This window comes from Acidobacteriota bacterium (assembly GCA_028875725.1).
Taxonomy (GTDB): Bacteria; Acidobacteriota; Thermoanaerobaculia; order Multivoradales; family Multivoraceae; genus Multivorans.
In genome coordinates, this window is sequence record JAPPCR010000006.1 from 572,625 (window position 1) to 630,295 (window position 57,671).

47 protein-coding genes (1 of these 47 only partly in view) are annotated in these 57,671 nt (G+C 67.1%); 16 read left to right on the forward strand and 31 right to left on the reverse strand.

The genetic code is table 11. The features are described from left to right. The 11 genes from OXI49_04385 to OXI49_04435 all read right to left on the reverse strand — a co-directional run. Positions 1-311 carry the 5' portion of a VWA domain-containing protein gene (locus OXI49_04385; protein MDE2689727.1) on the reverse strand. The gene continues 1,360 nt to the left of window position 1, outside the view, so the window shows 311 of its 1,671 coding nt (coding positions 1-311); its start codon is at positions 309-311; the stop codon falls past the left edge of the window. Between the two features lie 8 nt (positions 312-319). Further along, positions 320-1,873, reverse strand: coding sequence for a VWA domain-containing protein (locus OXI49_04390; protein MDE2689728.1), 1,554 nt, complete (start codon positions 1,871-1,873; stop codon positions 320-322). Between the two features lie 183 nt (positions 1,874-2,056). Beyond that, a complete protein-coding gene (locus OXI49_04395; protein MDE2689729.1) occupies positions 2,057-2,488 on the reverse strand; it encodes a PIN domain-containing protein in 432 nt (143 codons plus the stop codon). Next, positions 2,485-2,757 (reverse strand): antitoxin, encoded by a 273-nt coding sequence (locus OXI49_04400; protein ID MDE2689730.1) that lies wholly within the window; start codon positions 2,755-2,757, stop codon positions 2,485-2,487. Before OXI49_04400 ends, OXI49_04395 begins: the two co-directional genes overlap by 4 nt. Before the next feature lie 50 nt (positions 2,758-2,807). Further along, entirely contained in the window at positions 2,808-4,166 is a 1,359-nt protein-coding gene (locus OXI49_04405; protein MDE2689731.1) for a tetratricopeptide repeat protein, read from the reverse strand. Positions 4,167-4,168: 2 nt separating this feature from the next. Beyond that, positions 4,169-5,887: a CRTAC1 family protein gene (locus OXI49_04410; GenBank protein ID MDE2689732.1), complete on the reverse strand. Its 1,719-nt coding sequence runs from the start codon at positions 5,885-5,887 to the stop codon at positions 4,169-4,171. Positions 5,888-5,973: 86 nt separating this feature from the next. Beyond that, complete coding sequence (locus OXI49_04415; protein ID MDE2689733.1) at positions 5,974-6,378, reverse strand: DUF1761 domain-containing protein; 405 nt, start codon at positions 6,376-6,378, stop codon at positions 5,974-5,976. Positions 6,379-6,450: 72 nt separating this feature from the next. Further along, positions 6,451-6,900, reverse strand: coding sequence for a hypothetical protein (locus tag OXI49_04420; GenBank protein ID MDE2689734.1), 450 nt, complete (start codon positions 6,898-6,900; stop codon positions 6,451-6,453). A gap of 359 nt (positions 6,901-7,259) precedes the next feature. Further along, on the reverse strand, positions 7,260-9,251 hold the full coding sequence (locus tag OXI49_04425; protein MDE2689735.1) for a thiamine pyrophosphate-binding protein: 1,992 nt from the start codon (positions 9,249-9,251) through the stop codon (positions 7,260-7,262). Then, the gene (locus OXI49_04430; protein ID MDE2689736.1) at positions 9,248-9,697 is read right to left on the reverse strand and encodes a c-type cytochrome; all 450 of its coding nucleotides are present in this window, start codon (positions 9,695-9,697) and stop codon (positions 9,248-9,250) included. Before OXI49_04430 ends, OXI49_04425 begins: the two co-directional genes overlap by 4 nt. 149 nt (positions 9,698-9,846) lie before the next feature. Next, positions 9,847-12,216, reverse strand: a complete 2,370-nt coding sequence (locus tag OXI49_04435; protein MDE2689737.1) for a penicillin acylase family protein — start codon at positions 12,214-12,216, stop codon at positions 9,847-9,849. A gap of 52 nt (positions 12,217-12,268) precedes the next feature. On the opposite strand from OXI49_04435, the gene OXI49_04440 reads away from it, so the two are divergent. From OXI49_04440 to OXI49_04455, 4 genes are all read left to right on the forward strand, one after another. Further along, complete coding sequence (locus OXI49_04440; GenBank protein MDE2689738.1) at positions 12,269-14,230, forward strand: TonB-dependent receptor; 1,962 nt, start codon at positions 12,269-12,271, stop codon at positions 14,228-14,230. A 12-nt stretch (positions 14,231-14,242) separates the two neighbouring features. Beyond that, positions 14,243-15,022, forward strand: coding sequence for a DUF1080 domain-containing protein (locus OXI49_04445; GenBank protein MDE2689739.1), 780 nt, complete (start codon positions 14,243-14,245; stop codon positions 15,020-15,022). Further along, positions 15,022-16,992, forward strand: a complete 1,971-nt coding sequence (locus tag OXI49_04450) for a thiamine pyrophosphate-binding protein (protein MDE2689740.1) — start codon at positions 15,022-15,024, stop codon at positions 16,990-16,992. Before OXI49_04445 ends, OXI49_04450 begins: the two co-directional genes overlap by 1 nt. 338 nt (positions 16,993-17,330) lie before the next feature. After that, positions 17,331-17,744 (forward strand): hypothetical protein, encoded by a 414-nt coding sequence (locus OXI49_04455; GenBank protein MDE2689741.1) that lies wholly within the window; start codon positions 17,331-17,333, stop codon positions 17,742-17,744. Here the strand turns inward: OXI49_04455 and OXI49_04460 are convergent. From OXI49_04460 to brxF, 8 genes are all read right to left on the reverse strand, one after another. Next, positions 17,728-18,483, reverse strand: coding sequence for a hypothetical protein (locus OXI49_04460; protein ID MDE2689742.1), 756 nt, complete (start codon positions 18,481-18,483; stop codon positions 17,728-17,730). The two genes, OXI49_04455 and OXI49_04460, sit on opposite strands and share 17 nt — an antisense overlap. Beyond that, the gene (gene pglZ, locus OXI49_04465; GenBank protein MDE2689743.1) at positions 18,480-20,480 is read right to left on the reverse strand and encodes a BREX-3 system phosphatase PglZ; all 2,001 of its coding nucleotides are present in this window, start codon (positions 20,478-20,480) and stop codon (positions 18,480-18,482) included. The genes OXI49_04460 and pglZ overlap by 4 nt, the downstream gene beginning before the upstream one ends. A 62-nt stretch (positions 20,481-20,542) precedes the next feature. Next, positions 20,543-22,423: an ATP-binding protein gene (locus tag OXI49_04470; protein MDE2689744.1), complete on the reverse strand. Its 1,881-nt coding sequence runs from the start codon at positions 22,421-22,423 to the stop codon at positions 20,543-20,545. 299 nt (positions 22,424-22,722) lie between these two features. After that, entirely contained in the window at positions 22,723-24,069 is a 1,347-nt protein-coding gene (locus tag OXI49_04475; protein MDE2689745.1) for an SIR2 family protein, read from the reverse strand. Continuing rightward, a complete protein-coding gene (locus tag OXI49_04480) occupies positions 24,066-27,053 on the reverse strand; it encodes a DNA methyltransferase (GenBank protein ID MDE2689746.1) in 2,988 nt (995 codons plus the stop codon). The genes OXI49_04475 and OXI49_04480 overlap by 4 nt, the downstream gene beginning before the upstream one ends. Beyond that, positions 27,043-28,932: a putative DNA binding domain-containing protein gene (locus tag OXI49_04485; protein MDE2689747.1), complete on the reverse strand. Its 1,890-nt coding sequence runs from the start codon at positions 28,930-28,932 to the stop codon at positions 27,043-27,045. The genes OXI49_04480 and OXI49_04485 overlap by 11 nt, the downstream gene beginning before the upstream one ends. A gap of 6 nt (positions 28,933-28,938) precedes the next feature. Next, complete coding sequence (locus tag OXI49_04490) at positions 28,939-32,679, reverse strand: DUF6079 family protein (GenBank protein MDE2689748.1); 3,741 nt, start codon at positions 32,677-32,679, stop codon at positions 28,939-28,941. Beyond that, positions 32,676-33,155: a BREX-3 system P-loop-containing protein BrxF gene (brxF, locus tag OXI49_04495; protein MDE2689749.1), complete on the reverse strand. Its 480-nt coding sequence runs from the start codon at positions 33,153-33,155 to the stop codon at positions 32,676-32,678. The genes OXI49_04490 and brxF overlap by 4 nt, the downstream gene beginning before the upstream one ends. A gap of 95 nt (positions 33,156-33,250) precedes the next feature. Between brxF and map the strand changes: the two genes are divergently transcribed. The 5 genes from map to cyoE all read left to right on the forward strand — a co-directional run bounded on the left by map (position 33,251) and on the right by cyoE (position 39,022). Next, positions 33,251-33,997: a type I methionyl aminopeptidase gene (gene map, locus OXI49_04500; protein ID MDE2689750.1), complete on the forward strand. Its 747-nt coding sequence runs from the start codon at positions 33,251-33,253 to the stop codon at positions 33,995-33,997. Positions 33,998-34,095: 98 nt separating this feature from the next. Continuing rightward, positions 34,096-35,883 carry a carboxypeptidase-like regulatory domain-containing protein gene (locus tag OXI49_04505; GenBank protein ID MDE2689751.1) on the forward strand — a complete coding sequence of 596 codons (1,788 nt, stop codon included), beginning with the start codon at positions 34,096-34,098 and terminating at the stop codon, positions 35,881-35,883. 18 nt (positions 35,884-35,901) lie between these two features. Next, positions 35,902-37,083, forward strand: coding sequence for a CoA transferase (locus tag OXI49_04510; GenBank protein ID MDE2689752.1), 1,182 nt, complete (start codon positions 35,902-35,904; stop codon positions 37,081-37,083). Positions 37,084-37,160: 77 nt separating this feature from the next. Next, positions 37,161-38,138 carry a COX15/CtaA family protein gene (locus tag OXI49_04515; GenBank protein ID MDE2689753.1) on the forward strand — a complete coding sequence of 326 codons (978 nt, stop codon included), beginning with the start codon at positions 37,161-37,163 and terminating at the stop codon, positions 38,136-38,138. Further along, positions 38,135-39,022: a heme o synthase gene (gene cyoE / locus OXI49_04520; GenBank protein ID MDE2689754.1), complete on the forward strand. Its 888-nt coding sequence runs from the start codon at positions 38,135-38,137 to the stop codon at positions 39,020-39,022. Before OXI49_04515 ends, cyoE begins: the two co-directional genes overlap by 4 nt. A 297-nt stretch (positions 39,023-39,319) precedes the next feature. Here cyoE and OXI49_04525 read toward each other — a convergent pair whose 3' ends face one another. The 6 genes from OXI49_04525 to OXI49_04550 all read right to left on the reverse strand — a co-directional run bounded on the left by OXI49_04525 (position 39,320) and on the right by OXI49_04550 (position 45,176). Further along, positions 39,320-40,459, reverse strand: coding sequence for a CaiB/BaiF CoA-transferase family protein (locus tag OXI49_04525; GenBank protein ID MDE2689755.1), 1,140 nt, complete (start codon positions 40,457-40,459; stop codon positions 39,320-39,322). A gap of 4 nt (positions 40,460-40,463) precedes the next feature. Further along, positions 40,464-41,144, reverse strand: coding sequence for a CoA pyrophosphatase (locus OXI49_04530; GenBank protein MDE2689756.1), 681 nt, complete (start codon positions 41,142-41,144; stop codon positions 40,464-40,466). Next, entirely contained in the window at positions 41,141-42,196 is a 1,056-nt protein-coding gene (locus OXI49_04535; protein ID MDE2689757.1) for an LLM class F420-dependent oxidoreductase, read from the reverse strand. Before OXI49_04535 ends, OXI49_04530 begins: the two co-directional genes overlap by 4 nt. A gap of 87 nt (positions 42,197-42,283) precedes the next feature. Continuing rightward, positions 42,284-42,829: a hypothetical protein gene (locus tag OXI49_04540; protein MDE2689758.1), complete on the reverse strand. Its 546-nt coding sequence runs from the start codon at positions 42,827-42,829 to the stop codon at positions 42,284-42,286. A 71-nt stretch (positions 42,830-42,900) separates the two neighbouring features. Continuing rightward, entirely contained in the window at positions 42,901-43,848 is a 948-nt protein-coding gene (locus OXI49_04545; protein ID MDE2689759.1) for an SDR family oxidoreductase, read from the reverse strand. Beyond that, positions 43,845-45,176, reverse strand: a complete 1,332-nt coding sequence (locus OXI49_04550) for a UDP-glucose/GDP-mannose dehydrogenase family protein (GenBank protein MDE2689760.1) — start codon at positions 45,174-45,176, stop codon at positions 43,845-43,847. The genes OXI49_04545 and OXI49_04550 overlap by 4 nt, the downstream gene beginning before the upstream one ends. Positions 45,177-45,381: 205 nt before the next feature. Here OXI49_04550 and OXI49_04555 point away from each other — a divergent pair, with 205 nt between their 5' ends. Further along, positions 45,382-45,618: an SEC-C metal-binding domain-containing protein gene (locus OXI49_04555; GenBank protein MDE2689761.1), complete on the forward strand. Its 237-nt coding sequence runs from the start codon at positions 45,382-45,384 to the stop codon at positions 45,616-45,618. 19 nt (positions 45,619-45,637) lie between these two features. Here OXI49_04555 and OXI49_04560 read toward each other — a convergent pair whose 3' ends face one another. Genes OXI49_04560 through OXI49_04570 form a run of 3 tightly spaced genes read right to left on the reverse strand, consistent with a single transcriptional unit; the run spans position 45,638 to position 48,114 of the window. Next, positions 45,638-46,546 carry an SDR family oxidoreductase gene (locus OXI49_04560; protein ID MDE2689762.1) on the reverse strand — a complete coding sequence of 303 codons (909 nt, stop codon included), beginning with the start codon at positions 46,544-46,546 and terminating at the stop codon, positions 45,638-45,640. Between the two features lie 49 nt (positions 46,547-46,595). Then, complete coding sequence (locus tag OXI49_04565) at positions 46,596-47,471, reverse strand: MaoC/PaaZ C-terminal domain-containing protein (protein MDE2689763.1); 876 nt, start codon at positions 47,469-47,471, stop codon at positions 46,596-46,598. A gap of 22 nt (positions 47,472-47,493) precedes the next feature. Continuing rightward, the gene (locus OXI49_04570; GenBank protein ID MDE2689764.1) at positions 47,494-48,114 is read right to left on the reverse strand and encodes a pesticin; all 621 of its coding nucleotides are present in this window, start codon (positions 48,112-48,114) and stop codon (positions 47,494-47,496) included. Positions 48,115-48,323: 209 nt separating this feature from the next. Between OXI49_04570 and OXI49_04575 the strand changes: the two genes are divergently transcribed. From OXI49_04575 to OXI49_04600, 6 genes are read left to right on the forward strand one after another with little or no spacing between them, the layout of a single operon-like run. Then, positions 48,324-48,659: a hypothetical protein gene (locus tag OXI49_04575; protein ID MDE2689765.1), complete on the forward strand. Its 336-nt coding sequence runs from the start codon at positions 48,324-48,326 to the stop codon at positions 48,657-48,659. Between the two features lie 9 nt (positions 48,660-48,668). Then, on the forward strand, positions 48,669-49,058 hold the full coding sequence (locus OXI49_04580) for a hypothetical protein (GenBank protein ID MDE2689766.1): 390 nt from the start codon (positions 48,669-48,671) through the stop codon (positions 49,056-49,058). Continuing rightward, entirely contained in the window at positions 49,055-50,182 is a 1,128-nt protein-coding gene (locus OXI49_04585) for an alpha/beta fold hydrolase (GenBank protein MDE2689767.1), read from the forward strand. The genes OXI49_04580 and OXI49_04585 overlap by 4 nt, the downstream gene beginning before the upstream one ends. A gap of 16 nt (positions 50,183-50,198) precedes the next feature. Beyond that, positions 50,199-50,840 carry a GNAT family N-acetyltransferase gene (locus OXI49_04590; GenBank protein MDE2689768.1) on the forward strand — a complete coding sequence of 214 codons (642 nt, stop codon included), beginning with the start codon at positions 50,199-50,201 and terminating at the stop codon, positions 50,838-50,840. Positions 50,841-50,894: 54 nt separating this feature from the next. Then, positions 50,895-52,433: a long-chain fatty acid--CoA ligase gene (locus OXI49_04595; GenBank protein ID MDE2689769.1), complete on the forward strand. Its 1,539-nt coding sequence runs from the start codon at positions 50,895-50,897 to the stop codon at positions 52,431-52,433. Continuing rightward, positions 52,430-54,028: a BCCT family transporter gene (locus tag OXI49_04600; GenBank protein MDE2689770.1), complete on the forward strand. Its 1,599-nt coding sequence runs from the start codon at positions 52,430-52,432 to the stop codon at positions 54,026-54,028. The genes OXI49_04595 and OXI49_04600 overlap by 4 nt, the downstream gene beginning before the upstream one ends. Before the next feature lie 19 nt (positions 54,029-54,047). On the opposite strand, the gene OXI49_04605 is transcribed toward OXI49_04600, so the two are convergent. From OXI49_04605 to OXI49_04615, 3 genes are read right to left on the reverse strand one after another with little or no spacing between them, the layout of a single operon-like run. Continuing rightward, positions 54,048-54,329: a hypothetical protein gene (locus OXI49_04605; protein ID MDE2689771.1), complete on the reverse strand. Its 282-nt coding sequence runs from the start codon at positions 54,327-54,329 to the stop codon at positions 54,048-54,050. A 3-nt stretch (positions 54,330-54,332) separates the two neighbouring features. Next, positions 54,333-56,075, reverse strand: coding sequence for an ABC transporter substrate-binding protein (locus OXI49_04610; GenBank protein MDE2689772.1), 1,743 nt, complete (start codon positions 56,073-56,075; stop codon positions 54,333-54,335). Continuing rightward, complete coding sequence (locus tag OXI49_04615) at positions 56,066-57,598, reverse strand: acetyl-CoA acetyltransferase (GenBank protein ID MDE2689773.1); 1,533 nt, start codon at positions 57,596-57,598, stop codon at positions 56,066-56,068. The genes OXI49_04610 and OXI49_04615 overlap by 10 nt, the downstream gene beginning before the upstream one ends. Positions 57,599-57,671: the final 73 nt, after the last annotated feature.

Here is a 57,671-nt window from a genome sequence, read left to right on the forward strand (position 1 = left end):
CGCACCGGTTCGCCGGGGACGAGGGAAGACACCGTCCCCGCCGCATCCCCCGGGGCACTCGTCCGGGCGATTCCCCCGTCGACCTCCGTGAAGTACTCGATAGGCACGCTCTCGCCGTCCACGCGAAGCTCGAAGTCCGCCGCGTCCAGGCCTTGTACCCGATTGCCCCTCCTGTCCGTGACGACCACCTCGACGTTGACCACGCGGACATCGATCGTGTCGGAGAACAGCTCCGGCAGCGGCGACTCCTGCGCGGCGGCCGGCAGTGCGGCCAGGACCAGGGCGATCAGGGATGGGGCTTGGAGTCTCACCACGTCGCCTACTTGCGTTCGCTCACTGTATCCGCGGGATCTATCGCCCCCTGCGCCGAGAGGATCGCACCAGAGAGCGGGTCGTAGACGGCAGCGACGTACCGGTGCTCACGCCGGCGCATCACGAGTTCCGTCTCGTAGACGAAGGTGTCCCCGGGCGATGGCGCCCGCGCCCCGTGGATCGGGATCTTGTCAATCGGCGTCTCGGAGCGGTCGCCGTGTTCGTCGATCAGCGTGACCCGGAACTCCAGTTCGTTCATCCAGCGACCGTCCATCGGCAGGAGCTGAACGTCGTCGAGAGGAATCGACACCTCTATCGGTACCGAGATCTTCCTGAACCCGGCCTTGCGAGGCCTGCCGAAGCGCGCTTCAAGGACGTCCTTGCCCGGCGAATCGTCGAACACCAGAGCGCCTTCGACGAGCATCGTGACTTCGGTGCTTCGGGAAACGTCCAGGTAGTGCTTCCGGGTGCGAACGCGCAGGTCCCGGCGCCCGGGCAACCGCACCTTGATGTCGTGCAGCTCGTCGTCCTGGTCGCGGGGCGCTTCGAAGCCGAGCCAGTAGTAGCTGCGGGTGTCCTCGGCGGTCTCTCCGAGCGCTCGGTCGCGGGACGCGTCGAGCATCGGCAGTCCGCCCGTCTGTCTGGCCAGGAACCGGAGGACCTCGTGTCCGTTCTCTCTCCGGCACCACCCCTGGAGCGACGGGCTCGGGATTGGGCGTGGCCGGGTGGACGTGCCCAGGGTCCAGCCGCGGTCGTCGTTGTAACGGGTGTCAACGCCGGCTTGGCGCTGCACGTAGACCGAGTCGCGAGTTGAGGAGATGGTCCGGGGCGAGCCCCACCAGAGTGGGGCCGACGAACAGGCGACCATGTCCCTGAATCCGGGGAGATCGATCGGATACAGGCTGAAGCCGACCTGATTCGCGGCGTGAACCAGGGGGTTGTACAGGCTTTCCGTGTCGCCCCAGGGTGGAGCGGCCTCCATGATCGTCAGCCCGCGGGCAGGCTGGCTCCAGCCGTCCGCCAGGAGCAGCGCCACCTTGCGGCCGGGAGCGACGGCAAGAGCCCGTACCGTTGCGGTAGCGGCCATCACGGCTTTCCGCACCCGATTCTCCTGGGCTCCCCAGTCGCGCAGCCTCGCGCGGCCACCTGCTCGGCGCTGCCGCGCCAGCACCAGGGCCTCGCTGATCTCCTGGCGGGAGTTGGTCCAGTCGGTCAGCCGGGAGACGTTCCTGCCATCGAAGGCGACGACGGCAACGCGATCCGCGGGGTTCAGCAGAACGAGATCCTGCTCCAGCCGGCTCAGCACTCGATCGCGGTGCTGCCGGACCGCGTGCAGGTCGTCGATGAAGATGAGGTAACTCGTGCCCACCGGTTCGTCCGTTACCACCGACGGCACTCTCGCGACATCGTCGTCCAGCGAGCCTCGCGCCACGCCCTCGTCGACTTCCGTGAAGTAGCTGATCGGTATCGGCTCCCGATCGACCAGGAGTTCGAAGTCCGAGGCCGCGAGACCGCGGATGCGGTTGCCTCTCCTGTCGGTGACGACGACTTCGACGTTCACGACCCGAACGTCAAGTACTTCGGAGAACAGATCAGGCCAGTGTTCTTGCTGTCCCCAAACGGGGACGGCTGCGATACAGAAGGTGACAGCGGCAGCGAAGCCGCGGCGCATCGAGAACGTCCCTTGTCTCTCGCCGGTCAGAACAGAGTCCTGTCGCAGCAACAGGCGTGCCAGAACTTTCGTCTAGCCGGGCGCCTCAATGCGGATCTGGGATCCGAACGGGGCGAAGTCGCGGACATTCCACGTGAGGATCGTCTCCGCTCTTGCCTTGAGCGCCGTTCGAGCGATGAGCGTGTCGTAGGTCCGGCCGCCGACGGTTTCGAGCCTTACGGCTTCGGTCAGGGCAGCCCAGGTCTCGGTTCCGGTCAGTTGGACGACCGGCGCGGAACTCCAGTTGGCCTCGATCGCCGCGAGGGCGTCGCTTGCTCGCAACCTGTGGGGAGCTGGCAGTCGCGTCAGCACGGAGTAGGTCTCCACGAGTGAGTGGCCTGCCAACACGAGCGTGTCGCCCCGGTTCGATCGCCGATCGAGTTCCGCGCGGGTGCGTTCGTGGTGCTCGTGCCAGGAACTGATCGCTGCGACCAGGCAGGACGTGTCGCAGAGGTACCGGGTCAATCGCCAGGACGCTCGCGGTCCTGCCGCGTGCGGATTTCATCGATCACAGTGGCAACTTCCGATGCGGTCAGCGGAGCCGGTGTCTCCCCGGTTGGAACGGCGACGACCACCGAGCCGCGGCGTTCGAGTTTCACCTCGAGGGGCTCCGGCTCGATCTGAACGCAACCGCCGGTCAGGCGAAAGCGAACCTGGGTGCCTGGATGAAGATGCGCGGCGTCCCGGATGGCCTTGGGTACGACCAGGCGGCCTGCTTTGTCGATCATCGTCATGGCAGAGAAGCTACCATTCTCTCTGCCAGGAAGCGACCCATAGGACGAGCTTAGCGGCGAACCTGCGCGAGCCTCCTGCGAAGTCCGGCCGCCTCGGGACTTCCCGCTTCCTCGGCCAGGTCGAGCGCCTTCCGGAACTGCCCGGCGGCGGCGTCCGGCAGCCCGCTGCTCACCATTGCTTCTCCGACGTTCGTTAGCAACTGGATGAGGCCGTCGCGGGTGGGCGGATCCTGGGGCCGCTCCCGGTAGGCGCGATCCAATACGTCGACGGTGCGGACGACGTCGCCACGCTCGGCGCTGACCAGGGCGACGAGCAGCATCATGCTGACGTCGCTCGCGTCGAGTCGCAGAGCCTCTTCGGCCTTGGCGAGCGCCCCGCTCAGGTCGCCGGTCTGAAAGAGCGCCCGCGCCAGAAAAGGCGCCACGCCTTCGAGTTCCGGGTGCAGTTCGGACGCGCGGTGCGCGGCGGCGAGCGAGCCCGCCGGATCGCCAGCGGCGGCGAGCACTTCGGCAAGTGCGAAGTGGAGTTCGGGCCTCGAGGCGTCGACATCGATGCCGGCACGGAGCTCACGCCGCGCGAGGTCGAGTTCGCCGTGGACGCGGTGAGCGTTGGCGCGCCGCAGATAGCTGCGGGCGTCCAGCGCCAGGTCGTGGACGCTCGAGCGGATCGGGTCGTCGCGGTAGTTGATGCGTCCCAGCGAGCGTGCGGCGGTGGCGATCTGCTGCCCGCGCTCGCGGTCTCCTGCCCGCGCGTACGCCTGGGCCAGGGTGACCGCGAAGGAGCGATTCTCGGCCGCGAGGTCGCGGGCTCGGGACAGATGCCGAATGGCGGCGTCCGAATCGCCGGCGGCGAGGGCGAGGCGGCCCAGCCCGGCGTGGGCGTGGGCGTTGGCCGGGTCGAGTCGGGCCGCTTGCGCGTACTCGCGGTTGGCGGCGTCGAACTGCCCGGTCCGCTCGAGCGCCTCGGCGAAGCGGACCCGGGCGGGTGCGTAGTCCGCGTCGAGGGCGAGGGCCGCGCGGTAGAACTGCAGGCTGTCCGCGGCGGAGCGTTCGTCGATCAGGGCGGCGAGCAGGTAGGGCCAGCGGAACGTCCCCGGCGAGAGCTCGTGGCCTCGGCCGTAGGCGGCGATGGCCTCGTCGGTGAAGGTGTGAGCCTCGAGGACCATGCCGTATCGGCCCCAGGCGTCGCCGTTTCCCGGGTCGGCGCGGAGGTCCGCCTGAAGCGAGGCGAGGCGCTGGCGAACGGCGGGCTCGGCGCCGTCGAGCCGGGGTGCGGGGATCTGCTGGGCGGTGAGGGGGGCAGTGGTGAGGAGTACGAGGAGGATCGCCGCGACGATGTCGCTTAGGGCGAGTGCCGGCCAGAAGGCAGGCGCACCGGCAGTCAGCCTGGCCGACATTGCGCGAGTCATCGTCAGTGGCCCTCGCCGCGGACTAGCGTTACGACCTGGTCGGCGGCAGCGCCGTCGAAGCTCTCCACCAGACCGTCGGGCCAGACGACATCGAAGCTCTCCACCGATTCGGCCGCGCCCAGGCCGAGGTGGGCCGTGGCGGGTCCGGCGGAGAGGTAGCTGCCGGGCGGCAGCGCGTGCAGGAGCCGCGGACCGTCCGGCGTACGGACCGTGATCCGGGCGCCGATCGCCTCGCGGTCGAGGCGGGGGTCGAACGCGCGGACCCGCAGCCAGTTCGCAACGGTCGGTTCGTCGCTGGCGGCGCCCGCGTCAATCGTCAGGTTGCGGAGAATCCGTGGCGCTCCGTCGAGGTTGGCGATCACGAGGTCGAGGTCGCCGTCCCGGTCCAGGTCGGCGGGTACGAGCGCCCGGCTGAGCCCGAGTTCGGTCCACGGCCGCTGGGCCGAAGCGTCGGCGAAGCGGCCTTCGTCGTTGACCAGGAGAAGGTTCGGTTCGGCGTACTCGGACCAGAACGCGGGAGGAGCGTCGACGCCACCGGGCGTAGCTAGCGCCGACGGCCGCCGCTTGACCGCTCCGTTCGCCACCGCGAGGTCGAGGTCGCCGTCGTTGTCGGCGTCGAAGAAGGCGGTGCCGAAGCCGGTCAGATCGAGGCTCGCCGCGCCGAGTTCGGTGTCGATCGTCGCGTCCTCGAAGCCGGGCAGCATGAGGTTGCGGTAGTAGGTGTTCGTCTCGGTGATCAGGTGGGTCACGAACAGGTCGAGGTCCAGGTCGAGGTCGGCGTCGCCGGTGGCGATGCCCATTCCCGCCTCGCTGTTGCCCCAGCGGTTGAACGCGGAGCCTTGCAGGACGCCGTCGTCCAGGAAACGCCCACCGCCCTGGTGGGTCCAGAGGTTGTTCGGGTCGGCGTCGTTCGCGACGTAGATGTCCACTTCGCCGTCGTGATCGAAGTCCGCGGCGACGACACCGAGGCCGGCGTCTGCCACCGCGGTGATGCCGGCGGCGGCGCTGACGTCTTCGAACCCGTTACCGCCCAGGTTGTGGAGCAGGACGTCGCTCAGGCCCTCGAACTCGGTGGGGCCACAGAAGTCCCGCCTTCCGCCGTGCTGCGAGCAGACGCGCGCCGGGTCGAACGCAACGTAGCGGGCGACGTAGAGGTCGAGGTAGCCGTCGCGGTCGTAGTCGAGCAGGGCGGCGGACGAGGACCAGCCGGGAACAGCCGCGTTCCAGGCCGCGGAGCGGTCAGCGAACACGCCCTTGCCGTCGTTGAGGAAGAGGCGGTCCGGCCCGACCCGGGTCACGTAGAGGTCGAGGTCGCCGTCGTTGTCCAGATCGCCGACGGCGCAGCCCATGCCGTCGCCCTCCAGTCCGGCGGCCGTCGTGGCGTCTGTGAAGTGGCCGGCGTCGTGCTGGACGTAGAAGCGGTTGCCGCCGGCCGCCGGGGCGACGACGTACAGGTCGAGGTCGCCATCGCCGTCGGCGTCGAACACCGCCAGGCCGCCACCCATCACCGCCGGCATGGGGTAGGTCGAGTCCGTGCCGCTCGGCAGGACGTGGTCGATGCCGCTCTCGGCTGTCACGTCGACGAAGCGGACGGCGGGCGTGGCCTCCGGGCCGGCTCCCGGCGCTTCCGCCGGCGCCACACCGGAGTCGGGCGGCGCCGAACAGGCAGACGCGCTAGCCAGAACCAGGCCCGCAACCCGGGCCGCGCGGTTCCGCGCCACTCGCGAACCGGGCCGAGCCCCCGCGGTTGGACGCCTGGATGACACGGTGCCGGGATGCGAGCGAGACGCCCGCTCTCCCACAGGTGTTACTGCCAGGCCCCCTGGATCGCACCGACCATCGCAAGGCCGATCGTCATGTGTCCGGCATTGATCAGCCACAGCTTGAGGGACCGCTGCTCGAACAGGTACTGGACCCCCATCAGCATCGACGCGATGCCGAGGCCGAGCAGGAGACCGACGTGGATTCCGACCATGTAGCCCCCGCCCATGTCCATCATCACCATGCCGACGACGATGGCCGCGATCAACTCCAGAACGAACGAGCCGCCCATCGTCTTGACCATGTTCGATTCCGGCGGGTTCTCCATGTCGATGCCCATCTCGGCGGCCCACGCCTTGCCGAACAGGAAGGAGTACCAGACGGCGCCGAAGGCGAAGAAGGCAACGGCGGAGACGACGACGGCAAGCCAGTTCAGGTCGGCAAAGTGCATGCGGAGGCTCCTTCTCGTTGGTAAGGGGGCGAGGTCAGTGTAGCGCCCAGGTGGGTAGCGACATGGCCTGGGTTACTCCTCAGGCGCGCCGAAATGCTCGATCATGTAGTCGTCGTAGGGCCCGGCCAGGAAGTTCAGGAAGATCTCGTTGACCAGCTTGACCGCCTTGCCGGCGGCGTACTCGACGTCTCCGTCCAGGCTGCGGACCTCGATCGACACCTTCCCGCCCCGGTTCCGGCAGCGGCAGCTCACTTTCGACGCGTCGATCCGGCGGTGGGCAGGCAGGTCGTCGCTCGCGCGCTCGGCAACGAACCTGCGGAGTTCCCGATCCATCTCCGACGGATAGGGCACTCCGGGCAAGAGATCGACGAACACCACCGCCCTGCGTCGCGGTTCGAACCGGAGCCGATGAGGTTCGGGAGCGTGCCAGAGGAAACGGCATTCGAGGTTCCCTTTGCGGTCCTCGCTTGTTCCGAACCCCCGGAAGATCCCCTTGTCGGCGTAGTTCCGCAGGCGCTTCAACACAGTTTCTCGCAACGGGGTCATGTCAATTCACTAGTCCCCACGACGACCGGTCGTACGCAGTGCGGTCGCCGCTTCGCGGCGCGATTTCCCGGCGGCCTCCGGCCGCAGCGGGTCGGAAGACCCGCGCACGCAGAGCACCGCTTCCGGCTCTCGGCGACGTCCAGCTGGCTCGGGGACGGGTGTGGAGGGTCCCAGCGGGCTAGAGCCAAGCGACTGCCCGAGACCTTGCATGAACCACGGACAAGCCGGAGCGCAGGCGACCGAAGCGAACGCCCAACCTCACATCCACCAAGCGGGCGTGAGCGTCCGCTGGGACCCTCCACACCCGTCCACGAGCCAGCGGGTGCCCGCCACCGTCAGTGGTAGTAGGCCATGCAGCCGGGTTCGACCTTGCGGGGCAGGCCGGGCGGATACTCGTTGGTCCAGAACTCCTTGATGGCTTGGCAGTTGATGAGAGTGGAGACGCCGTCGTTGGCGGCCATCTCGTAGCTGCGGGGCAGCGCTTCGCGGAGCTGTTCGGGGGAGGTGACGTACTCGCCGCGAGCGCCGAGGCCTTCGGCGATCTTGTCGTAGCGCAGGTTCTCCTGGAAGAGGTACATGTGCATCGACCGCGTGGCGCGGCGAGCCGATCCGTAGACGCCCCAGGCGTTGTTGTTGTAGACGATCATGACCGCCGGGATCCGGTACTTCGCCAGGGTCTCGAACTCCATGCCGGAGTAGGCGATGCCGCCGTCGCCGGTGATCCCGAACACGGGCGCCCCGCGGTACGGCTCCTGGGGACCGACGCCGTTCATCACCGCGGCGCCGGCGCCGACCGTGTAGCCGACGTCGGGTCCGATCGCGCCGTACTGGTAGGCGCCGTTCAGGATCTGGCCCGGCCGGTGGGCGCGCAGCCAGCGCCGGGTGTAGCGGGCGATGCCGTAGCCGCCCGAGACCACCGTCGTCTGTTCCTTCGGCAGGTCGCCGGAGTACAGGAAGTTCGAGAGTTCCTGCGCGATGACGGCCGGGTGAATCGTGTCGGTGGCCGCGCTGTGCTTCAGCCCGAGCTCGTACCACTCCGCGTTCTGCTTTTCGAACGCGTCGCGGGCGGTGGCGAGCTCGTCGCGCCAGGCCGGACGCGACGCCGCCGGCAGTGCCTCTGCGAGAGCCTCCAGGCCGCCACGGGCGCTGGCAACGAGTCCCAGATCGACCGGCAGGTTGCGGCCGATGTCCGCCGCGTCGGGGTCGATCCGGATCACCTTGGCGTCCGGGTCGAAGGCGACTTCACCGACGCCGGGCATCGAGTACTGACCGACGAAGATGACGAGGTCGGCCGAGAGCAGGGCATCCGGTCCGGTGCTCACCGACAGCGGATGGCTGTCCGGGAAGTGGCCGCGCATCGGCCCGGATTCGACGACTGCGATGTCCGCCCGCTCCGCCACCGTGCGCAGGACATCCCAGGCCCGGTCGTAGAACACGCCGGTCGAGGCGACGATGATCGGCCGCTCGGCCTTCCCGATCATCTCGACGACCTTCCCGGTGTCCGCCCTGGACGGGTGGGGCAGGGCCTCGGTGCGGTAGGCGTTCTTGTCGTGGTAGTAGAGCAGGTCGTCCGGCGACTCGAACTGGGCCCGCGCGACCTCACCGGTGAAGTCGAGGTGGACCGGCCGCGGCACGCCGGTGCGCAGGTGCCGGAAGGCGTAGGCGGCGTACTCGTAGACCCGGTTCGGGGTGATCAGCCGCTTGCCGTACTTTTTCAACCCCACGGTGGTCGGTTGCTGGTAGCCGCGCTGGATGCCGCGTTCCGTGTCGTCACCGCCGACCGTCATGTTGCTCGCCAGCACGAGCAGCGGCGTGCGTGCGGCGTTCGCGGCGCCGATGTTCATGATCATGTTCGTGAACCCCGGGCCCTCGGTGCCCGAGCAGGCGGCGGCCTCGCCGGTGACCCGGATGAAGCCGTCGGCGGCGGCGCACATGCTGCCCTCGGTGCGGCCGCCGTAGGTGGGGATGCCCTCGGCGGCGATCGCGTTGATCACCTGGTAGTTGCCCGGCGCGCAGAAGAGCGCCTTGAGGCCCTCGTTGGCGCAGGCGCGGGCGAACACCTGGGCGCCGTTCATCGGGAACTCGGCCGGGTCGGGGGCCTCGTTTCTGGTGCGGGGAATCTCCTCCGGAACGCTGATTGGCCGATCCTCGCGGTCGGCGGCGGCAGCCCGGGCCTGCTGTGCGAACAGGGCGGCGGCGCCGACGCCGGCAGCGCTCGTGGCGACGAAGCTGCGGCGGGAGACGCCGGAATCTGCCTTGGCGGCGGCAGGGTCTGCGGCGTCTTGCGCCGGAGAGAGCGTACGGGGCGGGCGTTGCGGTTCGTTCATGGTGGATTCTCCGGTTCAGCCGCCGCGCGGTACTCCTCGGGGCCGAGGCTGCGCAGGTAGTGGACGAGTTCCCAGATCTCCGTGTCGTCGAGTTCGGCCTCGAAGGGCGGCATGTCGAGGCCGGCGCCGAACTTCGTGGAGCGGAAGAGATCGCCGTCCGTGGTCCCGAACCGCCAGCGTTCGGGGTCGGTGAGGTCGGTGGCCTCGAAGTCGATGTTCTCGAGCGCGCGGCCGTCGAAGCCGTGGCAGATCTGGCAGTGGCGCAGGTAGTGGGTGCGACCTCTCTTCTCGGCGGCCTCGGTGTACGGCGTCGGGTTGACGGCCGGTACCGCCGGATCGTCCGCCGCGCCGGCGCCCTGGGACGCCTCGGACTGGCCGGCCGCGGCCGCGGCCAGGCCGAGCGACAGGAACGTCGCCAGGCGGAGCGCTCTTGTGGCAACTGTCATCGGGATGGCCCGGGCAGTGTACCCGTGCCGCATGCCGGCGGGAACCCGTGTGGCGCGATCCCGCGCCACACGCGTCACAGTCCGTGCGCCCGTCATCGGGCGCACGGATGACACGCCGGCGTACCCAGTTTCCGGCGTGCCGGCTTCGGCTATTGCGCGGGAGCGGGAAGCAATTCGATTCTGGCTTCCGCCGCCTCGAGGATGGCGGGGCGGGTGTAGAGCAGGGGAAACGCCTGGTCGTTGGCCCAGGGCTGGAACAGGTCCCGGTAGTGCGGGCTCCTGGGGTCCCCGGACTGGCCTGGATTGTTCATCACCACCGAGGCGTCCCAGTTGCCGACGTCGATGACCATGCGGAAGGAGGCGCCGGAGCGCTGGTTGAAGCCGTCGCCGTAGCTGGTGTTGCCGACCGTGTCGCCGGAGCCGCCGCGCTCGGCGGGGCCGACGTCGGCGAGCCGGCGGATGTCGTCCGGAAGGTGCGCCGACAGTGGATGCCGCAGTTCGATCTGGTGCAGGTCGCCCCAGCGCCAGGCGACGGGGTCGGGGCCCAGGCGCTCGCTGACGTCGACGTACGCGGCCCGCAGGCTGTCGAGGAGCGCTTCGTCGCGCGCCCGCCGCGGCCGGTCGCCGAGCCTCGGATCCATCTCTTCGAGCATCCGGAGCAGGTGCTCGTCCTGGACCGGGAGCGGGTCCTCGCCCGCCCCGAGGGCCGCCGCCATCCGCCGGCCGACCTCGGCTTCGAGGTGCCGTCGCCACCAGACTTCGAAGAGGGCGGCCGCGGCGCTGTCCGCGGCGAGCTCCGCGTTCCAGCCGCCCAGGAGCTCGAGCGCCGGCCCGGCCTCCGGTGTCGGACTCGCTCGTCCCAGCAGCGCGTGAAGACGGCGCGCGGGTATCGAGACGTAGTCGGTCTGGAGCCGGACGGCGCCCTCGACCGTCATTGCGTCCTCGGCGTCCAGCACTTCGCCGATCCGCTGCCGCCGGTACGGCCCGGCCCACTCCCAGCCCAGCGGCACGTCGTAGCCGGCGGGCAGGTTCATCTCGTTGGCGGTCGCCACCCAGCCGCGCTCCGGATTGAACTCGACCGGCAGTTCGTCCATGTCCCGGTAACCGCTCCACTCGTAGCGGCCGTCGCCCGGCACCGGCAGCAGACCGTCCCAGTTCGGCCGGACCGGCGCCAGGCCGCCCGGTTTCCAGCCGATGTTGCCGCTCGTGTCGGCGTAGACCTGGTTCTCGGACGGCGTTCCCCAGCGGTTCATCGCCGCCAGGAACTGATCCCAGTTGCGCGCCCGGATGTACTCGATCGACCCGAGGTAGGGCGCCATGCCGGGCTCCAGCCAGGCCGCGCGCAGACCGATCGCCAGGTCGCGGTCGGGGTCCCGGTAGAGCACGGGGCCATGGTGGGTGAAGCGAAGGTCCACGGTGCGGGCGTCTTCGCCGCGAACCGGAATCGTCTCCTCGATCGTCTCCATCGGCAGCCAGTTGCCCCGGTGCTCGTAGAAGTCTGGTTCGCCGGGTTTCGTCCGGTAAATGTAGAGGTCTTCCTGGTCGATGCTGAAAATTGTCAGCCCGAAGGCGATCGTGCCGTTGTGTCCGATCGAAATGCCGGGCAGCGCGGGCTCGCCGGCACCGATCAGGTCGAGGTCCGGTGAACTGAGGTGGACGATGTAGCGGAGCGAGGGCACGGCCTGTGTGCGGTGCGGGTCGTTGGCGAGCAGTGGCCGGCCTGTGGCGGTACGTCGCGGCGAGATCGCCCAGTTGTTGCTGCCCTGGGATGCCGGGCCGACCTCGTCCTGAAAGCCTGGTTCGAGGTCACCGAAGCGAACGCCGCGGGTGCCCAGCCGGTACAGGTCGAGTGCCTTGGGGGCCGCCCGGAAGGCGTCGAGATCGAGGCCTGCGGGTACGGCGAGCCGATGGTCTGGCTGGTACCGGTCACGGAGGGCCAGCGCCGCGGCTCCGTGCTCCGCCAGAAACCTCGCGCGGGAGAACTCGCTGGCGGCGTTTCGCAGCAGGCCATGGCTGCGGATCCGCGTCACCGCCTCAGGGGTCCAGTGCGACGGCTCGTAGCCCAGCGCCTCGAACTCCGGCGGCAGCAGCTCGCGACGCTCCAGCACCAGGTCGACGTAGGCGTTGACGCCTCGCGTCCAGGCGCTGACGATGCGCTTCGTGTCCGAGGCGTAGGCGAGCCACTCGGCGTGCATGTCGCCGCGGTAGAGCAGCAGCCGGGCGGCCCGGTCCTGCTCGACGAAGTGGGGCCCGAAGACCTCGGAGAGCGTCCCCTCGCCGCGCCGGCGCCAGAGGTCGATCTGCCACAGCCGGTCGCGGGCCGCGTTCCAGCCCTGGGCGAAGAACAGGTCGTCCTGGCCGCCGGCGAAGACGTGGGCGACGCCCCAGCGGTCGACCAGGATCTCGACCGACGCGTCGAGCCCCGGGACCTCGAAGCGGGTTGTCTCGATCTCCTGGGCAACCGTCGTCGAGGCGAGGAACAGGGCGAGCGCGGGGGCCGTCTGGCGGAGCTTGCGCATCTGCGAAAGCGCACGATACCAATGGGCCGCTCGGCTAAGCTCTTCGCCCGTGATGACTCAGACCTCTTGGTCGAAGGCGTGTGGTGCGATTGCTGTCGCGGCGCTCATGATGCCGGCCGCGCCAGCTCTCGTCGCGCAGGACGAGGCGGCGGACGCGGCGGGTGCCGGAGATCAGGACGGTTCGGCTCCGGAGACCGTGTTCTACGAAACGGCCACGGTGCGGGCCCGCGCTCTGGAAGGCGCGACCGCCTCGGTCCAGGTCGTCGACGCGGACGAGTTGCGGCACCTTGCGGTGCGCGACGCGGCCGAGGCGCTGCGGCTGGTGCCCGGCGCCTGGGTGCTCGGCAACGACTCCAGCGCCTCTCTCGCGGGCGTATCGCTGCGAGGCGGCGACGCGAACTTCTCCCTCGTTTTGATCGACGGCGTGCCGATGGCCGACAGCACGGACCAGTACGGCGGCGCCTTCCCGCTCGGCAGCGTGGGAGGGGCCGAGATCGAGCGCCTGGAGGTCGTGCGCGGGCCGCTGTCGTCGTTCTACGGGTCGAGTTCCCTGGCCGGGGCGGTGCAGTTGATCACCGCGGCGCCGCGCGACGAGGCGCCCTTTCTGGGCTGGAGCGCGCAAGCGGGAGATCACGACCACCTGAGCAGCCGGCTTTCCTGGGGACGCGCGGGCGAGTCGTCGCACGGTTCGATCAACGCGGCGGTTCGCGAGGAACAGGGCCGGGTCGGCGAGGATGCGCTGGAGCAGCAGACGCTCAGCGCGCGCTGGGGCCGGAACCTGGGCGAGGCGTCCGCGCTTCGCCTCTCGGGGCGCTTCTCCGACTGGCAGGCGGACGACTACTCGGACGGCTCCGGCGGCCCTGTCTTCGGCAGCGGAGACCTGCGGGAGTCAGATCACAGCGATCTCGGCCTCGCGGCGACGGTCGACTTCGGTGCCGGGGAGGCCTGGAGCCACACGCTGCGGTCGACCTTCTACAAACACACCCTCGACCGGACCAGTCCTCCGATCGTTCCCGTCGTGCCGCCGATCACCGAGTCCACGGAGTTCGACGACCTGCGGGTTGCCTGGACCGGCGCCTTCTCTCCGGCGGGCGGAGCGCCGTATGACCTCAGCCTGGGCGTCGAAGGCCTCGCCGAGGAGGGCCGCAACCAGAGTCTTCTTCTTCTGCCGCCTTACTTCGGCGGCCCTCTGGCCGGCGACTATCTGATCGAGCGGGAGCGAGTGGGCGCGTTCGCGGAGTGGCGGTGGAGCCGCGGCGGCTTCGTGGCCGAACTCGGTGCGCGAGCCGACTTCTTCGAAGGTGAAGGCGAGGAAGTGAGTCCACGGGTCGGCTTTCGCTACACGCCCGAGGGTGACGCCTGGTCGGTGCGGGCGTCGGCGGGCGAGGCGTTCAAGCTGCCGAGCCTCTACGCGCTGGCGACTCCACGCGCGATCGGAGGCAATCCGAACTTGCTGGCGGAGACGAGCGCCGGGGCGGATTTGGGAGTCGAGTTCCGGGCCTCTGACGCTTCGGTGAGGGGCGGCATCACCCTGTTCTCGAACCGATTCGAGAACCTGATCGACTTCGACTTCGACACCTTTCAGATCGTGAACCGGAGCAAGGTGGACGCCGAAGGCGTGGAGGCGTTTCTCGTCTGGAACCCGTCGGCGCGCGTCGGAGTCGATGTCCGCCTCACCTCGCAGGACACCGAGGACCTGGCCACCGGGCGGACACTGCGCCGCAGGCCGGATCTCTACGGCGGCGTCGGCCTGCGGGTTGACCTGAGCGAGTCGGTCCGGCTCGGCCTCGAGGCCCGGCACACCGGCTCCTATCTCGACGAGCAGGTTCCGGCGCCGTTCCGGACCTCGGTCGCCGGCCGGGACCTGGTTGGCTTGTCGCTCTCCTGGCAGGCCGCGGACCGGTGGCGGATGAGCCTGCGCGCCGACAATGCCTTCGATGAGTCGTACGAGACGCAGGTTGGTTTCCCGGGCCCTGAACGGTCCGTGAGGATCGGAGTTCGTTATGGGCACTAGGAGGATGAACGGATGAAGACGATGTTGACGGTTGTCGCCGCAATGCTGTTGGTGATGGGAACGGTCGCCTGCGTCGAGATCCGGGTAGGCGCCCCGGATGACGCCGAGACCGAAGAGGCCGCGGTCGAACCGGCCGCGACCCTGAACGAGCTCAGTGCCGAGGAAGTCGAGGCAGGCTTCCAGTCGCTCTTCGACGGCGAGTCGCTGGAGCACTGGCGCGGCTTCAAGCTGGACCAGGTGCCGGCGGGCTGGTCGGCAGCCGACGGCGTGGTCCACTTCCTGCCGCCTACCGGCGACGACGCCGGACCGCGAGCCGACCTGCTGACCCGGGAGCAGTACCGGTCATTCGAGTTCCGCTTCGACTGGGCCGTAACGGCGGGAGGCAACAGCGGCGTCATGTTCCACGTCTCCGAGGACGCCCCGGCCTCCTACTCGACCGGCCCGGAGTTTCAGATTCTGGATGATGACGGCCACCGGGACGGTCAGCGCATGGAGACTTCCGCGGCCTCTAACTACGCCCTTCACGCTCGGCAGGGCGGTGAGCTGGTACCGGTGGGCGAGTTCAACACTTCCGCCCTGCGGGTGGAAGGAAACCGGGTCACGCACTGGTTGAACGGCGAGAAGGTGGTCGAGTACATGCTCTGGGACGACGACTGGAAGGCGCTGGTTGAGGCCAGCAAGTTCGCTTCGATGCCCGGCTACGGGATGATGGAGACGGGCCACATCGCGCTCCAGGACCACGGCAACGAGATCTGGTTCCGCAACCTCCGCATCCTCGTGCTGCCTGATTGATGGACGACCCCGCCTCCGGCCTGGCCTGGTTCAAGGTCGCCGACCTCGACGAGCTGGCCGAGAACCGGGTCAAGACGGTGGTGGCGGGCCGCCGCTCCATTTGCCTGACGCACCACGACGGGCAGTACGGCGCGCTGGACAACCGCTGTCCGCACCAGGGTGGCCCGTTGGGGGAGGGATCGATCGAGAACGGCTGGTTGCGTTGCCCGTGGCATGGCTGGGACTACTGCCCGCTCACGGGCAAGTCGCCGGCGGGCTACGACGAGCGGGTGCCGACCTACGCAGTCGAGGTCCGCGGCGACGGCATCTATGTCGGTCTGGAGAAAGAGGTCGAGCGACCGCGCACGGTGAGCGACGCGATGGTCGAGACCTTTGTCAACTGGGGGATGACCCACGTCTTCGGAATGGTCGGCCATTCGAACCTCGGACTGGCCGACGCGATCCGGGCGCAGTGCGAGGCCGGCGCCCTCCAGTACGTCGGTGTCCGCCATGAGGGCGCGGCGGCGTTTGCCGCCTCGGCCTATGGCAAGTTGACCGGCCGGCCCGCTGCCTGTTTGACGATCGCCGGACCGGGCGCCACGAACCTGCTCACCGGGATGTGGGACGCGCGGATGGACCGTGCTCCGATCCTGGCGCTGACCGGCCAGGTGGACACCCAGGTCCTGGGCCCCGGGGCGTTCCAGGAGGTCGACCTCTCGGCTGCCTTTGCCGGCGTCGCCGCGATGAGTCACGCCGTCTACCGGGACAGCCGGCACGTGGAACTGGCGAATCTGGCCTGCAAGAACGCGATCCTCAAGCGCGACGTGGCGCACCTCATCTTCCCGGACGAGGTTCAGACGCTGCCTTCGGAAGCTTCTGCCGGGTCGCCCGAGGGTCGGCTGACGCCACCCGGGATCACCCCACCGCCCGAGGCCACGGAACGCGCCCTGGAGTTGATTCGCGGCGCTCGCCGACCGGTCATCATCGTCGGCCACGGCGCCCGCTTCGAGATGGGCGGCGTCACGGCTCTCGCGGAGCGGTTGAACGCGCCGGTGGTCACGACGTTCAAGGCGAAGGGGCTGATCTCCGACGACCACCCGCTCGGCTGCGGCGTCCTCGGCCGCAGTGGCACGCCGGTCGCGAGCTGGTTCATGAACGAGAGCGACCTGCTCATCGTGTTCGGCGCCTCGTTCTCGAACCACACCGGGATCACGACCTTCAAGCCGGTCATCCAGGTCGACTTCGAGGCGATGGCCCTCGGCAAGTTCCACGCCGTCGACGTGCCCGTCTGGGGCGAGATCGGGGTCACCGCGCGGCTGTTCGCGGAGGCGCTCGGCGACGGCGCCACCGACACCATGGACCAGCGGCCGGAGGTCGCTGAGCGCTGGCGGATCTGGCGGCTGGAGAAGGAACGCCGTCTCGCGGATGTCGGCGAGGCCGGCGTGAGTTCCGCGGCCGTGTTCGCGTCGCTGAACCGCTGCCTGCCCGAGGACGCGATCATCGCCGTCGACGTCGGCAACAACACGTACTCCTTCGGCCGCTACTTCGAGTGCCGGCGGCAGGCCGTGCTGATGTCGGGATATCTCGGTTCGATCGGGTTCGGCTACCCGGCGGCGATGGGCGCCTGGGCGGCGACGCAGACGGCCGACGAGCGGTTCGCCGGCCGGCCGGTGGTGGCGATCACCGGCGACGGCGGCTTCGGCCAGTACCTTGGAGAGGTGATGACCGCCGTCCACCACCGGATGAACATCACCCACGTTCTGCTGAACAACAGCGAGCTCGGCAAGATCTCGAAGGAGCAGCGGGCGATCGAACTGCCCGTCTGGATGACCGACCTGACGAACCCGAACTTCGCCGAGTTCGTGACGAACTGCGGTGGCCTCGGCATCCGGGTCGAGGACGCGGGCGAACTCGACAGTGCGCTCGAGCGTGCGCTGGACCACGATGGGCCGGCCACGGTCGAGGTCGTCGCGGACCCGCTCCTGGTGTAGAGTCCGCGACGTTTCTGCGCCCGCAGTCCGGCAGGGTGATGCCGAGTGCTCGCAAAGGCCAGGTGAGCCAAAGCAGCCGGATGGCGATTCCCACACATGGCCCATCGTGCCGGACTTGGACTTATCCGACGGCTTGCTGGGAATGCGGAAAAGCCATCCAAATCCTGCAGTGCACCTGTGGCAGCGTCGTGCTGTTGGAGGCCATGGGCTGGCCATGGCCACGGCACGACTGCCGTTCCCATAGTTCCGCATCCGGGGGTGTCGGCGGTAGCGGTCTGAGCGGCTGGACGGCAGTTAACAAACTGCGGCGCCTGGGGATCCCCATCACCGATGCTGCCATGGAGAAGATCTTCCCGGAAGAGAGATCAGGACCGCAAGTTACTCGTCCAGTTGAGGACACGAAGAAGGTCGACCCCTCGGGCCATGGGACGAAGGACCTTCTGGCCGTCTTGCGGGAGTTGCAAGAGAGGACACGTCGCACGGCGCTCATAGAGAGCCTCCCGGTGATGGGGAAGAAGCTGCTTGGCCTTGAAGCTCACGTCCGCTACTGGCAGGTGACGCTGGTTCGAAACGACGTGCAGCCGAATGAGAGCTACACAGCTTTCATTCCAGCGCCACTCGTGCGGACTCTACGGAGGGGCGTGATGGTCGCAGCGAAGATCGTGGCCCGTGGGCACGGCGAACAGGCGTGCTGGCTCGTCTCGGCCATCCGGGGTTGTGTGATCCCGGTGAAGTCTAGGAGCGATCCGTGAGAGCGACCAAGGCTTCTTGATCCAGTCCGTGATGCGTGACTTCAAGCGTGGTGCAGGCTTCAAGCTCTCTCGTGGACGGAAGGGACACATCGAACGGGAACATGTGGGGACCGTGTAGCAGTGCCCTGGCTTGCTGCGGTCGATCTCCCGTGGCTGCAAGCACCGCCTGGATGGCCCAGGCGGCGAGTTGATCCCGGTTCCCTACGACGCGCTTCGATGTCGCGCTGTAGACGCCCTTTGAACCGCTTTCCTGAAGGACATCCCAGTCGATGAATGTCCGCAGAATCCGCCTCGTGGCGCGGGCCACCGTTTCGCGTTCACCGAACTGCTCACGGACGCGGCGCTGCACTTGGGCGGCACCAGCCGTTCCCTGTAGGCGCAAGAGCCGACCGGTCTGGTGTGCGACTTGCCAGAAGAACGGGTAGGCCGCCATGCACATGCACCAGTGGACGAAAGTGCGTTCCGCTGCCGACGGACGTTGAAGCAAGTGGATCCCCTGGTCTCTCAGCCCCACGCGGTTTCTTGGGACGTTGGCCCACACCTTTGTCAGGATCGTGATCGCCTTGTGCCGGTTACCGCGCTTCGGTTCGTTGCCGACGGACAGCTTCTCCCGCAGGCGTTCGTTGAGTTCCGAAGCGATCTCGGCCGTCGTGTTGTCCGCGAGAACGAGGTTTGCCGTGTACTCCAGCCAGTCGAGCTGAATGCGCTGGCTGAAACCGATCTGACCGGCTCGGTTCATTCTGCTTTTCGCCTGATCTCGATCAAGGGGACGACGAGCTCTTCAAGAGAGACGCCGCCGTGCCCGACGATCCGGTCGCCTTTGTGCGCAAAGGCGGATCTGCCAGGCGCCAAGAGAGCGTGACAGTCGGTTGGAAGACCGGGCCCCGGCCACGCGACGGCGTCTGGGAACTGCTCAAGCACGCGGTTTCGCAGAGTCGTATCTGAGTAGACGCGCGCACGCTTCCCCCGCGTGCTGACAAGCGCTCCCTCAGAGGGCCGGCCGTAGCCTCGCGCCTCGACGTTGCCATGGTCCGACGTCAGAAACACGGCGAAACCAGCCTCGAGGAGCGACTCCACGATGGCCACGGGCTGGCCTTCCTCGGCCCACTGCCGGACCTGGTTGTGCATGCCGGCGACGCCCAGTTCCATGCCGTGCATGATGTCGTCTACCTTGTTGAGGACGACGCCGAGTACTCGCAGTCCACGCACGGAAGCGCGATCCCGCAACTCGTCGACGCTGTCGCAGGTGCCGCCCTTCAGATACTCGACTTCGTGCTCGCTCAGGCCATGTTCGGCCCAGAACCCATGCCACAGCGAAGGTTCCTTCTCGGTCGTGTGGATGCTCGACTCGAAGTAGAACGGCGGTGTGCCGGCAAAGATGGACTGGCGTGACACCGACGTGATGGTAGGCGCCCAGGCGAAGAGTGCATCTGACCGGAAACCGAGTGTTGGGCGTTGGTCACCAAGAACGTCGCGGAGCACGAGCCATTGGTCCAACGCCAGGCCGTCGACCACGACCAGGGCGATCCTCCGTTCGGTCGCGTCTTCGAGCCGCCGGGCGAGATAGCGTGGCAGGTGATGGACCATCACCGGAGGGTCGGGCGGTAGGTTGTGCAGCCCAGCGTAGCGGCTCTCGACCCAGCCGCGAAATGCCTCATCCACCCGGCGACGGAGGCTGGTCAGGCGACCGCTCAACTGCTGGCGAGCCGGGGCTAGGGTGGACCACCACAGGACGCCCAGTTCCGCCCACAGCCAAGCGAACGACAGCCATTCCGGGTGTCTTACACCGGACTGAGGCACGACGCGATCGACGTGCCCCAGCAGCTTCTCAAGCCGGCGCAAGCGATCTACTTCGAGGTCGCTGCGGATTCCAACGGAGACCCAATCGCCGTGCCGGCCCAGTTCCGGCGCGTGGGGAACAGGGACGAGTTTCCCTTCAAGGAACAGGTTGTCGATGTACACCCGGACATCGGCGTGATCGAACGGCAGGTGGAGTGGTCCGTTCAGGATCAGCGGACGCTCCGCCTTGATCTGCCCATCTTCACCCGCGCTGCCGTCTAGGAAGACAGGCCAGCGCTCTTGCAAGAAGGCGAAGAAGGCCTCTCGCTCCGGGACGATGGTCTCAAGTGGCCACGACGCGAACGCTTCGTTCCGTCGGAGCACCGCGACTAGTCGTTCATCCAGTGGCCGCGGCAGCCGGATCTCGCGGTAGTGCCGCCGCAACAGAATCTGCAGGAGGTCGGCCGGGCTCTTGATCTCAGTAGCCCGAACGCCGAAGACGTGCTGGAGTACAAAGTCCTTCGTAGCCTTCTCGCCAAGTGCCTTAGGCCTGCGTTCCCTTTGTGCGTCATCAACCGCGTTCAGGTCGGCTGTGTCCAGTGTTGCGAGTACCGCACAACTGAGTTCGGGGAACAGCTCGGAGAGGCCGAAGCGCAAGGGTCTTCCAACCTGCAAGAGATCGTAGGGGATGGAGGCGAGATCGTCGTGGTCGAAACGTAGGAGTAGTTCCGCGTTCGCGCCTTCGGCATTGCCCGAGACGCGGGGGTGGCGGGATCGCATCTCGTGGGCAAGGCGGAACGCCACCGGATCCTCGAAAGTGAAGAACTGAAAGCCCCTGCGCCGGACCTCTTCGAGCACCTCTTCGTCGAGCAACAAGTCGTCCGGGTCGGCGGCCAGCGTTACCGACGCGACTCCCGGCGCTAGGTCCTCCAGGATCCTCTCACGCCAACTAGCCATCGGGACCACCGTTTCCTCGTGCAGCCGCGAGGTCACGGAACGTGCCAAGCGTCCTTGAAGCCTCAGAACGGGATGTCGTCATCGGCTGGCTGCGTAGCTGCCGGCTGTTTCTCCGGCGCCTTCCGAGCGGTGCTACTCCCTTCCGTCATCCGTCTTGTGCCGGCCCACTCTTCGGCGATTGGCTTCCAATCGACGTCTCTTTGATCGCGTCCTGTCCACACTCCCCAGAACGCTGGGTCGGCCGAATCTGGGCGCTGGGTCTCGTGCAGTTCGTCAACCTCGACCAGTACTGGCGCCGATGCCGCCCAGCCAAGCAGAATCGCACGACGCGTCGGAAGGCTAGGGAGTTCCCGAAGCAATGTGCTCATTCCGTCGGGGACCATTCGGCGCACCAAGTCTTGGTCCTGCCTGTTCACGATCCGGTGCAGCAGGAAAGTGCTGCACTGGGACAAAACTGTGGGAGACAGTTCGGATGGGCGCTGCGAACAAAGCACAAGCCCAAGACCGAGTTTCCTGCCTTCTCTGGCGATTCGGTCGAACACGCGCCCACAGGCGCGCTCGGCGCCGGTGGCCTCTTGGCCAGCCATAGCCCGATGCACGAATCTGTGAGCCTCCTCGAGGACGAGGACTGTTGGCAGGTCCCGTCGGTGATGGTGTCTGTATCTCTGATGGGCCTCAAACGTGAGGCGAGCGAGAACTGCTACGACTATCTGGACGACATCGGATGGCACTAGAGAAAGGTCGATGATCGAGAGCTGGCCGTTGGCCCCGTCGTCTCCTACTACATCGGCCAACCAATCGGAGAGTGCAATCTCCTCTCCGTCTGGTGGAAGTGCGATTGACGCCAGACGTCGTCGCCTTGTGAGGTCTCGAATACGGAGGTTCAGTGTGTCCACGAACTGGGCTATGTCTCGGCCTTGTGACTGCGCCGCCAATCCGTCGACGTAGTCAGGTAGCCTCTCAACTGGAAAGGGGCGCGGTTGGTCGTGGTCCCAAGCGGCTTTGTCGGTCGGTGGCTCAACCAAGTCGAGCACGTCGGCCAAGCGTTCCTCCACGTCTGCGATTCTGTTTGGCGCTAGGCTGCGGTGCCATTGCTTCCCCTTGGAGGGCAGCCCTTCACGCGCCTCCTGTTCGAGACGTGTCGCGGCTACTTGTACGGACTTCAGCGGTTCCCCCAGAGGCGAATGGCAACTCGTGGCTTCTCGGGAGAGTGCGCCGAATTCGTCTGCTGTGCTGGAGAGAAGATCTGCGACGTCCTCTTTTCCGCCTCCCTTTTCGTTCGGGCCTACCGCGACTGCGAGACGGAAGTCGCGCTCGTAGCGCCGTGCCACCCTGGCGACTCTTCTCGCCAAGGAGTTGGGAGGCTCAGCACCGGCTCGCAAGTGTCGGAGGGCTTTGAACAGCGTCGGGCGCTGGACACCAGGTGCCGCGGTCGTGAACGCGGCCCACTCTTCACCGTTCCAGAGCCAGGCAGGGACCTTGAGCTGTTGCGCTGCGTTGGTTGCTTTCTCAACCTGGAAGAGCCTCACGTCCAGGTCTGAGAAGGCGTGAGCGTACTCTCCGTGTGGGTCGAGGAGGATGAAGCGGGCGTTGGGAGGGCCTGCCCTTTCGTGTTGCTCCCGCGCGTTCGTCGCTTCGTTGATCGACTGTCGCAGCAGGCCGGCCACGGTACAGGACTTGCCGGAGCCCGTGTTTCCAAGCACTGCTAGGTGGCGTCCGAACAAACGGTCGGGGTCTACGTGCACGGGCGCATTGCCGGCGAGAGGTGCTTGGCCCAGAAGGACACGGCCCCGTGTCGCCGAGCGGTCGCCTTCAACGATTGCCTGAAGCTGTTCCCGGGTGGGCAAGAGGACTTGATCGCCGAGAACCGGGGCCGCGTCGACACCACGGCGAAAGACGAGCGCGCAGCGGCCGTCCTGAAGTGTGCTTACGAGCGTTCCCAAGGGTACGAGTGATGCGATGCGTCGGGGAAAGGGAAGATCCACGAATCCATGCGCTCGCGACTCGCCGGCCGGTGGGAATGGCGCAGGGCGGGCACGCACCGACGTGATCCAACCGACCGTTGAACCCACCTCGCTCGGAATCGTCAGGTAGGTGCTAATGCGAGGAAACGCAGTCGGCCGGCCGTTCGTGATCGCGGTCGCCAGCGGCGCCTCGGAGCTGATTGCTACCTCGATCTGGTTCGCCGACACCTCGTCGACGGTGCCAATTGCTCGGTCGCTTGGGTGTGAGCCGGAAGTCGTCACACGTTTGCTACCTTGCCGTCGGGCTCCTCGTTCTGCCCGCCTCCTCCGACATGCGGGTCTGGTCGTGTACGCTTCAGGATTTCGGTCATGGTTCCGAGGTTGAAGTCGATGTAGGGCTTCGGCAAGTAGTGCTCGACCAGCTCGAACAGGCTGCCAAAGTGCTCGCCGACCAGGATTGTGATCTGCTGCTCGCGCATGCTGGCCTTCACGAATCGCTCGGCCCGCCTGCCGGTGTCCTCGTAGGACAGGATCACGAGATGTGTCGACGGGATCGTGAGCATATCCCGGATCACCCGGTTCACGTGATCGTCACCGAAGCCGTAGCCGTAGGTGACCAACACGGTGTCGGGTCGGCAGACCGCGGCTGCGAAGTCACGAAACAGGTCTGCGTAGGGATACTCCAACGTCTCCGTGTCCTTAGCGGCATTCGGGTAGATCATCAAGCTGTTGGTTGCCCGTGAAGATACTTCGGAGTCAGTAGGTTCCGCGCCGAACGGAAGAGTGTGTTGGACGATCTCGGGGCCTCCTAGGTGAGTCTTGCGACTGTGCCAGTCGAGCGAGCCATGCAGCTTCGTGAGCCTCACGACGCCGTCGAGGTAGCGGGGCTCGCCGCGCAGCCCAGGGGGGTTGTAGTGCAGGTCGACAGCAGGGCGGGACGAGCGGAAGACTGGAGACAACCGTCCAACGAATCGATCGAGAACTCGGAGTCCCAGGAACTCGCAGCCGTACTCGATCAGTCTGTCGTAGTTCGTTGTAAAGATGTGCAGCCTTTCGCGAGAACCAGGGCGGTTACTGAAGGTCTGGAAGAAAGAGGATAGTAACCGTAGACCTTCTACGTGGCCGTCCGCGAAGGCGTCCCGGATCTGACGCTCCGAGAGGAGTAGTGCATGCCAAAAGTCCTGCAGTGCGGTTTCGTACTCCCGCTCCCATGTGCGGAGCTGGGCCGAGGCGTCCTTGTCCCCGTGGAGTCCAAGAATGCGGAGCCCACTGACGAGCTCTGCAACGGCACGCATCTGGTCTTCAAAATTCGGTTTACCGCGTGCCGAACGCTCGGCGGCATCTTCAGCGGCTTGCTGAATCGCACCCGCCATCTCGTGTCGAAACTCAACCATCCCCATATCCAGTGCTGCGACGTCCACTGCTGCGCCGACGGCCGTGGTCAGGCCACTACCTACGAGGAGGTTGACATGCTCGCCTTGGATCAGAGCAGAGAGCCAAGGCCGGATGTGGAGCTTCTGTTCTTCCGGATCAGGTGCCTCGTTCTTTGACCAGACATGGGTCCCGGCTCGAGCGTAGTGGGTGGGCCAGGCTGGAAGGCATGTGGCGTCGGCACTGCCGGTCATGAGGCGGTCCGGGTCACGGCCTGGTCATACCAGAGTAGGAGCTTTTGGTCCTCCTGCAGGACTGTCGGAGGAAGTCTGTCAGCGACTCGGATGATGGTGTCGTAGTCACCGTCTTGGTACGCGCGGAAGAAGCCAGCGCGGACGGCCTCAAGGCGGAAGAGCTTCAGGCGGCGCTGGGGTGCAGCGACGTACTCCTTGAACTCGCGGAGGAGGAGACCGTTGCGGCGCTTCTCTACGTCAGCAGCTTTCTTCGGGTCGGGTACGTACCAGCGACCGGCGCCCTTCGCTTTCAGAGCAGGGTGGTCTTTAGGGAGTTTGCGAAGGTCCTTGTAGTTCGTCGAGAGATAGGAGTGGATCTGGCTGGGGACATCACCCGAGCCGCCGTAGAGGAGGAAGTTCTGGTCTAGCATGTCAGATAGTTCGGGTAGCTTCTCGTGCTTCAGTTGACTCCGCAGTTCGCGCAGGAAGGCTGGGTGGAGATCCTGAAAACTCTGAGGTTTGTGGAGCAGTTGCTGTCTCAGCCATTGGATCGTCGTCGCCTCGTCGCGGACGAAGATCTCCAACTGGGCCACCTCGCTGGCTGCCATTCTCTTCCGGTCGTACTCCGTGACCTGGTCGGGAAGGAAGACCATGCCGTCGCGTTCGGGGTAGCGCTGGCTGACGCCGACCAGGAACTCGCCCACGGACAGGGGCACGGCGACCTCGCGAAGGACATGGAAGGCGACCATGCGGTCGAAGAGGATATGAGGCTGCCGCTCGTGGACAATCTCGGTCCGGCCGTCCTTGGCCACGAAAACTGGAAGTTGCTTCAAGTGTGTGCGTAGGAAGTCCCAGGCGGCGTCCTCAGTGCCTTTGGTCAGCTCGAAGCGCCCTTCCAGGCCGTCGTTTGGCTTGTAGGCTGAGATGATGAGGTCCTGTTTGACGGCTGTGCTCGTTACCTGTTTGAACGATCCCTGGCTCTTGTCCATAGTCCGCACGTCGGCGACGACAAAACCTGCCGCGAGCAGCCCTTCCTGAATCGCCGTCCAGACCGCGTTGCTGGAGTTATGGAAGACTACAGTAATCCAGCGACCTGGCTTGAGGACACGTCTGTACTCCTCGAACGCTCGTTGCATCAGGCGCTGGTACGTGGGTAGGCCCTTAGCTCTGACGCGATCGACAATTGCCTCTGGCGCCGCATTTGTCAGCACACCGTGCCAGGATTCGATTAGGAAGTTCAGGTCAGCGTAGTAGATGTTCTCGCCGAAAGGGGGGTCGGTGAAGATGTAGTCTACGGAACCGTCGGGGACGCTAAGGGCCGCCGCCGTTCCCGCCGTCACGATACATGGGGCTCGTCCTTTGTCGTTGGCAGAAAACGCCTTGGCAAGCCGGGACAGCTTGTTGCCGAGGTTGTATCTGGGTGACACTTCTGCGATCTGGGAGCCTACGTAGTACACGCCGGACAACTGCCGATTGACTTGCGAACCGCCGAGCCGGCCGTGTTGGACCGGCTGGTAGCGATTGAGAAGGGACATCCCCCAGACGGCCTGCTCGACGAAGTAGAGCAGCATGTGTCGGACTCGTGGGTCCGAGTAGGAGCTGGCACGTCGCCAAAGAGCGGTCAAAGCGTGTGCGGCCCTTGGGAGGTAGAGGTGGTGTATGGCGGTTGTCTTCGTTGTTGCCATCCGCCCGACCCGAGTCATCTGGCATTCGGGAAGCGAATTGACTGGGAAGGCAGCCGGCAGCGGCATGGATGCGATCCGCTCGAGCAGGGCGGTGTCCGCTGATGTCGGGGTCTTTTCGTACCGTTCTCCGCCCACTCGATAGTGAATCAGGGCAGGTACACGTTTCGGACGTTGTCGCACCTCCCCGGTCGCAGGATCGACGTAGTTGTCCAGGCGGAGTTCCATGTTCTCCTTGCGGGCGACGGCACTGCACTGGGGACAGGCGATGGTCGGGTCGGTACGGCCTGTGGTCCTGTCTAGAGCTTCCAGCACGAAGACGAGTTCGGCGCCGCAGTTCAAGCAGCCGAAGACCTCGCTCCAGACCGTGTAGCTGATTCGCCCCTTCGTCCGCTCGTCCGTGTGCAGTGTCTCGTACATCCAGCCCAGTTCCGCATCGACCTCGTCGAGCAGTTTGCGACCAGCCTCGGCGAATTCGTCCACCTCGATGGGCAGCGTGTAGTTCGCCGCGATGAAGCCTGCGAGCGGGGATAGGTCGTTCAGGATGGCCCGGCGAGCGCCCCATTTTGGCTTCCCCAGGCCCTGCTCCGCCCACGTCGCTTCGAGACGCTGGCGGTAGCTCTTCGGTGCCGACTCGCACCATTGAGCCGCGACGCCGGTCATCCCGGAGCCGGAGAAGCCGTCGAGAACGAGATCGCCTGGTTCGGTGTAGTGGAGCAGGGAAGGGAGGATCGCTAGATGGGGCACCTTCGTGTGGTAGCCATGCGCTCGGTAGACGGCGTGTGTCTTCCCTTCCTTGACGTCGACGGCGAAGGGTGTGCGGCGGTATGGCTCGTCAGGGTCGTAGGGCTTACCGTACGTTGCTACGAACTCGTCCAGAAAGGGATTCGGGCAGGCGGTGTGCAAGGGCGGGTCGGACAGATTCAGGATGTCCTCGATTTCGCCTTCGGGGAAGCCGACCTCGTCCTTCCAGCGCTGGAGCAGGCCCTTGGTGCGATCCGCCGAGCGCATCCGTTCGACGAGCGTGCGGAGTTGCGCTTGGCTGCCCATGGGCCAATGCCGAATGGCCGAGAGCCGAGCCACGGCGTGCTCGGCACCGTCCCAGGGAACACCGTCGAGCCGAGTGTGGAGTTCCTCCAGCCCCTTTCTCAGCCTGCCCAGAAAGTGCTCCCGGCGTTCGTCGTCGCTCTCGAAGGTCAGCCCCAGGCATTCGACCGGGCCGTCGTTGGAGCCGTTCGTTGAGGAGGCCTTGTACAGCTTGTCTTGTGTGGGCGGCTCGGCGCGGCCACCGCGCACAGCGCCCGTCCACATGTCATTGGGCATCGGGGCGCTCTCCTTGGGTCGTTGCTGCGCTCTTGGCAGAGGCGCTCAGACGACGGGCCTTGATCGCGATGCCAGCCGGAGTGAGCACATAGGCTTGACGCGGATGGTGAGGCTGATCCGGATGAGTCATCTGGAGAACCCCCGTGTGCAGCAGGGGGTCCAGATGCTGCGCCTTGAAGTAGCCCCGGTTCTTCATTCTCACTGCCGACATCAGCTCGGCCAGACGGCGGGGCGTATCGCAGAGCCGGATGATCCGATCCTGAACGGCCGTTAGCTCCGCCAAACCTGGACCTTGTGCAGTGGACAAGTTCGCCGTTGGCTGGCCGGGTTGTGCAGTGGACAAGTCTCCGGGCGGTGGTGCGGAGGGAGCGTCCGAGGACCGGAAAGCTCCGGCACGACCTAGTTCGCCAAGCTGCTCCTCAAGGTGAGCGGCCGGGACGAACAAGGGAGCCTCGGAGCCTTCAAGCGGCGAGATCAGCGCCTGAGCCGTCAGCCTGTTGAGGACGGCCATGACGTCGCCACCGGAGAGACCCGTCACGGCCCGAACATCGCCAAGTCGCAGACGTCCTTCGCGGCAGGCGAACGCGAACGCCCTGGATTCCGGGTCGCTCAAGCGAACCCCCAAGCTCGCTTGAAGGAGGAGTTGCCGTTCAGAGACGAGCTCCTCCTTGAGGAGAGTGATCTCGAAGGTCTTCTCGACCCTGTCGCTGGCGATGACAGGCGGCACGTGACCGAGCTGCCGCTGGTGGCCGAAGATGGCGCGAAGCCCTGAACCTGCCTGCTCACTCAGACCGATGCGACGGAAGGCCGTGACTATCCTCGGGTTGCGGACTGCCGTCCCTTGCGGTTCCAGGAGGGCCTCCGCCGAGACGAAAGCGTCTCCGGGGTTCCACAGCGACGTGCGGTCGTCATACGAGTGGATCTCCGCCTTGCGCGAGTGGTCGGCATAGTCCTGATGTATCAGCAGGTTGATCGCCGCCTCGCGGAACGCCGCGTAGTCCGGGGGACGATCGGCTCGTTGCAGCGTCTCCGGGTGGAGAGCGAAGGGGACCTCTGCGCGTTGCAGATAGCGATTGTGAAGTACCTTCCACGCTTCTATGAGGTTCGACTCGATGACGAGTCGGTCCGTCCATCGCTGGTCGTCGAAGCCGTCGGGCCAGTCACCGCGGTGCCACTGCCAGTCGACAACCGGTCGCGGCAGGAGTTGGTGGAAGGCCGACGGGCTACCGAACAACAGGACCGCCGCACGGGTTGGTAGGAGGCGGTCGCCCTTCTCGACTATGAGGCCCCATTCAAGAAGGAAGTCCGTGTCTGACCATTCCGGGTCATGGCTCAGGTTCCGATCTTCAAGGAGACGTCGGTACCAGCGGACGGACGAGGCGTCGAAGCACCGTTCGGGGTCGAGGTCCACCGCGACGCTGTCATAGGTGACGTCTGCGGCGTCGCGGAGCAACCGTTCGATCTCGGCTGGTGTACACCTTTCGTCGGCCGCCCCGCGGCGGAGAAACGAGAGCTTGATGTCTCCATTCAGATAGACAGGTTTGTCCTGTCTCTGGGCTTCTGGAATGTAGAAGACGATCAGCGCCTTGCCTTCATCCTCTAGGAGCTGACCTTCGGCTTCGATGGCTCGGTTGAACTTCTGACCGGAGCGCAGAACTGTGAGGAAGTCGTTCTGCACTCTGTCGACTTCGATGACACCGACGACCTCAAGGTCGCCGTCTTTGTCGCGGACGCCGAACACGAGCCGGCCGCCTTGCGTGTTCGCAAACGCGGAGACGGTTGTGTAGGCCTCTCCTGGAACGCCACGTTGGGCGGCCTTGAACTCCAGATCTTCCCACTCGTAGCCCTTGATACGCCGGATGAGTTCTTCCCTGTTCATGAGAAGCTACTCGAGCACGATCCGGACCCTCGCCGGATCCTCTCCCTTGGTGAGACTGTCCACGTACTTCGCGAACCGCTGCTTCATCTCAGTGGGAGCTGCGGGCGACCCGCCGTCGAGCAGGGCAGTGCGGACCTCCCCGATGTTTGCCTCTACTTTGACAAGCCCCGATAGGACGGCGCGGACTCCGTCGATGAGCTCAGATGTCAGCGACTCGGGTAGCTCTCCGGACCGTAGGAAAGCCTCGACGGGCGTGCGGCGCTCAGGATCGAGCAGGGCGATGTTCTCGCTAGTCGAGGGATCGTCCAGGTTCGCGAGCAGTGTCTCGGACCACGCCTTCAGTATCCCGTCGAGGCGGTCGTCAATGCTCGCCAAAGCCGTGGCTACGCCTGGAGAGGAGTCCTCCATTGAAGGCCTGAACTCGCAGTGGGAGCAGGTCGGCCTTGCATCGAGGTCTTCCTTGGTCAGCGCGAAACAGGTCGTTAGCCGCTCAAGTCCCTTTCGCAGGTCCTCCAATTGCCGAGTCGGTAGCAAGTCGATGGCCGAGAGGGTGTCGAGTCGCGCGAATCGTACGTCCCGAAGCAGGGCCGTCTTCCGGCGATCGTCGTTGACACCGAGCCGAGCCTTGGTGTGGAGGGTGAGGTACCGTTCAATGTAGTCCCGCTTGAGATCGTCGAGTGCGCTTAGCACTCGCCGGCGGACCGTAGCGGTGTCCTGGGGCGAGCGGTTCGCCAGTTCCGCGAGGACCGCTTTCCTTGTCGTCTGCAGCTGACGCGTCCATTCTTCGGAGGATGGGCCCGAGTTGGAGAGTGCGGCCTCGGCCGCGGCGAAGTAGGTCTCCGCGGGCGCAAGTTCCACTGCCAGACGTTGGGCGCTCTCGGCCTCGTCAAGAGCACGGATCGCCGCCTTGTGGCTCCTGACGTCACGGGCGTCCGGCCTGAAGTTCTTGAGCTTTCCGGGTGTGTTGAAGGCCTGGACCGTCTCCAGGAAGTTCTTGGTCCGTGCCAGGTTGAACACCGGATGCGCGGTCTCTTCCTCGCGGACGAGCGTTTGCCCCCAGAACTGAAGGCCGCCCCGAACCGCGTCTTCGGCGCGGACCAGACGGTCGATCATCTGCTGGACGCCGACTTGAAGTTCGCGAACCGGCGCCTCCTTGCCTTGGGTGACGAGCGCGGCGACGCCCGGGCTCTGGCCTAGCAGCTCGAACAGGGCGCGGAGGCCCGGGACGTTCCATTCCTTAGGTGGCTCGACATGCTTGAAGCGGGCCAGTTCATCGACCGAGATGGCGGCGATGGTCGAGAGGTCCGAGGCATCGAACTTCCTGCCTGACACTAGGAGGACGAGGGCCCCAGCGTGCACCAGCGCCGCAAGCAGCACGACCACCCACTCGGGCTCCAAGCGGAGGGTTTGCGGGGCCATGTACTCGACGCCGAGTAACTCCTGGATCAACTCTGATCGGTTGACGACCTGGCCCTGGCCCTTTCGGCCCAAGGCATCCAGAATGTGTCGTGCGTACCGCGAGTTGTCGGGGTCCAGGCGTTCACCGTCGAGAAGCTCGAGCGCATCCAGCACGGCGGCAGCCTGCCTGGTCCTGGATGCTCCGGCTATGCGCCGTAACGCGTCCTGTGCTGCCTGCGGACGGCTCTCCGCGGTGATCAGCACCGAGAAGCTGGGATACTCCGGTGCCCGGTCTGCGAAGTGGGCCTCCAGACAGATGCCGGCAACTGCGTTCATCAGGTCGCGCAGGTTGATCCGTGAGGGAGTCGTCGCCGCGGAGAGCCCCGGAACAGCTTGACCTTCTGTCCATGCGAGCAGCGGCTTGCGCCGACCCCGATGGACCACTTCAAAGGCCGAGTCCATGTGCTCTTGAAGCCAGACGACCAGGCTGCGAAGAAAGCCGGAGGCCTTCGACTCGTAGGTAGCTTTCGCGTGGCCGGAGGAGGTCGAGGCAAGTTCGGCCGCAGCCGCGTAGCTGCGCAGGATGTTCCGAAACTCGTCGTCCGCGCCCGTCAGATGGACCAAGACCTCGTCCTGTGCCCTCTCGTCCTTGAAAGAGGGGGGCTCGTTGGGCTGAAGGAAGTAGATGTAGAAGTCTCGCGGCGGTACGGCCGTGGATCGTTCGTTCGGAGCGCCGAAGAACAGGTAACCCTGACGTGCCGCCTTGCGGCTGCGCCATTCGAGATCGTGCTCCCAGATGCGGTAGCCCGTGACATAGGTTTCGTCCGTGCACTCCATCGCCTGGCGAAGCGCCTGGTAGTAGTACCGGTCGAGCCGTGCCGGGTCGAGGCTCTCCGCCCGCCGCTCGATCAGGGCGTCGAAATCGTCCGTCTTCTTCAGGTCGAGGTAGTACTGGCCGTTCTCCGGGTTGGACGAGATGAACTGGCCGCTGACCGTCCGGTGGATCTCCCGGAGGACGGTCGCTACTTGAGAAACCAGGTCGTCGGTGGGGTCGCCCCCGAGGTCTTCGATGCCCTCCTGGTAGAGGCAGAGGCTGTCCCGCAGTTCAGCCGGTGTGGCGCCGAGAGGAGTGTCCAGACCTCCGGTGGTCAGTCGGTGGACCGAGAGCGCATGGATGATGCGAAGCGCCATCGGCTTGTAGTTCGGTCTGCCAAACGCCTGCTCCACTCGGGACTCGAGTACCTGACTGCAGTCGATGACAGCCTTGATGTCGGGAATGGTGCGGAAGGACGGGTTGCCTCGCAGCGTGGACCAGTAGTCGTCGTAGGCGATCAGGCCCGGGTGTTCCGAGGGCAGTTCGCACGCCAGAAGTCCCTTGATCGACAGTGAGAGGGTCTTCAGCACCTCCCGCTTCTCGGCTGCGGTTACGCGCTCGAACGTATCCACATAGTCGGGGTGAACAGGAAACAGGTCGACAAACTCGTCCAGCCGTTCGTTCATCCGTTCGTAGAAGCGGGTGAAGGGCGAGAGGTACTCGCGGATGCGGGCGTGTTGCTCGCCTGACTTCCGCAGCAGGCGCTGCGCGACGACGTACTTCACGTCCTGTCGGGCGATGTGGACCTGTTCGAAACGGTCGCGAACGCGCCGGACGCTTTCGCCGATGAAGGCGAAGCGGTGGTGGTCGAAGACAGCCTCTTGAACGCCGGCCACAAACCGGAATCGGAGGTCCTTGCAGACTTCGCCAACCTCGCGCAGGAAGTTCAGGTCGAGGATGATCTGCTGATCGTCGCGGCTGCGGAGATAGTCCAGCAGTTCGTCGACCACCAACAACAGACCGTGATCGGGATGCTCTGCAAGGAAGGCCGTGAGCATCTCCTCGAAGGCCCGTTTGCTGCTCGAGACCTCGGCGACGCTCGGGAAGGAGTACGCGACCCCGAGGGCGCGGAGACCTTCCTCGAGGGTGTCGACCACGATGTCGCGCAGAGGCATCGTCGTGGCCCCGATCTCCGTTCGAACGACCTTGAACTTGCCGGCTATTGCGACGGCCTGCTCGGAGACACCGGAGTGGGTGAGGACCTTCGCCAGGTCCTCATGCTCGGCAACACCGGAGATGACGGACATAAGGTGTGACTTGCCGGTGCCGTAGTTGCCGACGATGAGGATGCCCTTGTTGTCGGCCGGCGTGTCGTACTGAAGCTGCGGAAAGACCACGGACGTGAGCTTCTCGGCCATCTCGTCGGAGATCACATAGGTGCTCACGAGGCGGCGGGCCGCTTCGGTTTCGTCCGCGTCGCGAAGCTGAACGACGGTCTCGATCGGGTCGAACTGGACGAGGTCTTCGTACTTCATCCTGCGGCGGGTTCGACGTTGACGATCTGAACGTCGTCGATCGGGTAGTGGCGATACTCGGGATGGCCGGGTTCGGCGTAACGGAGGTGGTTGCCGTGAGTAGCTCCGCTCCAGGCAGCGACCACGGTCCACTGGCGCGAGAGGTCCTTCAGGAGGCGGAACGGGTTCTGACGGAGTGCGGTGTCGAACAGCAACTCCAGCCTGTCGAGCAGAACGACTTTGCTGTCCAGTTCGGCGAGTACTGCTTCAAGGAGCCGCCGGACTTGGCGGGGACGCTGAGACGAGGTCAAGTGGAGGAGACGGCGAGAGAGTTCCAAGTTCACGTTGACGAGAGGAGCGCCCGCCGCTTCTGCGACTTCCTCCAACACTGCGGCCTTGCCTCGGCCGTTGGAACCGACGAGAAGGACGAGGCGCTCGCTTCGTTGCTCGGCGTGGTGGATCGCCACTGTCACTTTCCGGGCGAGATCGGTGGTCATCAAGCGCTGCCGGTTATCGGGTCTTGGGGGCGACGACGATCATCGCGGGACTCTACACGCCGATACGCTTGGTTGGCTGCGGTAGCCTGACGTCGATGACGATCGGCGGCCGTGAAGAGCTGGAGGCCCTGCGCCGGGCGGGTCGGGTAGCGGCCCGATGTCTGGCGCGTATGGGCGAGGCGCTCGAGCCGGGCATGACGACCGCCGAACTCGATCTGATCGGTCGGGAGTACATGGAAGCGCGCGGCGCGCGTTCGGCGCCCGAGTTCTGCTACGACTTCCCGGCCGCGACCTGCATCAGCGTCAATGAGGAAGTCGCGCACGGCATCGCGGGCGACCGGCGGATCGAGGCGGGCGATCTGGTCCACGTTGACGTGTCGCTCGAACTCGACGGCTACTTCAGCGATACGGGCGCGGCGTACCCGGTGCCGCCGGTGAACGAGGTGCGGCGGCGGATGATCTCGGCCACCCGGCGGGCGCTGCGGGAGGCAATGCGGCAGGCGCGCCACGGTCGCCGCCTGCGCCACATCGGCCGCGCGATCGAGGAGACGGCGACCAGGGCTGGTTTCGGCCTGATCCGCAACCTGGGCTCGCACGGCATCGGCCGCTCGCTCCACGAGGAGCCGAAGTTCGTGCCTGGCTTCGACGACCCGAACGACGACCGCTTCCTGCATGACGGCATGGTGCTGACGATCGAGCCATTTCTTACCAACGGCCGCGAGCAGGCGAAGACCGCGAAGGACGGCTGGACGCTGCTCAACAGGCCCGGAACGACGACGGTCCAGTTCGAGCACACGATCATCGTCACCCGCAAGAAACCGCTAGTGATGACCTTGCCGTAGGTGGTTCGTACGTGAGTACTCCTCGTCACTGGCAAGAAGCCTCTGGTGATGACGCTGCCGTAGCGGGTGGAGCGGGGAGGAGCGAACGGCGACGGGGCGTGATCGGCACGGTTCTCGGCCTGAGCCTTGTCCTGGGGGCCGCCGCTTCCCATGCCCAGGAAACGGACGGACCCGCCGGCCGGACGGCGGACGAAGTGGCTCCCGTCGTGCTGAAGGCGGTCGCCTACCGGACCGTCTCGGCCGAAGTGACGCTCGTGGCCAGGAACGCGGACGGCGCCGAGCAGGAGCTGCCGGTGGTCAGTGGTCAGCCGTTCCAGGTGTTTCTGTTCGAGCCCGGACCCTGGAACGTCCGGCCGGCGTCCGGCAGCGGGTTCTGGGGTCGTGAGGTCTACATCGACCCCGACCTGGAGCCGGACGATCCAGGCGAGCCGGGGCCGGAGGCCGACGGCAGCGATGAGCCGGCCCCCTCGGTCGTGCCGGTCTTCGAGGTGCCGGTTTTCCCGGCGGTTTCCGGTTCGGGACGGGTGGTCGGTCCGCGGCGCCCGGTTTCGGAAATCCTGATCCTTCTCGGCGACGTCGACTCCGAGCGGATGGACCCGCGCTTCAGCCTGAAGGGAGCGAGGATCCGGTGCCCGGTGGCGGACGACGGCCGCTGGTCCTGCGACTTGCCGGGCACCCTGGTTCACATCGTGTTCTGGCTGCCCGGACACTCGCCGGAGTACCGCTGGGAGACGCCGTTGTTCGGCCGGCGGCAGCTTCGCATGGGCGACCAGAGGCTCGTCCCCGGCGCCAGTCTGGCCGGTTTCGTCGCCGCGGGGCCGGGCTTCAGGGAGTTGATCGAACGTTGCGTCGTCCACGTGGCGAAGGCGGATCCCGCGTTCTGGACGACCGGTCTCGAGGACGTCGTGACGACGGTGGAAGTGGCCAGGGACGGTTTCTTCCAGGCGCCGGGACTGGGTCCCGGCCACCATTGGATCCAGGTGGACTGCGACAGCCGGGTGGCCGCGCGCGCGGGTCCCTACACTCTCCAGAGGAACGCCGAGATGTTCCCCCGGAAGCGGATTCCGCTCATGCGAAGTCACCTCCTGGAACTCTCGGTGCTCCCGGCCGATTCGCCTTACGACAGCCACTGGGTGGCACGCTTGAAGCAGGTCGAGCCGGAGAACCCGGTCGAGTTCTGGCGCCAGTATCGGCCCGGGGACTATCCGCAGCAGAGGGCGGTGGTCGAGAACGGCCGCGTCCAGTTCTACGTGCCGGGCAACGGCGCGTTCAGTGTGGAGATCACGGACGAGGCGGGCGGGCGGTTCGGCGGACTGGACTACCTCGAGGTCGTGAACGATCTGACCGCGGCGGTCGAACTCGACCTCGTGCCGGTCGTGGGACGCCTCATGCTGGACGAGGTTCCGGTGCCCGGGCTCGTGTTCTTCGGCGGTCGCCAGACTTCGCCCGAACTGACCTTCCGGAGCGACAACGAAGGCTGGTTCCGGGGGGCTCTGCCGGGACGGGAGGGCTGGCGGGTCGACGCGGTGGCGCCGGAGTACGAGTTGATGCAGTTCTTCCACGATGTCGACATCCCAGTGGACGAGCCGCTGGTTCTGGAACTCGCCGACATCGTTGTCCAGGGCCGGGTGCGCAGCGCGTCCACGGGTCAGCCGGCGGAGCGCGCCATCATCCGCTTCGAGTCCGCGGAGGGGCAGCTCGTTCACCAGGCGACCGCTGGCGAAGACGGCTCCTACTCCGCTCGCGGCGTCCCGCCGGGCTGGGTCCGAATCTCGGTTCGGCGCTTGACTCCGGACAGTTGGGAGGTAAGTGATCCCTTCGAGACGATTCTGAATCCGCGCCAGTCCCTGACCGTGGATTTCGTGTTGCGGGAGCGCGTGCAGTAGCTGGTACCCTGCGCCGCCATGGGTCCGCTCGACGGCTTGCGGGTGATTGAACTGGCGACGATGGTCTCTGGGCCGATCGCCACCATGCTGCTGGCGGATCAGGGCGCCGAAGTGATCAAGGTCGAGGCGCCCCCGGGCGGCGACATCATGCGCCGGCTGGGACCCCAGCGGGGCGGCGTCACGGCCGGGTTCGCGACGATCAACCGGGGCAAGCGGTCCCTGGTCCTCGACCTGAAGCACGAGCGCGGCATCGGGATCCTGCTCGACCTGATCGGCACCGCCGACGTCTTCGTCCAGAACTTCCGGCCCGGCGTGGTCGACAAGCTGGGACTGGGCGCCGAGCGCCTGCGCGAGCTGAACCCTCGTCTCGTCTACGTTTCGATCAGCGGCTTCGGGCAGGAAGGACCGTACGCTCAGAAGCGCGTGTACGACCCGATCATCCAGGCCCTGTCGGGATTCGCCGACATCCAGGCCGATCGCGTCACGGGTGAGCCGAAGATGGTGCGGACGATCATCCCGGACAAGGTGACCGGCCTGACCGCGGCCCAGGCGATCACGGCGGCGCTGCTGGCCCGCGAACGGACGGGCGAGGGCCAGCACCTGGAACTCGCGATGCTCGACGCGACGATCTCCTTCACCTGGCCCGAGGGCTTCGTGCGCCAGATTCTGGTCGGCGGCGAGGTCGCGCACGGCCGTCCCGGCTCGACCAGCGACCTGATCTACCAGACCGCCGACGGCTACATCACGGCGTCCACGATCTCGGACGCGGAGTGGGAGGGCATGGCGCGGGCCACCGGGCACCTCGAGTGGCTGGAGGACGAGCGCTACAACACAGCGGCGGGGCGGATCTCGAACGCGGACTCGCGCCTGGGCATGGTCGGCGACGTCATGCGGCAGCGCACCTCCGCGGCGTGGATCGCCGCGCTCGAAGCGGAGGACGTGCCCTGTGCGCCGATCCTGACCCGCAACGAGGTGCTGACCGACCCGCAGGTGACCGAGAACGAGCTGCTGCGGGAAGTCGATCATCCGCAGGTCGGCCGCATGAGGGTGCCTCGTCCGGCGGCGAAGTTCTCGGGCACGCCGCCGGCGCCGGTCGCGCCGTCGCCGGCCCTGGGCGAGGGCGCCGACGACCTGCTGGGGGCGTTGGGCATGACCGCCGCGGAAATCGACGAATTGCGCCGGCAGAAGGTCGTCGGCTGAGTCGGCTCGGGCGGCGTATTGTGGCCGGTCGGAAGGGTCTGGAAGGGGCCGGCCGGCGGGGATAGAGTGCCTCGGTCGTGCGCTGGCTGCACTACTACCTCCGGCTGCTGGCCGCGGCGTCCCTGCTGCTGATCGCGGCCGGCGGCCTGGTCACGAGCACCGACTCGGGGCTTGCCGTTCCGGACTGGCCCAACACCTACGGCTACTTCATGTTCGCCTTCCCGTTCTCGAAGATGGTGGGCGGCATCCTCTACGAGCACGGTCACCGCCTGATCGCGAGCGTGGTGGGTCTGATGACGATCGGTCTGGCGGTGTGGGCCTCCCGCGTCGAGACCCGTGCCTGGGTGCGTCGACTGGCCTGGACGGCGCTCGCCGCGGTCATCGCTCAGGGACTGCTCGGCGGCATCACGGTGATCTACCTGCTGCCGAAACCGATCTCGATCAGCCATGCCGGTCTGGCCCAGCTCTTCTTTGCTCTGGTCGTGAGCCTGGGCATCTTCACGTCGCCGGGCTGGCGAAGGGGCTTCGGGCGGTCGGAACCGCTGGGCGACCCGCTGCTGGCCCGGCTCGCACTGGCCGTTCCGGTGCTCGTGTACGTCCAGATCCTCCTTGGCGCGACGATGCGTCACAACGACGCCGGGCTCGCCATCCCGGACTTCCCGCTGGCCTTCGGCCGGTTGCTGCCGCCCGAGTGGAGCCTGGGCATCTCACTTCACTTCGTGCACCGGCTGGGCGCTGTCGCCGTGACCGTCGCGGCGGTGGCCCTGATCGTGCGCGTTCTCAGGGTTCATCGGCACCGGCCGGAGCTAGCCCGCGCGGCGCTGCTGCTGGGGACGGTGCTGCTGGCTCAGGTCGGCCTCGGCGCATGGACCGTCTGGAGCGGCCTGCAACCGCACATCAACACGGCGCACGTGGCGACCGGCGGCCTGCTCTGGGTCGTCTCGGTGGCGCTGGCGTTGCGGGTGCACCGCGCCTGGTTCGGCGACGCTTCGTCCATCCGGGCTACCCGCTTTGCGACGAGCACCGGTGACGCCCCCGGGCGGGTCCCGGCGTGACGCTCCTCGCCGCGGAAGCGACACGGCCGAACCGTGCCGCCCTGTGGCTGGCATTGGCCAAGCCGCGACTCAACGCCCTGGCCGTCGCCACGGTCGGCATCGGCTACTACCTCGGGGCCGGCGCGCTCGACCTGGGAGTTCTTCTCTCCGTCCTGGCTGGCTCCGGTCTAGTCGCCGCCGGCGGAGCCGCCTTCAACCAGGTCGCCGAGCGAGACCTCGACGCCCTGATGATCCGGACCCGCTCCCGGCCCCTGCCCCTGGGCGGCATCTCGCCGCCGGCCGGCCAGCTCTTCGCCACCGTTCTGAGCATCGCGGGTCTCATCGTCCTTGCCCTCGGCGCCAACCCGCTCTCCGCCGTTGTGGCGTTGGCGACCCTCGTCAGCTACGCCTGGATCTACACGCCGCTCAAGCGCAGGACGTCGCTTGCCGTCCTCGTCGGAGCCGTTCCCGGCGCCTTGCCGCCGGTCATCGGCTGGACCGCCGCGACCGGCACTCTGACCGTCGAAGCCTGGCTCCTCTTCGGCATCGTCTTCGCCTGGCAACTCCCGCACTTCCACTCGCTGGCCTGGCTCCACCGCGACGACTACGCCCGAGCGGGCTTCAAGGTGCTGGCAGTCGCCGACTCGAGCGGTCGCCGCACGGCCCTGGAGTCCCTGTCCTGGGCTTTGCTGCTGGTCGTCCTGAGCACACTTGCCGCCGCGGTCGGCCTGACCCCTCTGAGTTTCGCCATTGCGGCTGCCGCTTTCGGCGGTGTCTTCGTTCTGTTCGCCATGCGGTTTGCATCCGACCGCAGCCGCGCACGCGCCCGGACCCTTTTTCTGGGTTCGCTGGTCGTTCTGCCTCTGATCTGGATCACCTTGGTCGCGGGCCACGCCACCCTATAAGGAGCGAGGCTTCGCCTCGCCGTTTCTCCCGGCCGGCGAGGACGCCGGCGCACCCAGTGTGAACCGGCGTCGAGTAGCGGCGGCCACGTTCACGGCAGGGCGTCGAGCCTGCGGCGGTCCGGGGGGAAGGGTGCCAGCGGGCTGGAGGCAAGCGACGCCCGACGCCCGCACGCTTACCTCCGACCTGACGGAGCGCAGCCGACCGAAGCGAGCGCTCACCTCCCATCCACCAAGAAAGCGTGAGCGTCCGCTGGCACCCTTCCCCCCGGACCGCCGCAGGCGGCATGCACCACCGCGCTATGCGGTTCCGGGAGCGGTCCCGAACTCGGCGCGGATCGCGGCGCCGTGCTCGTCGAGTTCGGGAACCGGCGGCAGGCGTTTTCCCGGTTCGTTGGGGGCGGTAGCGGGTGCGACCATGTCGATCTCGGTACCGTCGGGGAGAGGCTGTCTGGCCCGGCGGAGTTGTGGATGCCGTGACAGGGCGGCGACGTCGTTCAGGAAGCCGTAGGCGATACGCGCCTGGTTCAGGGCGGTCTGGATCGAGGCCCGGTCGTGTCGCAGGAAGACCGCGCCGATCACGGCTTCGACCTTGTCGCGGGCATTGGCGCGGTCCACGTTCCGCGGGTAGGCGTCGGCCAGTTCCGGCTGGTCGAGAACCTCGTTGCACAGCCGCACGAACTCGCGGTCGTTCTGGACACCGATCAGGACGGAGTCGCCGTCCCCGAGCCGGAACAGTCCGTAGGGCACGATCGTCGGATGGCCGAGCCCGACGCGCGGCCAGTCGAGCCCCTGCTGCTCGAAGCTCAGCAGGGGCACGGCCATCCAGTCCGCCATCGTGTGGAAGAGGGTGGCCTCGACGTTGCGGCCGGCGCCCGTGCTCTCGCGCTCGATCAGGGCTTCGAGGATGGCGGAGTAGGCGTAGATGCCGGTTGCGAAGTCGCAGATCGACACGCCGACCCGGCCGGGCTCTGCCGGCGAACCGGTGATCGATGCGACGCCGCTCTCGGCCTGGACCAGGAGGTCGTAGGCGCGCATCGACCGGTACGGACCCTCCTCGCCGTACCCCGAGATGTCGCAGGTGATCAGCCGCGGGTGACGCTTGCCGAGGTCCTTCGACCCGAAGCCCGCGCGCGCGGCGGCGCCCGGAGCGAGGTTCTGGATGAACACATCCGCGCGCTCGACCATCCGTTCGAGCAGGGTCCGGTCCCGCGCGTCCTTGATGTCGAGAACGATGGACTCCTTGCCGCGGTTCAGCCAGGCGAAGTAGGCCGAGACGCCGCCGCTGCCGTCGTAGCCGCGGGCAAAGTCGCCGCCTTCGCGCTCGATCTTGATCACCCGGGCCCCGGCGTCGGCGAGCCGGCAGGTAGCCAGCGGCGCCGCAACCGCTTGCTCGATGGCCACCACGAGGACGCCGTCGAGAGGCCGGCGCGGGGTCATCGAGTCAACGCCAGGCGAAGACCGGCTGCTCGTAGTGGGCCACGCGGACATCGTTGCCGCGAAGCACGACCTCGAGCATCTGGTAGACGATCGCCGCCGTCGGCGAATGGACGAGGCCGCCGCGGATCGGCATGGAGAGCACGGGGTTCTCGCTCTCCGGTATCTCGCGAAGCACGGGCACGTCCGGGCGGTCCAGGTCGATCAGCGGAATGCGGTAGGCCCTGTAGACCTCGGCCGGATTCGGCTCCAGCTTGCGGTAGCCGTCGCACCAGAAGACGACCGGCGTGATGACGAAGCCGGAGCGCGTGCCGAAGTCGTCGAGTCGCCCGAGGACGGCGGACGAGTCGAGGTCGAGGCCCACCTCTTCGTGGAGCTCGCGGAGCGCCGCCTGCTCGGGTGTCTCCGCCTCGTCGATCCGGCCGCCCGGGAGAGCCCACTGGCCGCGGTGGCGGCGCAGCCGGAGCGACCGCCGCGTGAGCAGGAAGCAGCCGCGGCCGCCCTTGTCGGGTAGCAGCGTCACGGCGACCGCGGCGTGCGCGTTCGCCGGCGTCGCGCCGGTGTGGCCGGAAGCCTCCGCTGCCCGCGCCGCGGCGGCTTCCGGGTCGAGCGCGCGCTGCTCGAAGCGTCCCAGGTTCCGCTCGGCGTGCGCGAGAAGTTCCGTGCCGTGCCGTGCCGGAAAGCTCATTCTCCGGCGGGAGCCTCCTCGCGGACCAGCTCCAGGAACCGGCCCAGGGTGTCGAGCCGCTCGCGGACCGTGGCTCCGGCCGGGTTGAGGCGCAGGGTCGTCACGCCGGCGTCGCGGTAGGCGCGAATGCGCTCCCGCACGCGGGCTTCGTCGCCGATCAGGGTGTTGCCGAGCACCATCTCGTCCGGCACCCGCGCCGCGGCCTCTTCCCGCTTGCCGGAGATCCAGAGAGCCTGCACCTCACGGGCGGTTTCGATGAAGCCGGCACGGCGGTAGGCGTCGTTGTAGAAGTTGGTCTGCGCCGAGCCCATCGCGCCAAGGGTGAAGGCCATCGCCGGCTTGCGGCGGGCGGCCATCCGCTCCAGGTCGTCGCCGAACTCGACGTCGCCGCCGACCTGGATGTCGATGTCGCCGAACGACCTGCCGGTGCGCTCGGCGCCGGCGCGCATCGCAGGAAAGAAGGCGTCGGTGTGCTCCGGGATGAAGGACGTGCCGAGCCAGCCATCGGCAACCTCGCCGGTGTACTCCAGGGATTTCGGACCGAGGGTCGCAAGATAGATCGGCATCTCGGGTCGCGCGGGCTGCGACATGCGGATCGCCTTGCCCTCGCCGCCCGGTCGGGGCAGGGTGTAGTGCCTGCCGTCGTAGGCGATCTTTTCGCCCGACAGGGCGATCTTCAGGATGTCGACGTACTCGCGGAGGCGGCCCAGCGGCATGGCGAAGGGCACGCCGTGAAGACCCTCGACCACCTGAGGGCCACTGACGCCGAGACCGAGCACGAAGCGGTCCTTCGAGATCGACGCCAGCGACATCGCTGTCATGGCGGTCATCGATGGCGCTCGCGCCGAGATCTGCATGATGCCGGTGCCGAGGCGGACCCGCTCGGTCCGCCCGGCGAGAAAGGCGAGCGGCGTCACCGCGTCGGTGCCCCAGGCCTCGGCCGACCAGACGTCGTCGATTCCCATGCGGTCCGCCTCGACGACGTACTCCGCCAGGGCATCCCAGTTCGTTCCGGAGGCGTACGCGCTCCCTATCCCGATCGCTGTGCGCATTTCTGGTTACTCCTACCTCGCGGCCCGCGCCGCGAGCTCGACACCGGACCGCTTCGTTACTCGTTGGTTGGCGTGGGCGAGATCCGGCTACTGGACGGCGGAGGCGCGGACGAAGTAGTTCTTGCGGATGTCGGGACGGCCCTCGGCGCCTCGTCCGGCGATGGTCTGCAACAGGTCGCCCTGCTTGGTTATCTCCCAGATCTGCTGTACGTCCGCCTCGAAGCCCGGCAGGCTGACCGTGAACGAGACGGTGAGTTTCTTCTTCCGCCATCGGGCCCGCACTTCCTGCATCCTGCCGCTGCCCAGGTCGGGCGCTGCGTGGCGCTTGTTGTCCGTGACGTAGGTCACGTTGACGTGCTGCGGGGTGGGCCAGTCCCGCCGTCGGCTGGTCTGAGTCAACTCGACGTCGTCGCCGACCAGGCGGAACTCGATCTCGATGTCGGCCGCGTTCGGTTGCGGTCGATCGTGACGCCCGGGCCAGGGCGCGTCGCTGCGTGAGATGTCCTTCTGCCAGATGCCGACGAAGCGTTCGTCCTGGGCGGCTGCCGGCGCGCCGGCGAACCAGACGACGGCGAGCGCGGCGCCGAGGATAGTGGTGAATAGGCCTCTGCGGCTTGGAGCAATCGGGTTCATGGACATTTCCTCATGGCTGGTTCTGTCCATTGGGACGGCTGTGCGGATCGACTGATCCTACAGGTCCGGTCTCACTGGTCGCCCAACAGGTCCGCGAAGTACCGGATCGTCTTCTCGAGGCCGGCCTCCAGGTCGATCCGGGGCTCCCAGCCGAGCAGGTCGGTGGCCCGGCCGATGTCGGGCTGGCGCGTCTTCGGGTCGTCGACCGGCAGGGACTGGAACTCGATCTCGCTGCGGCTCCCGGTCAGGCTCCGAATCACCCGGGCGAACTCGAGCACGGTCATCTCGCGGGGGTTGCCGAGGTTGACCGGGTCGGTCTCCGAGGAGTTGAGGAGCCGCCAGACCCCTTGGACCAGGTCGTCGATGTAGCAGAACGAACGCGTCTGGCTGCCGTCGCCGTAGACGGTCATGGGTCTGCCGGAGAGAGCCTGGCGGATGAAGTTCGGCACGACGCGGCCGTCGCGGAGCCGCATCCGCGGTCCGTACGTGTTGAAGATGCGGACGATCCGGGTGTCCAGTCCGTGGATCCGGTGGTAGGCCATGACCATCGCTTCCGCGAAGCGCTTCGCCTCGTCGTAGACGCCTCGCGGACCGACCGGGTTCACGTTGCCCCAGTAGGACTCCGGCTGGGGGTGGACCAGGGGGTCGCCATAGACCTCCGAGGTCGAGGCGAGCAGGTAGCGGGCGCCGTGGTGCTTGGCCAGACCGAGCGAGTTGTGGGTTCCGAGCGATCCCACCTTGAGTGTCTGGATCGGAAGCTCCAGGTAGTCGACCGGGCTGGCGGGCGAGGCGAAGTGGAGGACGTTGTCGACGTCGGGTCCGACATAGACCGGCTTGCTGACGTCGTGCTCGATCAGGGTGAAGCGCTCGTTCTCGCGGAGGTGTTCGATGTTCGCCGGGCTACCGGTGATGAAGTTGTCCACGCAGTAGACCCGGTGGCCCTCGGCGAGCAGCCGTTCGCAGAGGTGGGAGCCGATGAACCCGGCGCCGCCGGTGACGACGGAAAGCGGTTGGCTCACGAGGCCTTCACTCCCGGAACTGCAGCGGCCGGGACGGCGTCGGCGCGCCCGAGCGAGGAGTATCTGAGGCCGGCGTCCGCCACGCGTCCAGGCTCGTAGAGATTGCGCAGATCGAGTATCTGAGGCTCGCGCAGCAACTGCCTCAGCCGCTCGAACTCGAGCGCCCGGAACTGGTTCCACTCGGTCAGGATGACCAGCAGGTCGGCGTCCTCGGCCGCTTCGTACGGGTCACTGCAGTAGACGGCTTCCGGGCGAATGCGGCGGGCGTTCTCCATCGCCGCTGGATCGTAGACCCGGACCGTCGCGCCCCGCGACAGGAGGTTCTCGAGCACGAACATCGCGGGAGATTCACGGATGTCGTCCGTGTTGGGCTTGAAGGACAGTCCCAGCAGCGCCACGTTCCGGCCTTCGGGACTACCGAGCACGGACTCGATCCTGGCGAGCATCCGTTCCTGGATTCGATGGTTGACGTGAAGGGTTGCTTCGACGATCTCGGCTCGGGCGCCGGCGTCGCGCGCCATGGAAACCATGGCCCGCGTGTCCTTGGGAAAGCATGACCCGCCGAAGCCCGGCCCCGGGCGCAGGAACAGCGGTCCGATCCGGCGATCCAGGCCCATGCCATGGGCAACGACCTGGACATCGGCCCCGGTTCGCTCGCACAACTCCGCCACTTCGTTGATGAAGGAGATGCGGGTGGCCAGGAAGCTGTTGGAGGCGTACTTGATCATCTCCGCGGTCTCGACGTCCGTGACCACGATCGGGACGCCGCGCGCGCGGAGCGGCGAGTAGATCTCGAGCATGATGTCGGTGGCGCGCTGGTCGCGGCTGCCGATGACCAGGCGGTCCGGCCGCATGAAGTCCTCGATGGCCGAGCCCTCGCGCAGGAACTCGGGGTTGCTGACAACGGAGAAGGTGCGGCCGCGACCGATGATGTCTTCGATCATTCGGCCGGTGCCGACCGGCACGGTGCTCTTGGTGACGATTGCCTTGTAGCTGTTGAGCCTTCCACGGATTGCCTGGGCCACCTCGCGGACGTAGCGGAGATCCGAAGAGCCGTCCTCGCGGGGCGGCGTGCCGACGGCGATGAAGACAGCCGTTGCGGCTTCAAGAGCCGGCCCCGGCTCGGTCGTGAAACCCAGGCGTCCGGCTTCCTCGTTCTTGGCAACCAGGGTCGCCAGGCCTGGCTCGTAGATCGGAATCCGGCCCGCCTGCAACTGGGCGATCTTCGTCCGATCCTGGTCGACGCAGACGACGTCCATACCGAAGTCGGCAAGGCATGCGCCCGTGACCAGGCCGACGTAGCCGGAGCCGACGACGCAGATTCTCATGTCAGCCTCGGCTTGCGTGTGGCGGTCATATCGTCCGGGCTGGGGATCGTCCGGGGCGGGTTGCCGGCCGGCCATTGCCGGCCTCGCCCGGGGACGGTACGGCTGCTATGTTACAGGGCTCGAAGCGCTTCGTTTGCCCGGCTGCGGCCGGCGGGCGAAACGAGAACATGCGAAGGACCGGCAGACGAAGGACCACGGTGAGTCGATGAAGGGCGGACGAAGGCTGAGCAACGCGATCTCGACCCGCAAATCGGTGGTTACCGCGCCGCGGCGCTTCAGCAAGGTGCAGCGCAACGAACCCTGCCCCTGCGGCAGCGGCAGGAAGTACAAGGACTGCTGCTTCAACAAGGGCGAGGCGTTCCTGCGGAAGCTGGAACGCCAGCGCTTCAAGGAGCAGCAGAAGGCCGACGGAACGCCCTGGTACGTCCGCTGGCTGACCTGATCCGGCGCCAGGAAGCGCGCTAGACCGGCGTCGGCTCCGCCTTCTCGTCGACCGCCGCGTCGTGGTCCTGCTTCGCCTTGAGAAGCTGCGGCATGATCAGGTCGATGTCGCGGTTGTCCCACATGCCGTCCTTGCTGAACTTCCGGATCACCTTGGGCTGCTGCATGATGCCGACCCAGCCGCGCATCACGTCGATGATCTGGGCGGTCATGTCCGCGCCCGCGTCGGATGCCAGCCAGGCGCAGACCGGCGCGATCTGATTCGGGCTCTGCTCCGGCGCGTCCTCGTCGATCTTCATGCCGCGGCCGGCTCGCAGTTCGGCCGTCATGCGCGTCGTCGCGCCCGGCGAGATCGTGTTCACGGTGCAGCGGTACTTGGCCAGCTCCAGCGCCAGCACCCGGGAAAGACCGGCGATGCCGGCCTTGGCGGCGGCGTAGTTGGACTGGCCGAAGTTGCCGTAGAGGCCGGACACGGAGGAGAAGTTGATGATCCGGCAGTCCGGGCGGTTCGTCTCGCGGATGTAGCGGGCGAACGGCCGGCTGCAGCAGTAGTGGCCCTTCAGGTGGACGTCAAGCACGGCGTCCCAGTCGGTCTCTTCCAGGTTGAAGATCGTCCGGTCACGCAGAATGCCGGCGTTGTTGACGAGGACGTCCAGACCACCGAACGAGTCGATCGCCGTCTGAAAGATGTTCTGACCGCCCTCGACCGTGGCGACCGAGTCGTAGTTCGGTACGGCCGAACCGCCGGCGCTCCGGATCTCCTCGACGACCTCGTCGGCGATCCGTGAACCGCCGGTGCCGTCGGTCGCGCCGCCCAGGTCGTTGATCACGACGTTGGCGCCCTCTTCCGCGAACTTGATCGCGATTCCCTTGCCGATGCCGCGGCCGGCGCCGGTGACGATTGCCGTCCTGCCTTCGAGGATTCCCATCTCTTCGTGTCTCCGTCGGTTGGTCCTGCTGTCGATCGCGGCCGGTACTCTACGCGACGACCGCGACGCCCTGGCTTACCGCCTCCTTGCCCCCCGCGTTGAGGACCCGGAAGGCGACCTGGAGCGCGCCGTCTTCGGCCTCGCCGGCGGGAGCGTGCTCGACCGCGACCGAGGTGCCCGGAATGACCATCGCGCTGAATCGGCCATGGAGACGCCTGAGCCGCCGGGGGTCGCCGCCGCCGTAGGCGCGCAGCACCTCGCGGCCGGCAAGAGCCCAAGTGGCCGTGCCGTGGAGGATGATGTCGGGCAGGCCCGCGGCCAGCGCCACCTCGCGCTCCGTGTGGATCGGATTCCAGATCCGGGCGCATTCCGTGTAGACGTGGGGCATCTCCCGCGGCACGAAGATCTCGCTCCGGCTCCGGCCGTTTCCAGCCAGGCTCAACCTGGGCGGCTCGGGGGAAGGTTCCGTTTCGGTGTTCGGGCCGGTGGTGTCGACGCCGCGGAAGATCGAACGCGACCAGGAGGTGGTGACCGGCCGGCCGGCCCCGTCGACGGTGTCGAGGCGGGTAGTCAGCAGCACCCCGGCGCGCGTGCTCCGGATGCCGACGTAGCGGCCGCGGGTGGTCAGCGAGTCGCCGGGGCGGATCGGACGGTGGAAGTGGGAGTCCTGGCTGGCGTGGACGCCGCGCCGCAACTCCTGCGGCTCGCCGCCCAGTAGCTCCGACCCTCGGCCGCGGCTGACGACGGGCCATTCGAGGGACACGCAGTACGGCGGCGGCGCCGCGACGCCGCCGTTTCGGGCGTCGTCGAACACGGCGTCGCAGGTGTCGCCGATGCCGGCCGCGTAAGCGAGCACGTCGCGGACGGTAATCTCGATCGTCGAGGGCGTGAGTTCGCTGCCGGCGGCGGCGGTCGACAGGGGCATCGCGTCGCGCGTCCGGGGCCGGTCAGTCGGAGGTGTCCGCGAGGCGGCGTTCGAGATCCTGGAGCCGACTCTTCAGGTCATCGAGTTCGGCGCGGGTGGCGCTGCCGCCGTCCTCGCGCGTGGATACGGCCGTTGGTGGAGGAGCCGGCGGCTCCTGAGCCTTGCCGCTTCGGTCGGCGCCGCCGCCTCTGCCGAACACTCCTTCCATCTGCCGCGTCATCTGCGTGTGCATCTCCTCGGCCATGGCGCGAGGGTCCCAGAGGCGCATCCAGGACGGGTCCGGCGCGAACGGGCTTCGCTGCATCGTTTCGCGGACCCGTTCGTAGACCTCGCCGGCGCTCTTCAGGTACCACTGGAAGAAGTCCCGGCCCGCCTGGTCCCGCGCCCGCACCAGGTCGCGGAGGAACTCGAGCGGCGGTCCGTGCTCGGGATCCTTCGCGCCGTCGACGATGATCTGGGTCAGGACGTGGCGGGTGACGTCCTCTCCCGTCTTCGAGTCGACGACCTGGATGTCCCGGCCGCCGCGGACGAGTTCGGCGACGCCGTCGAGGTTCACGTAGCGGCTGCTGTGCGTGTCGTACAGCCGACGGTTCTCGTACTTCTTGATGACGATCGGCGCGAGCGACTTGCGGGAAGTGTTCATGTCACGGGTGTGGGTCGAGCCGCTAGGAGTCGGTCATGCGGAGGGGGGTTGACACGGTGCAGCATATTGTGCAGCATTCTTGCTGCATTGCACAAGACGGGCGCTGTCGAATGAAGCGACCGTCACCGTTGCAACCGTCGAAACAGGCTTGTAAGCCAAGACCATGTGGGCCATCCGGGCAACGGATCGTACCACTCAGGAGACCCTAGATGACGACCAGCACAACCACCGCGACGAAGAGCCCGAGCCAGGCCTGGCGCGGCTCGTTGATCGATGCCAACCGGCAGGCGCTCGACTTCCAGAAGCGCGTGTTCGACACCAGCTTCGACATGGTGGCTTCCATGCAGGAGCGCCGCGAAGAGACGATCACCAAGTGGACCGAGAACTCCGAGCGGCTTCCGGCCGAGGCCAAGAGCCTGGTCCAGGAGTGGGTCCGGTTGTTCCAGGACGGTCGCAGTTCCTACCGCTCCGCGGTCGACGCGAGTTTCGGCCTGGCGAACAGCTACCTCGACTCGCTCACCGCGCAGGCGGAGGAGTCGGCGTAGGCTAGTCCGATGGCCGACGATCGCCCACCCCCGCAGCCGCCTCCCGACCCCTTCGCCGCCTGGCGTGAGTGGGTCACCCAGTCCGAACACCAGATGAACAAGGTGTTCAACGACATGATGGGCACGGAGCAGTTTGCCCGCGCTTCGGGCGGCTGGATCGAGGCGATGACCATGTTCCAGCAGACGATGAACGAGGGCGCGCAGCGCTACTTCCAGGCGGTCAACCTGCCCACGCGCAACGATCTCAGCGAACTCGCGGAGCGCCTGACCGCTGTCGAGGAGAGGCTGTTGCGCATCGAGGGGCTGCTCGCCCAGGCCATCGGCCGGAAAGGCGACGCGAGCCCGGCGCCCCGGCCGGCCCGCACCCGCCGCCCGCCGTCGGAGCAGAAGACCGAATGACGACGACGTCCGCCGGCCCTGCGGCCCGCAGCGCAACGCCCGTACTGGACGCGACCGCCGGGGTCGCGGAGAGTGTGCGGCGCGAAATGGAGCGCACATTCCGGCGGAGCGTCAAGGGCCTCGAGTACATCTCGACCGGCGACCCGGGGGTAGGCCTGACGCCGAAGGACACGGTCCACAGCCGGGGCACGCTCCGCCTGTACCACTACCGGGCGCGGGTGGACGAGGTGTACCGGACGCCGCTCCTGCTGGTCATGTCCCTGATCAGCAAGCCCTACATCCTCGACCTGGCGCCGGGCCACAGCCTGATCGAGTTTCTGCTCGACCGCGGCTTCGACGTCTACATGATCGACTGGGGCACGCCCCGGCCGGAGGACAGCCGCCTGCGGCTCGAGGACTACGTGCTCGACTTCATTCCCGAGTGCGTGGAGGTCGTCCACGAGCGGAGCGGCGAACCCGACGTGTCGATCGTCGCCTACTGCATGGGCGGGCTCCTGGGCGCGCTCTACGCGGCGCTTCATTCCGACGTGGCGTCCGGCGGGCGGCTGCGCAATCTGGCCTGCTTCACGACGCCGGTCAACTACGACGGAATGGGACTGTTCAGGACCTGGACGGACCCGGCCCACTTCGATGTCGACCGGATCGTCGACCGGCTGGGCAACGTCCCGCCGCAGATGCTCTACGCTTCCTTCAACGCCCTGCGGCCGGCGTCACAGGTCGCGGGCCGGGTGCGTCTCTGGGACAACATGTGGAACGACGAGTTCGTGACCTCGTACCGCCGACTCCAGCGCTGGGCCGCCGACCAGATCCCGTTCCCGGGTGAGTGCTTCCGTCAGACGACGAAAGAGCTCCAGCAGCAGAACCTGCTGATGAAGGGCGAGTTCCGGCTCGGCGGCAGGCTCGTTGACCTGTCGAACATCAAGGTCCCCTTCATCCACGTCGTCGCGGAGCACGACCACATCGTGCCGTACGAGGCGGCCCGAGACCTGGTCGGAATGGTCGGCTCCGAGGACAAGCAGGAGCTCATGCTGAAGGGCGGCCACGTCAGCCTCGTCGCCGGGGGGAACGCGGTGCGCCGCCTGTGGCCGCGCCTCGAGGAGTGGCTGGCCGAGCGTTCGGTCTGAGGGGGAAGAACGGGATATGGCAGACGAGAAGAACCGCGTCGAAGAGAACCGCCCGCTGTCGATGGCGCCCGTCGACCGTGTCGCCCGGCGGCTGAACGCCCGTGAGCTGACGGTACGGCCGATGGACGCGGACGATCGCACAGCCGTCCTCGCCTTCGCCGACGGTCTTCCGGACCACGATCTCCTGTTCCTGCGCCGCGACATCCGCGAGGCCGACGTGGTCGACCAGTGGATCGGCGAGATCGAGTCGGGCCAGATGACAACGTTGCTCGCCCTGGCGGACGCCGAGCTGATCGGCTACGCCTCGATCGACCGCAGCCAGTTGCAGTGGTCCTCCCACGTCGCCGAGATTCGGGTCGTGATCTCCGAGTCGGCGCGCGCCATGGGCCTCGGCCGGCTGCTCGTCGAGCAGGCGTTCCAGGCGGCTGTCGCGGCCGGCATCGAGAAGGTCGTGGCGCGGATGACGGCGGACCAGAAGGGCGCCGTCGCTGCCTTCGAGGGACTCGGCTTTCGCCCCGAGGGGCTGATGCGGAATCACGTCCGCGACCTGTCCGGCGAGAAGCACGACCTGCTCGTCATGGGGCTCGACATCGTCGCTCTGCACGGGACGCTGGAAGGCTACGGTCTCGACGAGGCAGTGGCCGCCACCGTCGATTAGACCGGTCGCGCTACGATCCGGCCGGATCGCTGAACGCCCGAGGAGAAGGAGCCCATGCGAGACAACGTCGGACTCATCCTGACCAAGCGCGCCTCCCTGTCGCCGGATATGGAGGGTTTCGTCGACGTCGAAACGGAGCGCCGTTTCACGTTCGCCGAGTGGAACCTGCGCTCGAACCGGACCGCCAACGCGCTCCGCGAACTCGGTGTCGGCAAAGGCGACCGCGTGGCGCTGTTGCTGATGAACAGCGTGGAGTACATGGAGACGTTCTTCGCGATCGCCAAGATCGGCGCCGTTTGCGTGCCGCTGAACTGGCGGCTGACGCCCGAGGAACTGTCCTTCATCATCCGCGACGCCGGCGCCGAGACGCTCATCTTCGGCGACGAGTTCCAGGCCCAGGTGCTGGACCTGATCGCGCGCGGCGGCGGCGAGAACGGCACGGACGTCACGAAGTGGGTCCACGTCGGTCCGGACGAGCAGCGGCCCGACGGCTGTGTCTCGTACCTGGACGCCACGTCGGCGGCGAGCGATGCCGAGCCCGAGATCGGGGCCCTGGACGACGACCTGCTCTACATCATGTACACCTCGGGAACGACCGGCCTGCCCAAAGGCGCCGTTCACACCCACGCGTCGGCGCTGTGGGCGGGCCTGACGATCATGGCCAGCGCCGACACCCGCTACGGCGACCGCTACCTCGTCTCGTTGCCCCTGTTCCACGTTGGCGCCCTGACCCCGGCCACCGGCAACGTCCACCGCGGCAGCACCAGCGTCGTGCTGCGCGCCTTCGACCCGGTGCGCACCTGGCAGTTGATCGACGAAGAGAAGATCGACGTGATGCTGAAGGTGCCTGCGATGCTCAACTTCATGCTCCAGGTCTACGATCCCGAGCGCTGCAGGCACGAGCGGCTCCGCTGGTGCATGAGCGGCGCGGCGCCGGTGCCGGTCAACCTGATCGAGGCCTACGACAAGCTGGGCATCGAGATCCACCAGGTCTACGGCCTGACCGAGACCTGCGGTCCGGCCTGCCTCATCTCGCCCGAGGACGCCATCCGCAAGGCCGGCTCGACCGGCAAGGCCTTCTTCCACACCTCCGTGCGCGTCGTCGATGGCGACGGCAACGACTGCGCTCCCGGCGATGCGGGAGAGGTCCTGGTCGCCGGCCGCCACCTGATGAAGGAGTACTGGAACCGCCCGGACGCCACCGCCGAGAGTCTCGTGGACGGCTGGTTCTACACCGGCGACGGCGCGGTGATGGACGAGGACGGTTTCGTCTACATCCAGGACCGGCTGAAGGACATGATCATCTCCGGCGGCGAGAACGTCTATCCCGCTGAGCTCGAAGAGGTCATCGGCCGCCACCCCAAGGTGCTCGAAGTCGGCGTCATCGGCCGCGAGAGCGAGAAGTGGGGCGAGTCCCCGGTCGCCATCGTCGTCCGCTCCGACGAGAACCTCGAAGGCGAAGAGATCCTCGAGTTCTGCCAGGACAAGCTGGCCCGCTTCAAGCAACCGGTCGCCGTCCACTTCATCGACCAGTTGCCGCGCAACCCGTCGGGGAAGATCCTGAAGCGCCTGCTGCGCGAACAGTTCAACTGAGTCGGCGCCGCCAGCTCCGCGTCGGGCAGGACAACATCACCCCGTTCGGGCTCGACATTCACCACCCGGTGTTCGTCGTCTCGGGTGCCGTGATCGTCCTGTTCGTTCTCGGCACGCTGGTCTTCCAGAACCAGGCCGCGCGGTTCTTCAGGTGGCTGCTCCCGGCGATCATCGGCGCCTTCGACTGGTTCTTCCTGTCGGCCGGCAACGTCTTCGTGTTCTTCGCCCTGCTGCTCGTGTTCCTGCCGGTCGGCAGGGTGCGGCTGGGTGGCCCGGACGCCAGGCCAGAGTTCTCGTACCCGGGCTGGTTCGGGATGCTGTTCGCCGCCGGCATGGGGATCGGCCTGATGTACTTCGGCGTTTCGGAACCGCTGTCCCACTTCGGCGCCGCCCTGGACGGGCCGGTGATGGACGGCGACGGCCTGCGCAGCGACGCCGCGCCGCTGGGAGGCGCCGCCGGTGACGCGCTGGCCGCGCGCGACCTCGCGATGGCGGCGACGATCTACCACTGGGGCCTGCATCCGTGGGCGATCTACGCCGTGGTCGCCCTGGCGCTGGCGTTCTTCGCCTACAACCACGGCCTGCCCCTGACCCTGCGCTCGGCGTTCTATCCGATTCTGGGCGACCGCGTGCGCGGCTGGTGGGGACATCTGATCGACGTCCTGGCTGTGTTTGCCACCCTGTTCGGCCTGGCGACGTCGCTTGGGCTGGGGACCACCCAGGCCCTGGCGGGGTTCAACCTGCTCTACGGCTGGGGTACGGGCGGTCTGGCCGCCGTGGTGCTGATCGGCGTCATCACGTTGCTCGCCGTCGTTTCGGTGGTACGCGGCCTGGACCGCGGCATCAAGGTGCTGTCGGGATTCAACATGACCCTTGCCCTTGCCCTGTTGCTCGCGGTCATCGTGATCGGCCCGACGGGTGAGATTCTGGTCACCGCCGCCAGGGGCGCGTTGGCCTATGGCGCGAACCTGGTGCCGCTGGCGGTGCCGTTCGGTCGTGAGGACACGGGCTTCTCGCATGACTGGACCACGTTCTACTGGGCCTGGTGGGTGTCCTGGTCGCCGTTCGTCGGCATGTTCATCGCCCGAGTGTCCCGCGGCCGGACCGTGCGCGAGTTCGTCGTGTGCGTGATTCTCATCCCGACCCTGCTGTCGATCGTCTGGATGGCGGCCTTCGGCGGCACGGCGATCTCCCAGACGATCGCGGACGGCACGGCGCCGGTGGCGTCGGCGGCCCAGGAGGTCATGCTCTTCCGGATGGTCGAGCAGTTCCCGCTCAGCGCGGTGCTGTCGCTCGCCGGCATCGTCCTCGTGCTCGTGTTCTTCGTCACTTCGTCCGACTCCGGCTCGCTCGTCGTCGACACGATCACCGCGGGCGGGAAGGAAGACGTGCCGACCAGCCAGCGTGTCTTCTGGGCCACGCTCGAAGGTGTCGTCGCCGCGGTCCTGCTCCTGGTCGGCGGCACCGGCGCGCTGGACGCCCTGCGGGCGATGACCGTCTCGACGGGCCTGCCGTTCACCCTGGTGCTGCTGGCCATGTGCTACAGCATCTGGGTCGGCCTGTGGGCCGCGGTGCGGGAGAGGAGCGGCGTCTGACGGCCGGCCCCAGCCCGTCTCAACGAACCCCTGAGACCGGGAACTCCTCCAGGAACCAGAACTCGCCTTCAAGTGCCCCGGCCTCTTCGCCGACCGCGGCGGCTTCAGGCGTTGCCATGTACGCCTCCGCCCTCGCCCGGTCCTCGACATCGAGGATGAAGAACACCTCGTCCGCCTTGTCGGCCGAACGCCACACTCGCTCGACGGACAGTCCGGCCGCCAGTCCGGCGGCCTCCTGCTCGTCGAAGACGCGCTTCCAGTGGTCGAAGTCCTTGACGCGGTTGCGCACCAGCAAGACCATCTCCTACTCCTCCCGCTCGACCCACCACGCCCGCGTACCGGGGACGAACGCGGTGACGCCCGCCGGCCCCAGTTCGACGCCGCGCATCCTCTTGCTGAAGCCCCAGGTGGTGCTGTAGTTCCACAGGAACAGGGCGGGCTGGTCGGCCTGGACGTGGGCCTGCAGTTCGCGCAGCAGTTCGGCGCGGCGGTCGCGGTCGAGTTCCATGCGGGAGCGGTCGAAGAGTTCGTCGACCTTGGGGTTGCTGTAGCTGTCGTAGTTGCGGCCGTTTTCGATCGCTTCGGTGTGGAAGAAGTTCCGCCAGATGTCCGGGTCGGCGAAGACCTGGTAGGTGTCGACGTGGGCGATCATCTCGTGCTGGATCAGCAGCGGCGAGCGGCTCGCGTTCTCCTGGATCTCGGTGTCGAAAGAGACGCCGATGCGGCGCAGGTCGTCGCGGTAGATGTCGACCATGCGGCGCGCGTCGACGAAGGACTGCGCCAGGTTCATCATGAAGTGGAAGCGGACCTGCTCGCCGTCGATCTCCTTGTAGCGCCAGCCATCGTCCGGGTTCGTCTTCCAGCCGGCCTCGTCCAACAGCGCGGCTGCCTTGTCGAGGTCGTACTCGAGCGGCTGGACGTCGGGGTTGTGGCTCCAGTGGGTGGGCGGGAACATGCCGTTGGAGCGGGTGTAGACGTTCCAGCTCACCTGCCGCAGCACGCGCTCGGCGTCGTAGGCGTGAGCCATCGCCCGCCGCACCCGGACATCGCCGAAGAAGTGGTTGTTGCCGCCCTGCTGCCAGCCGATGTACGCCTGCATCCAGCGCGGTCCCCAGGCCTTGACGCCGGCGGCGTGGAAGTCCTCGTCGTTGGTCTGGCTGCCGTGCTGCTGGACGGTCAGCCAGATGTCGTCGAGCTGTCCCTTGCGGAACTGGAGCAGGGCGGCGTTGCGGTCGCTGTGGGTAGTGATGGCCTGGCGGCGGATCGGCGGCTTGTCGTGGTGGTAGTCCTCCCAGCGTTCGACGACCACGCGGTCGGCGTGGATCCACTCGACGAAGCGGAACGGCCCGTTGCCGATGCCGAGTTCCCGCAGGTAGCGGTTGTAGTAGGGGCTGGTGCGCAGGGTCGGATCGGCCGCGCGCTCCTCGGGGTTGTTCAGGATGTGGGCGGGGACGATGGGGAAGTAGAGGTTGTCGATGCGGAGCGCCGAGACCTGGCGGTGGACGACGTCGAAGGTGATGTCGTCGATGATGCGGATCTCCTCGATCTCGGCCGCCTTGTACTTGTAGTCGACCGCCGGCACGTTGTCGTCGGCGATCGCCTCCAGGGAAAAGCGGACGTCTTCGGAGGTGACCGGCGCGCCGTCGTGCCAGCGCATGCCGGCGTGAAGCTTGATGCGGTGGACGAGGCCGCCCTCCAGCTCCTCGACCTCGTCCACCATCGCCGGGTTCCACTCCGCGGTCAGGTCCGGAGCGCGGTGAGCGATCGGATCGAACAGCAGGCGGTAGAGGAAGCCGTCGGTCCAGGCGCGGATGAACAGGGGATTGAGCGAGGTCGGCTGGTCGAGCGAGTAGCGGTTGATCGTCGCCTCGGTGTCGGCCCGCTCCGGGTCGAACGGCGCGAACAGCGAATCCGGGTTGGTGATCGGATCGGCGCCCGGGTCGTAGTCGAACATCGCGCTTCGGGCCGGTGCGGCGGGGTGGCCCAGGCAGCCCGTCACCAGCAGGGCGGCGAGGCCGGCCGTGGCGAGGCGAATGATCATCGGCATTCGGCGGCGCCGCCGCCGTCGAGTTGGACTGGTCGGCCGCAGAACTCCTGCGCGCACATGTCGCGCAGCGTGTCCCGATCTTCGACGTTGGCCCAGCTCCTCCGGCCGTCCGGCAGGCGGCAGGCCAGGTGGGCGACGGTGGGTTCGAAGCTCGGAGCTTCGCGCTCGCCGTAGGTCGAACGGTACGAGGTCGACTTCGCGCTGCCGCCGCCGAACATGACCGCGTAGGACTCGATCTCGGCGGGACCTGAGTAGTTGGCCACGGCCTCGCGCTTCGGCAGCGCGTGGACTTCCGCGGTCAGGTCCTCGTGGCGGTAGGGCGTGGCCGGCTCGTCCGTGGAGTAAACGCCGAAGGAGTGCTTGGTCAGCATGCCGCCGTTCGCGGTCACCAGGGCCCGGCCGCCGTCCGTCTCCCGCAGCAACTCCGCGGTCCGCGCGATCGAGTGCATCACGTAGCTGTTGAGCGGCCCGCCGCCGAACGTCAGGCCGCCGGTGACGGAGAGCGGACGCTCGAGGTCGAGGTCGAGTTCCCGGGCCGCGACCTGCACGGCGCTGGGGAAGCAACTGTAGAGATCGATGAAGTCGAGGTCCGCGACCTCGACCCCGCCGAGTTCCAGGGCCCGCTGTCCGGCCAGCTGGATCGCCGGCGAGGAATGGAGGTTGTCGCGCTCAGAGACGAAGTAGTGGTCGACGGCGTCCGTGCCGCTCAGGGGGAAGACCATCTTCGACTCCGGCACGCCGAGCGACCGCGCGAGATTGAGCGAACAGAGGACGACCGCCGCCGCCATGTCGACCCGCATGTTCGCGTTCATCAGCTTCGTGTAGGGGTAGGTCACGGCGCGGTTGGCCGGCGACACCGTGCCGATGTCGCCGGCGGTCAGTGGCTTCCTGATCCAGGCGTTCGGGTTGCCCTGCGCCACCCGGTTGAAGCCTGCCCAGAGCTCGGCGATGCGGGCGCGGTGCTTCTCCACGGTTTCGCCGTTCCGGCGCCGCAGCGCGATCTCGAACAGGGAGTAGTACTGAACCGCCTGCTGGATGCCGCGGTCCATCTCCATCTCGTGCCGGGTCCAGCGGGTGTCGCCGTAGCTGGCGTCCGGGAGCTTCACCGGATCGTCGTCCTCGAGCCAGTCGAGTTCCAGTCCCGCTTTCGCGGCCCGGCCCATCGTCCTGCCGCATTCGGCCGAACAGAGCACGATCGCTTCGCGTCGGCCGCTCTGGATGTCGAGTGCGCTCTCGTTGACCACCGCCTGCACCTGGTTGCCGCTGACCACCGACAGGCCGGTTTCGGCGCCGGGCATGTCCAGCGCTTCGGCAACCATGAGCGCGGGGTTTCGGTAGCCCCAGACGCCCTTCATCGCGCGCACCGAGTCGATCCGCTGTCGCAGGTCGCCCGCTCCCGCATCCTCGAGGGCGTTGTCCACGGCTTCGACCATCAACTTGATCGGTGGCCGGGCCTCGGCCGGATCGTCGACACGTTGGAGCACCTGGGAGAGGCCGATCAGTACGGGTGTGCGTTGGCTCATCGTGTGCTTGCCCTTGGGCTGGTCAGGCGCTGTCGAGTCGGGAACCGCGAGCGGCGAGTGTAGCTTGCCCGGC

Excerpts from the sequence above, each read along its gene's own strand:
- OXI49_04400 (MDE2689730.1), bottom strand. The coding sequence starts at position 2,757 with ATGACGATGATCGACAAAGCAGGCCGCCTGGTCGTACCCAAGGCCATC.
- OXI49_04405 (MDE2689731.1), bottom strand. The coding sequence starts at position 4,166 with ATGACTCGCGCAATGTCGGCCAGGCTGACTGCCGGTGCGCCTGCCTTC.
- OXI49_04415 (MDE2689733.1), bottom strand. The coding sequence starts at position 6,378 with ATGCACTTTGCCGACCTGAACTGGCTTGCCGTCGTCGTCTCCGCCGTT.
- OXI49_04425 (MDE2689735.1), bottom strand. The coding sequence starts at position 9,251 with ATGAACGAACCGCAACGCCCGCCCCGTACGCTCTCTCCGGCGCAAGAC.
- OXI49_04430 (MDE2689736.1), bottom strand. The coding sequence starts at position 9,697 with ATGACAGTTGCCACAAGAGCGCTCCGCCTGGCGACGTTCCTGTCGCTC.
- OXI49_04435 (MDE2689737.1), bottom strand. The coding sequence starts at position 12,216 with ATGCGCAAGCTCCGCCAGACGGCCCCCGCGCTCGCCCTGTTCCTCGCC.
- OXI49_04440 (MDE2689738.1), top strand. The coding sequence starts at position 12,269 with ATGACTCAGACCTCTTGGTCGAAGGCGTGTGGTGCGATTGCTGTCGCG.
- OXI49_04445 (MDE2689739.1), top strand. The coding sequence starts at position 14,243 with ATGAAGACGATGTTGACGGTTGTCGCCGCAATGCTGTTGGTGATGGGA.
- OXI49_04450 (MDE2689740.1), top strand. The coding sequence starts at position 15,022 with ATGGACGACCCCGCCTCCGGCCTGGCCTGGTTCAAGGTCGCCGACCTC.
- OXI49_04455 (MDE2689741.1), top strand. The coding sequence starts at position 17,331 with ATGGAGAAGATCTTCCCGGAAGAGAGATCAGGACCGCAAGTTACTCGT.
- OXI49_04460 (MDE2689742.1), bottom strand. The coding sequence starts at position 18,483 with ATGAACCGAGCCGGTCAGATCGGTTTCAGCCAGCGCATTCAGCTCGAC.
- pglZ (MDE2689743.1), bottom strand. The coding sequence starts at position 20,480 with ATGGCTAGTTGGCGTGAGAGGATCCTGGAGGACCTAGCGCCGGGAGTC.
- OXI49_04475 (MDE2689745.1), bottom strand. The coding sequence starts at position 24,069 with ATGACCGGCAGTGCCGACGCCACATGCCTTCCAGCCTGGCCCACCCAC.
- OXI49_04480 (MDE2689746.1), bottom strand. The coding sequence starts at position 27,053 with ATGCCCAATGACATGTGGACGGGCGCTGTGCGCGGTGGCCGCGCCGAG.
- OXI49_04485 (MDE2689747.1), bottom strand. The coding sequence starts at position 28,932 with ATGAACAGGGAAGAACTCATCCGGCGTATCAAGGGCTACGAGTGGGAA.
- OXI49_04490 (MDE2689748.1), bottom strand. The coding sequence starts at position 32,679 with ATGAAGTACGAAGACCTCGTCCAGTTCGACCCGATCGAGACCGTCGTT.
- brxF (MDE2689749.1), bottom strand. The coding sequence starts at position 33,155 with ATGACCACCGATCTCGCCCGGAAAGTGACAGTGGCGATCCACCACGCC.
- map (MDE2689750.1), top strand. The coding sequence starts at position 33,251 with ATGACGATCGGCGGCCGTGAAGAGCTGGAGGCCCTGCGCCGGGCGGGT.
- OXI49_04510 (MDE2689752.1), top strand. The coding sequence starts at position 35,902 with ATGGGTCCGCTCGACGGCTTGCGGGTGATTGAACTGGCGACGATGGTC.
- OXI49_04525 (MDE2689755.1), bottom strand. The coding sequence starts at position 40,459 with ATGACCCCGCGCCGGCCTCTCGACGGCGTCCTCGTGGTGGCCATCGAG.
- OXI49_04530 (MDE2689756.1), bottom strand. The coding sequence starts at position 41,144 with ATGAGCTTTCCGGCACGGCACGGCACGGAACTTCTCGCGCACGCCGAG.
- OXI49_04535 (MDE2689757.1), bottom strand. The coding sequence starts at position 42,196 with ATGCGCACAGCGATCGGGATAGGGAGCGCGTACGCCTCCGGAACGAAC.
- OXI49_04540 (MDE2689758.1), bottom strand. The coding sequence starts at position 42,829 with ATGAACCCGATTGCTCCAAGCCGCAGAGGCCTATTCACCACTATCCTC.
- OXI49_04550 (MDE2689760.1), bottom strand. The coding sequence starts at position 45,176 with ATGAGAATCTGCGTCGTCGGCTCCGGCTACGTCGGCCTGGTCACGGGC.
- OXI49_04555 (MDE2689761.1), top strand. The coding sequence starts at position 45,382 with ATGAAGGGCGGACGAAGGCTGAGCAACGCGATCTCGACCCGCAAATCG.
- OXI49_04560 (MDE2689762.1), bottom strand. The coding sequence starts at position 46,546 with ATGGGAATCCTCGAAGGCAGGACGGCAATCGTCACCGGCGCCGGCCGC.
- OXI49_04565 (MDE2689763.1), bottom strand. The coding sequence starts at position 47,471 with ATGCCCCTGTCGACCGCCGCCGCCGGCAGCGAACTCACGCCCTCGACG.
- OXI49_04570 (MDE2689764.1), bottom strand. The coding sequence starts at position 48,114 with ATGAACACTTCCCGCAAGTCGCTCGCGCCGATCGTCATCAAGAAGTAC.
- OXI49_04575 (MDE2689765.1), top strand. The coding sequence starts at position 48,324 with ATGACGACCAGCACAACCACCGCGACGAAGAGCCCGAGCCAGGCCTGG.
- OXI49_04580 (MDE2689766.1), top strand. The coding sequence starts at position 48,669 with ATGGCCGACGATCGCCCACCCCCGCAGCCGCCTCCCGACCCCTTCGCC.
- OXI49_04585 (MDE2689767.1), top strand. The coding sequence starts at position 49,055 with ATGACGACGACGTCCGCCGGCCCTGCGGCCCGCAGCGCAACGCCCGTA.
- OXI49_04590 (MDE2689768.1), top strand. The coding sequence starts at position 50,199 with ATGGCAGACGAGAAGAACCGCGTCGAAGAGAACCGCCCGCTGTCGATG.
- OXI49_04595 (MDE2689769.1), top strand. The coding sequence starts at position 50,895 with ATGCGAGACAACGTCGGACTCATCCTGACCAAGCGCGCCTCCCTGTCG.
- OXI49_04605 (MDE2689771.1), bottom strand. The coding sequence starts at position 54,329 with ATGGTCTTGCTGGTGCGCAACCGCGTCAAGGACTTCGACCACTGGAAG.
- OXI49_04610 (MDE2689772.1), bottom strand. The coding sequence starts at position 56,075 with ATGCCGATGATCATTCGCCTCGCCACGGCCGGCCTCGCCGCCCTGCTG.
- OXI49_04615 (MDE2689773.1), bottom strand. The coding sequence starts at position 57,598 with ATGAGCCAACGCACACCCGTACTGATCGGCCTCTCCCAGGTGCTCCAA.